Source organism: Pelagibius sp. (genome assembly GCF_028281305.1).
In the GTDB taxonomy this organism is placed as follows: domain Bacteria; phylum Pseudomonadota; class Alphaproteobacteria; order Kiloniellales; family Kiloniellaceae; genus Pelagibius.
Map to the genome: position 1 here is coordinate 1 of NZ_JANQKD010000056.1, position 57,671 is coordinate 57,671.

Genomic DNA, 57,671 nt, shown 5'->3' on the forward strand with positions numbered 1-57,671 from the left:
ACAACACCCACCCGACAAACGCGGGGTGGAGCAGCCCGGTAGCTCGTCAGGCTCATAACCTGAAGGTCGCAGGTTCAAATCCTGCCCCCGCAACCAACATTCCCATAGATTCTGACTCCGGGTCCTGGCCATGCGCCAGGGCCAGGATGCTTGCCAGCCGGCCCTCGATCTCGACTTCGAAGGCGCCGCGTAAGCCCGGCAAAGGTCGAAGCACGCCAGAGAGCGCGAAGCCCTCCTTAGCCGGTGATCCGCACAGCGCCGCAAAGGCACGGACCCTTATGCATCGCTTGGCTCCGCCACCGTGTGGGCGCGTGTCCGTCGACGTGCAAAAAGCGCCCTGATCAGGGCTTTCGCCTCGGCGGGCGGTTTCTGCTCAATGCGTCGATAGTCCGTTCCATCTGTGCGGCGCGAAAGAAGCCCGCAAGAGATCATTGTCCGGCGTAGCGTCGCGGGATCGCCGAACAGGTGCTCATGAGCGAGGCGTTCGTTGACTACTCGCTCCTGCATGGACTGATCGGCGGGCAACGTCGCCCAGAGCGCCCAGAGGGCCAATGTCTGCACGCTGCGCTTTGAAGGCCATCGGATCAGACGGCCCGCGGCGTCGAATTGATGTAGAGCGCGCTCTACTGTCCGCGCATCGGCAGGTGGAGCATCGGTGGTGCGGCCGAGCCTCTCCCCGGCTGCGTGCGCGGATCGCAGGTGTTGGACGTTCTGATAGCCCGCCGCACGTGCGGCCATGTTCATGAGGGCGAGGTGCGGAGGACTTGCGTCGCCCAACTGCTTGGAGAGTGCGCGCACAAACGTGGTCAGGTCGTCCGCGCGCAGTGGCAAAGGGGTCTTCGGCATGGCTCTTCCACATCGAGCGCCGGTGCTTCATCGTCGGTCGCTGGCTTAACGACGCGGCGCTCCACTCGGTGTGAACAGATGCGATGCCGTTCGATCATGATGGCAGGTTTAGCTCTCCCGAAGGAGCAGCGACGCCTCGGTGTCTGCCGACCGTGATGAAGATATAGCGGAAGCTGCGACAGCAGCCAAGATGGTCCCTGCATTGGACACAAAGCCCTTGCCACAGCCCTCGCAGCAAATCTCCGCAAGGAGCGCCGCGCGGAAGCGGCGGGCGCCCAGCCGAAGCCGTCAGGGACCCATCGCGAAGCCATGCGGCCCGATGCGCTGAAGGAAGCTGCCGGCATCGCCGCCGAATGATGATTCCGGGGGCTGATTGGGTGAGGCCATGATCAAGACCGGGCGGCAGCTTCAGCGGCCGCCCGAGTAAAGAATTTTCATTCCGCCGATGCTGACGTGGAAGCCGCCTCCGCGGTGGCGGAAGCGGGTTGGCGCCCGAAGACCGTGACGAAACCCAGGGCTGCGGCGCCGAGCGAGAAGGTGGCGGCGAGGCCGAACATGTGCGGCCACGAGAACCCCGCCGCGATGCCGGCAAGCACGGCGCCGAGCGCACCGATGCCGTCGAGCAGGACGAAGGCAAGGCCCAGCGTCGTTCCTTCGTTGCGGCCGGTGTGATCGACCGTGCCCGCGAGAATGGCGGCGCGGATCGCATCCAGGGCAGCGACCGCGACGACCATCGCAGCGATCATGATCCAGAGCGAGGGCTGGAAAACCAGCACTGTGATCGCCAGTGCCGCTGTGAGATTGCCGAACACGACGACCGGCCGGCGTCCGGCGATGTCGGAGATCTTGCCGACCCATGGCTGCGCCAATGCGCCGATGATCAACATGGTCGAAAACGCAATGCCGGCTGCCTCCGGCCCGAACCCATGCTGGTCCGCAAGATAGAGCGGAATCATGCTGAGAAGCGCGATCAGAGCCATATTGTAGAGGCAGATCATCGCCACCATGCGGAGTCCGTTACCCCGCCGCCACATGTTCAGAAGGTCGAGCAGGTCCTGCCTGGTGACCGACGTCTTCTCGACACGCGGAACCGCGCGCGCCACGAAGAAGAAACAGAGACCCATGAGCGCGGCGGGAAGCACCGAGATCGCCAGCGCCTCGCGCCAGTCGACGTAAGCGAGGAGAAAGCCGACGGCGAGCGGCGACAGCACCTCGGCAAGCGAACCGCCGATGGCGTGAATGCCGAGCACATGAGCGCGCCGCTCCTTGCTGTTGCGCGCAAGCACGCCGGTGGCGATCGGGTGCCACGCCGCATCGCCCATGCCCGCGACCGCGAGCAGCAGCGCGAGGCTCCAGAATCCCGGCGCCATGGCGGCCAGCAGGTACCCGACGGCGACCCACCAGAACGTGGCAAGCAGCAGCCGGCCCCGGTTCGCCACGTGATCGGCGAGGATGCCGGCTGGCAGGTAGGCGAGGGCGCCGCCGACGTTGCAGATGGTGAACAGCAGGCCGACCTCGGCCGGCGAAAGCTCCATGGCGATGCCGACCGCCGGCACGATCAGCCACAGCGAACAGATCGGCCAGTCGTTGGCGAAATGGCCCAGCGCAAACCACGTCAGGAGGGTGCGGTTTTTCATGGTGCCGGCAAGCTCTGGTCGAAAAGTGCGGATTTCCTGCCCGAAAGGCTTGAGCACCCTAGGGCAGAACGCTATGTCTTTCAGTCGACATCAAGACGAGTTGCATCTAAGAATCGTCAATTATCATGACCAACCCAAATCGCCATCCCCTGAGTGACCTGGGCGAAGTTGTTCGGCCGCGCTACCTGGGAGAACTCGTCAGACCGACGTCCGGCGAAAGCTACGACTGGCATACCCACGACTTTGGGCAACTCATCTCTGCTGCATCGGGGTCAATGTACGTCGGCACGCCGGACCGTGTTCTCTTGCTCAGTCCGGCGATGGTGTTGTGGATTCCGCCGGACGTTGAGCATTGGATGCGGTACGGATCGAACAACGAGATGCGCTACGTCGACGTACGCAAGGGCGAAGCTGAAATGATCGGGGAGGACTGCCGGATCATGGCAATGACGCCGTTGCTGAACGCCCTGATGGCCGGCACCATGCCCGACCGTGCCACGAGCCGCGCGAAAGACCACAACGATGCGCTTCACGCCCTCCTGCGTCACGAACTGGTCGCCGCCCCGGATGTGCCGCTCTCGATCGCCATGCCGCAAGACCATCGCATCAGGCGGTTTGCCGAAGCGGCACTCGACGATCCGGGCGTGATCGGATCGGTCGACTCCTGGCTTGCCGACGCCCCTGCCAGCCGCAAGACCATCGAACGATTGTTCGTCACAGAAACGGGAATGCCGCCGTCGCGGTGGTTGCGGCATGCGCGCATTCTTCACGCCATCTCAAGGCTCGCCGCCGGCGAGAAGGTCAGTTCGGTCGCCTTCGACATGGGCTATGCATCCTCAAGCGCGTTCAGCTACATGTTTCGCCGTACCCTCGGACGGAGCCCGAGCGACTTTTGCGCCTGAGCCGCGGCAGCGAAGTTGGCGTGGAGCGGCGCCTTCTGGGCCAAAGGGCGAAGACCGGCGGAGGTGTCCCCGCGCCGGGTTTCGTGGTAAGTCCGGACCCGACGGAGGGCCGCACCGCGGCCGCTGGAGCATGGAGCGATGAGCAGTTCTGAGCTTGCACGGCAGATCCTGGACACACTGCGGCGGGAGCGCGCGGAGCCCGGATTCCATATCCGCGAACAGTGGATCGCCGATGCGCTGGGCGTGTCTCGCTCTCCCGTCCGCACGGCGCTGAAGCAGCTCGAGAAGCATAAGATCGTCAGCCTGAAGCCGAGCCGCGGCTACTTCCTGACCGCGGCCCCCGGCTCCGACCTTTTCGAACAGGTCGACCTGCCGATGCCGGAGGCGGAGCGGATCTATCGGCAGATTGCCAGCGAGCGCTTCGCCAACCTGCTGGGCAATCAGGTTTCCATTGCCGATCTGGTGCGCCGCTATGGCGTAGGCCGTAGCGTCATTCACAAGGTCCTGGCCCGCATGCAGGAAGACGGCCTGGTCGAGAAGACGCCGGGCCACGGCTGGGTCTTCGGGCCGGCTCTGAACGACGAAGCCTCCTATCAGGAAAGCTATCGCTTCCGGCTGCTGATGGAGCCGGCGGCGCTGCGCGAGGAGCGCTTCGACCTGCCGCCGGACGCGATCGCGCAGCTTCGACAGCGGCATCTGGCCGCCCTGTCATCGGGGATCGAGAGGGAACCGTTGAACAGCCTGCTCGATATCGACGCGGCCTTTCACAATGCCCTGGCCGAAGCCTGCGGGAACCGTTTTCTCGCTCAGTCGATCCGCCAGCAGACCCGTCTGCGCCGCCTTTCCGAGTACGAGAAGTACACCACCCCCGAGCGCCTGGAAGCCTCCTTCGCGGAGCATCTGGCCATTCTCGACGCGGTCGAGCGGGGCGCCCTGGCAGAGGCGGCCGAACGCATGTCGCTGCACATCCGCATGTCCGACGAGAACCGGCCCGACTTCCGCAAGGTCCGGGTCTTGGCGCACCGCCGCCTGACACGCCGCTAAACCCCTTTTCCGGTTTCTGTCTCCTCCGAAACGGCTGGCGTCCGGGCTTCAGGGCCCGGCGGACGGCATGCTGAGCCGCGGAATCCCGGTCGTCTGGCATGGTCGCGAATCCAGATTGTATAATTTATCGAAATGATACAATATTGCGGAAAGACAGGGGCATCCGCGCGTGGGCTGAAGCTGTGAATGCGGGCAAGCGGGGCGGACAGAAAGCGGGGCGGGCAAATCGCCCCGGCAGACATGGAGGCAAATCGGCAATGAAGCGCATTTTCACGACGGTATCGACGGCCGCCCTGGCCGTGGCACTGGGTGCAGGGGCTGTGGGCCCTTGGGGCCTGGGGTCAGGGGCCGCCCTGGCCGCGGACAAGATCGTCATCTCCAACTGGGACGGCTACATGCCCAAGGACCTGCCGGAGAAATTCAAGGCGGAGACCGGCATTGAAGTGGAGGTCGCCCTCCATGCGACCAATGAGGAGATCATGGGCAAGGTCGTGGCCGGCAAGGGCAAGGGCTACGACGTGCTCTTCGTGTCCTCGCCCTTCGCGGAGGTCCTGCACAAGCTCGGTCTTTCGGCGCCGATCGATCACGCGAAGGTGCCGAACTTCGCCAACCTCTACCCGGAAGCGGCCAGCCTGGAGTATGACCCGGGCAACACCTTCTCGGCCCCCTATGCCTGGGGTACCACCGGCCTCTGCTACCGCTCCGACCTGGTCGAAGGCACGCCGTCGAGCTGGAACGATCTCCTGAACCCGAGCGACGCCTTGAAGGGCAAGGTCACCATGCTGGCGACCGACCGCTGGCTCATGGCCGCCGGTATGCTGGCCAAGGGCTACTCGGTGAATGAAACCAGCCAGGCCAAGATCGACGAGGTGAAATCCCAACTCATCGAGACCAAGAAAGACCTGCTGGCCTACGACGACACCACCTTCTATTCGAAGCTCGTCTCGGGCGAAGCCAGCCTCGTGCATGCCTGGGACGGCTGGTGCAATTACGGCATCGCCGAGAACGACGACATCAAGTACGTCATCCCGCAGGAGGGGACAGACCTCTGGGTCGACACAATGGTGATCACTGCGGCCTCGGAAAACAAAGACGCCGCGCACGCGTTCATCAACTACATTCTCAGCGCCGACAACGGCAAGTGGGTGGCCGAGAACATCCTCTACAAGGTGCCCAACAAGGCGGCCATGGAGGCTCTCGATGGCGGTTTGCTGGCAAGCTTCCCTAACCTCGACATGGCGCCGGCCGATATGATGAAGCAGGAACAGCTCCGCGATCTCGGCTCTGCCCAGAAGGCCTACACCAAGGCCGTCACGGAGATTACGGCGTCGAACTAACCGGTACCGGGCCGGAAGGTTGCCGCCGGGTTACGATGCGCCGCGCCCGGCGGCGGTCCTTCGCAGCCCCTCGATAACATCACCGTCGGTCGTATCACCGTCATGAACAGCCAACGCAGATCGCTTGTTCTGGCCCTGCCCGGTCTCGGCTGGCTGACGGTCTTCATGATCGTTCCCTGCCTGATCGTCTTCTTCTTCAGCTTCTTCGAGCGCGGCGTCTATGGCGGGATCGAATACAACTTCGGCTTCGACAACTTCCTGCGCGCCGCCGAGCCCATCTATCTCTCGATCTTTCTCGGCTCGGCCCGCATTGCCGCCCTGGCCACCCTGATCGCGGTGATCATCGCCTATCCGGCCGCTTATGCCATCTCTCTGGCCCCGAAAGATCGCCAGAACACTTACCTGTTCCTGGTCATGCTGCCGTTCTGGAGCAACTACCTGATCCGCACCTATGCCTGGATCGTGCTGCTGAACCGCGAGGGCCTGATCAACAAGGCACTCGGCGGCGCCGGAATCATCACCGAGCCTCTGCCGATTCTGTACAACGACTTCGCGGTGATCACGGGGCTGGTCTACAACTACCTGCCCTTCGTTATCCTGGCGATCTACGCCTCGCTGCAGCGCCTCAATCCGGAATTGCGGGAGGCGTCGACGGATCTCGGGGCGCCGGCCTGGGTGACGTTCCTTCGCGTGACCCTGCCGCTGACCCTGCCGGGCGTAGCCGCCGGCGCGGTCTTCGTCTTCGTGCTCTCCATCGGCAACTTCATCACGCCCGATCTGCTGGGCGGCGGGCGCATTCAGATGGTCGGCAACCTGATCTACGATCAGTTTCTGTCCGCGCGGGACTGGCCCTTCGGTGCCGCGCTGTCGCTGATCCTCATCTTCATCATGATGCTGCTGCTGTTCACCCAGGCGGTGTTCGTCAACCGGGCCCAGCAAGCCAGGGCTGCGCCCGATGGCTAGGGCGGCAATGGCGCGGCGGGCGCTGGCTGCCCATCTGGCCCTGACCTACGGGTTCCTCTACGGCCCGATCCTGGTGCTGATGGTTCTCAGCTTCAACCGGGCCGGCCTGCCGACGGTCTGGACCGGGTTTTCGCTCGAGTGGTACGTCACGCTGGCGGACAGCCCGGCGATCCTGGCCGCGGCCCTCAACACCATCATCGTGGCCGTCGTTTCGACAGTGATCGCCACCACACTGGGAACCCTGCTGGCGCTGGGGGTGGAGCGGCGGCGGCAGTCGAACGCGGTCGATGCGCTGCTGTTCGCGCCGATGATCATTCCCGATATCGTGTTGGCCATCGCGCTGCTGTCGTTCTTCACCCTGCTGGAGGTGACTCTCGGCCTGCATTCCATCATTCTTTCGCACGTGGTGTTCAATATTGCCTTCGTCTGCGCGGTGGTGCGCACGCGCCTGAAGCATTTCGACTATGCCATCATCGAGGCCTCGATCGACCTCGGCGCGGACCGCTTCACCACCTTTCGCCGTGTCACGCTGCCGGTGATTTTCCCGGGGGTGCTGGCCGGCGCGCTGCTTGCCTTCACGCTTTCCTTCGACGAATTCATCATTGCTTTCTTCACCGCCGGTGCCGGCGCCAGCTCGACGACCCTGCCGATGCGCATCTATTCGATGATCCGCTTCGGCGTGACGCCGGAAATCAACGCCATGGCGACGATCATCATGCTGATCAGCTTCACGCTGGTGTTCTTCTCCCAACGTCTCAACCGCGCCACAGTGAGCGACTGATGGCGGCAGGTGCGGTCATCTCCCTGCAGGGGGTCACCAAGCGCTTCGGCGGGCTGACGGCGGTCGACGGTGTTTCCGTGGATCTGGTGGAAGGGGAGTTCTTCGCCCTTCTGGGTCCCTCGGGCTGCGGCAAGACGACCCTGCTGCGCATGGTCGCCGGTTTCGAGGAACCGGACGAAGGTGCGATCCACCTGGACGGGAGGGACATGGCGCGGCTCGGCGCCAACCGGCGGCCCATCAACCTGATGTTCCAGTCTTACGCGCTCTTCCCGCACATGGACGTGCGCCGGAACATCTCCTACGGCCTGGAGATGGAACGGCTCGCCAAGGGTGAGATCGCCCGCAGGGTCGATGAGATCCTCGAGCAGACCCAGCTCTCGGCCCTGGCGCACCGCAAGCCGGCCCAGCTTTCCGGCGGGCAGCGCCAACGTGTGGCGCTGGCCCGCGCCCTGATCAAGCGGCCGCGGGTGCTGCTTCTGGACGAACCCCTGGGCGCCCTCGACAAGAAGCTGCGGGAGCAGATGCAGCTGGAATTGAAGCGGCTTCAGCACGAGTTCGGCATCACCTTCGTGGTGGTCACCCACGACCAGGAGGAAGCCCTGGTGCTGGCCGACCGCATCGCCCTGATGAACGGCGGGCGCATCGTTCAACTGGACGCCCCGCGGGCGCTCTACGAAGAGCCCCGGACCCGTTTTGCCGCCCAGTTCATCGGCCTGACCAACCTCTTCGAGGGCCGGGCCGTGGCGGGCGGCATCGAGATCGCGGGCCTGGGGCCGCTCCAGGCGGCTTGCGATCTGCAGGCGGGGTCCGCCTGCGCGCTTTCCGTCCGGCCGGAGCGCATCGTGCTTGCCAGGGACAGAATGGCGGAGGGCTACAACGCCGTCTCCGGCGAGATCACCGACATCGCCTATCTCGGCCAGAGCGAGAATCTTCGGGTCGCCGTGGACGGATACGAGACGCCGCTTTCGGTGTGCGTTGCGCCAGACGGCCAGGCAGACGCCCGGACAGACGCCCGCACAGGCGCCCAGCGCCACCGTGTCGGCGAAACGGTGTGGTGCCATTGGCGGCCTGCGCACGGCCGTATCCTTACAGACTGACCTTCCAGAGAGGATGCCATGAGCAAGAAAACGATCGCATTCTTCCCCGAGGCCGCCTTCGGCCCGGCCCTCAACTCGGTTGGCATCGCTCAGGCGGTCGAAAAGCTGGGGCACAAGGCCGTTTTCCTCTCGGACCCCGGCTTTGTCGAAGTCTACGAAGGCTACGGTTTCCAATGCCATCCGGTGAATCTCTCCGAACCGATGCCGGCGGAAGAGATGGCGAAGTTCTGGGAGGACTTCATCAACGGACACATTCCAAACTTCGCCAAGAGCCCGATCGATCAGATCGACAACTACGTCAAGGAGTGTTGGGAAGCCATTGTGGACAGCGCCAAGTGGGCGGAAAAAGATTTGCCCGGCGTGCTCGAAAAGGTGCAGCCGGATGTGATCTGTGTCGACAATGTCATCCTCTTTCCCGCGATCAAACGCTATGCGAATGAGAACGGCAAACCCTGGGTGCGCATCATCTCCTGTTCAGAGAACGAGATCGAAGACCCGGCAATCCCGCCGCATCTCTCCGGTTGCGGGGAGAAGGACGGCGACTGCCATGCCCGCTACCGCGCACGCTTCAACGAGGTCATCAAGCCGATCCATGACGACTTCAACGGCTTTCTCGAAAGCTGCGGGGAGGCTGCCTATCGGCTCGGCGAGTTCTTCGAAGCCTCCCCGCATATGAACTTTCTGCTCTATCCGGAGCCGGTGCGCTTCGACCGCTCACAGCCGCTCGATCCGGCGCGGTTTCAGTATCTCGAGGGCTGCGTGCGCGAGGATGAGCCCTACACGGTGCCGACCTTCAAGGCGCATAGCGATAAGCCGCTGCTCTATGTGAGCTTCGGTTCCCTCGGTGCCGGTGACACGGAGCTGCTGAAGCGTCTCATCGCCGCAGTCTCGAAGCTGGAACTGCGCGCGCTGGTGAATGTGGGCGACTACATGGCTGCCTACGACAGCGTGCCGGACAACGTGCATCTCGCAAGCTGGTATCCCCAGCCCTCGGTCATCCCGCAGGTCGATGCGGTGATCCATCACGGCGGCAACAACAGCTTCACCGAATGCCTTTACTTCGGCAAGCCGGCGATCATCATGCCCTATGTCTGGGACGGTCACGACAATGCGACCCGGGTGCAGGAAACCGGCCACGGCTTCAAGCTCGACCGCTATCAGTGGACCGAAGAGGAGCTTGCGGAGAAGATCAATGCCATGCTGAGCGATCCGGCGATGCGCGAAAGGCTGGATGCGACGGCCAGGCATTCCCAGGGGCAGCATGGTCCCAGCAAGGCGGCGGGCATCCTGGATCGTCTGGCGGCGGAGTAAGCCATGGCGATGGCGGTCTTCCGCGTATCCTGTGACGCCTCCCTCCGCGGCAGGTGTCACTCGGTCTCTCGTCTGTTCTGAAAGGAACTCATCGCCTTGTCCACGAACCTCAGGTCCTCGGCGCCGCATATCGCTGGGGCCTCCCACTGGAAAGAAGAGCTGGTCGACTGGGGCGGTCACTTGGAGCCCATCGACGGCAAGTCGACCAACGCCGGCCGCCTGCTCTGGAAGGGGGAGCGCGATGGGTTGCCGGAGGCCGGAATCTGGGACTGTACGCCGGGCAGTTGGCGGCTCGAACTGCCGCGCGACGAGCTCTGCCACTTTGTCTCCGGCCGTGCCACCTACAGTCGGGACGACGGCGAAGTGATCGAGGTGGTGCCCGGCACCGTGGTGCACTTTCGCGAAGGCTGGACCGGCACCGTCACGGTGCATGAAACCATCCGCAGCATTTATATGCTGCGTTGATCGAGGACCCTGCGATGAGCCATGCCAACAAGGACAAGAGCCAGACTGCGACCCCGGTGATGCATGATCCCAAGTCTGTTGCGGAAACGGTCGACTGGGGTCTTATCCCGACGATGATCGAAGGCGAGAGCCGGACCTCGGGGAAGCTGCTGTACAAGGGGCCTGGGGGCAGCCCGGAGTCCGGTATCTGGATCTGCACGCCGGGCTACTGGGACTGCCACGTCACCGCCGACGAGCTGTGCCACTTCCTGGAGGGACGCTGCACCTATACCCACGAGTCCGGCGAGGTGATCGAGATCGAGCCGGATACCGCCGCCTTCTTCCCGGCCGGCTGGAAAGGCACCTGCCGTGTCCATGAGACGGTGAAGAAAGTCTACATGATCCGATGATGGCCGCGAAAAGCCAGCGGCACGCGGGACCGGGCGGTCCCCTAACGAAGTGGACTGTGCAGCCATGAGTTTCGACCCGAATCAGCCCTCTTTCTTCATCGCGCCCGCCTTCATCAGCGCAGGCGGCGCCCCCCTGACGGTGACGGACCCGGCGACCCTGGAGCCGGTCGGCGTCATTGCGGAAGTTTCCGAGGCGGAGCGCGAGAGGGCCCTCGATGCGGCGCAGGCGGCGCAGCGGCGGTGGAAGCGCGTCGACGCCAAGACCCGGTCCCAGGTCCTGCATCGGATCGCCAACACGGTCGAGGCTCGCGACATGCGCCGCTGCGCCGAGTTGATGTCGCGGGAGATGGGCAAACCCTATCCGGAAGCGATCGGGGAGATCGCCAACTGTGCCGGCGCCTTCCGCTACTTCGCGGAGATGGCGCGCGACGAGGCGGGCAAGGTGGCGGGGACGACACAGACGGGGTCCTTCCAGTTTGCCCGCTACGAGCCGCTGGGCGTCAGCGTTCACATCATGCCCTTCAATTTTCCGATCCTGCTGATGTGCTGGACCGTGGCGGCGTCGCTGGCTGCCGGCAACGCCTGCGTCGTCAAACCCGCGCTGGCGACGACACTCTCGACCCTGGAGTTCATGCCGGTCTTCGAGGCCCTGCCGGAGGGCTTGATCTGCTGCCTGCCCGGCGGTGCGGAGCCGGCGCAGGCGCTGATCGCGTCCCCGAAGACCCAGGCCGTGGCCTTCACCGGCTCGGTGGCGGCGGGCAAGGCCGTGGCCACGGCGGCGGCGGCACAGATGAAGCCGGCGGTGATCGAGGCCGGGGGCAGCGATGCCATGATCGTCAGCGCCGCGGCCCCTCTGGAGGTCGCGGCCAGCGGTGCGGTGACCGCAGCCTTCCACATGTCCGGGCAGGTCTGCACCTCCGCCGAGCGGCTTTTCGTTGTGGACGCGGTCCATGATGCCTTTCTGGAAGCCTTCGTCTCCGCTGCGAAGCGGCTGCGCATCGGCAACGGGCTGGCGAAAGCGGAGATCGGGCCGCTGGTCAGCGAGACCGCCCGCAACAAGGTGATGGCGCTGGTGGAGGACGCGCGCAGCAAAGGCGCCCGGCTCGCGCTCGGCGGCAAGGTCCCTGATGACCAGCCGCTGGGATGGTTCTACGAGCCGACGATCCTCACCGGCGTGACGGCGGAGATGGCGGTGATGCAGGAGGAGTGCTTCGGCCCTGTGGCATCGGTCTGCCGCGTCGCGGACTTCGACGAGGCGCTGGAGCGGGCCAACGACAGCCGCTTCGGGCTCGGCGCCTCGGTCTTCACCACCAGCCTGGAGGAAGCGATGGAGGCCGCCGAGCGCCTGGAGGCCGGGATGGTGTGGGTGAACAATCCGCTGATCGACAACGATGCCCTGCCGTTCGGCGGCTGGAAGATGTCGGGCCTGGGCCGGGAACTGAGCCGGCTTGGCCTGGACGCCTTCCGCCGCTCCAAGATGGTGGTCATCGACCACAAGCCGGCCGTGCAGGACTGGTGGTACCCCTATCCGGACGACTGGTTCTACGAGAGCGGCGGGCGCAGCCACGTCTAGGTCTGCGGTTGGCCATTCGCAACATGGCCGTCAGATCGCCGCGATGATCGTCTGCACCGGGCTGACGTAGCGCGGCGGCTTCACGGTGACCACCGAGCAGTCGACGCTGTTGAGGATGTCCTCGGCGGTGTTGCCGATGATGAAACCGGGCACGCCGGTGCGCGCAATGGTGCCCATGACAAGGAGGTCGGCCTTGAGCGCTTCGACCTGCATGGGAATGACGCTGCGCGCCTGGCCGCGTTCCAGACGAAAGCGAAAAGTGATGCGTCCCGACTCCTCAGGGCCGATCCAGTCGCGCGCCTGCTCGGCTAGCGCGGCCAGGGCGTTCCAGTGGGTGGCGCGAAGTTCGCTGGTATAGGCCTCTGCTGCATGCTCTGCCTCGGTTCCGCCGGCCCAGAGGCGCACCAGCCCCTCGCCGGGCGCGTCCCAGACATGCAGAAGATAGAGATCCCCCTGTGCCGCGGCAGCGACCCGGCCGGCGACCTCAAGAATGCGGCGGTTCAGGCCGGCCAGGGTGCCTGGTTCGCCGGCTGATGCCGCATCCACGTCGACAGCCGCGATCACCGTCTTGGCCGGTGTTGCGGCGGGGCCGTTGTGCAGCCAGACCGGGCAGGGGCACTTGCGCAGCAGGTGCTGATCGGTGCTGGCAAAGGCGAAGCGCGCCGCCCCTGGGAGTCGTTCCGCAGTTTTCAGCAGAAGGTCGACGTCTTCGGCGATCACGTGGCGGACGATCTCCAGAAACGGCTTGCCCACACGAAGGACGAGGACGGACTGCGGATCGAGGGCCGCGCCGCCGACCAGGTTTTCCAGCACCGCGCGGTACTCCTTCAGCCGGCGCTCCTCGATTTCCCGCGCCGAGACGCCGGTGGCGCGGGCGACGCGATCGATCTCCGGCAGCGGCTCGAGGACGCCCAGGACCGTGAGGCGGGCGCCCCAGGTCGCCGCCAGCCCAGCGGCGTTTTGCAGGAGGGCGCGGTCGTCGTCGTCCGCTCCACAGACCATGAGGACGTGCCGCGGCGCGACGGGAGCCTCTTGGCCGTTCTGCAGGGTCATCGGACTGTCTTCGATCATGCCGAAAGCTCCCTCTGTCCCTGCGGATCGTCGGCTTCGCTGTGGGGCGGCGAAATGCCGTTCTGAATCAGGGCGGCCGCGCGCGAGGCGGCGTCGCGGAAGGGCATCAGCACCAGGTCCGCCCCTCCCGCCTCCAACGCATCGGCGGTTTCTTCCTGATGGGCGGCCACCGCGATCCGCCCGCCGAACTTCAGGTCGGCGAGGGAGCGGATGAGCGAGCGCCGCGGGTCGTCGTGCGAGACGCCGGTGTCGTGCTCCGGCACTGCGGAGACCGCCCAGCGCGCCTGGCCGAGCGGCAGATGGGCGAGGAACTCCGGGTCCGTCGCGTCGCCGAAGACGACGTCGAAGCCGCGTTCCCGGGCATGACGCACGGCCACCGGGTTGAAGTCCACGCCCAGGACCCGCCAGCCGGCGCGGCTCAGTTCCTGGGCGATGCCCATGCCATAGCGGCCAAGACCGAAGATCAGGACATCGCAGGCCACGCTTCTGCCGGCCTGGCTTGCGTCTTCAGCCTGCCCGGCGGAACGCCGCTCGAAGGGGCCGAGCAGGGGTTCGATCCGGCCGTAGATCTGATGGGAGTAGGTGATCATGTAGGTGGAGACGGCGATGGTGATCAGGCCGACCAGGGTGACAAGGCCCAGGGCGTCCTCGGCCACATGGCCGATCGACACGCCCATGGCCATGAAGATCAGCGAGAACTCGCTGATCTGCGCGACGGTGAGGCCGGCGAGAAAACCGGTGCGCTTGCGGTAGCCCATGGCCCCCATGATCGCCAGCACGATCAGCGGATTGCCGATGAGCACGAAGAGCGAGAAGATCACGGCGGCGAGGACGCTGGCGCCCAGCACCGAGAGATCCAGCGAAGCGCCCAGCGCGATGAAGAAGAACAGCAGCAGGAAGTCGCGCAGCGAGGCGAGGCGGGCGGAGATGGCCTCGCGGAACGGCGTCGAGGCCAGGGAGACGCCGGCTAGCAGGCCGCCCAGTTCCTTGCCGAAGCCCAGGTAGTGTCCCAGGGCCGCCAGCAGGGCGGCCCAGCCGATGGCAAAGGAGACCAGCAGTTCCGGCGCGCGGGAGAGCCGCTCGACCAACGGATTGGCGAGGAAGCGCACGAAGAGGCCCACCGCGACCAGCATGGCCGCGCCGTAACCGAAAACCAGCAGCACGTCGGAGAAGGCCGCATCGCCCCCGGTGCCCACGCCGATGGCCGAGAGCACGATCATCGCCAGCACGACAACCACATCCTGGACGATCAGGAAGCCGAGGGCGATGCGCCCGTGCAGGGAGTCGATCTCCCGCTTGTCGGACAGCAGCTTTACGATGATGATCGTCGACGAAAAGGTCAGCGCGACGGCGACATAGAGGCTCGTCAGAGTCCCGAGGCCGAGCGCCAGGCCGATCAGGAACCCGAAGATGGTGGTGAAGGCGACCTGTCCCAGCCCGGTCATCAGGGCGATGGGCCCCAGGGTACGCACCAGCTTCAGATCGAGCTTCAGGCCGACCAGGAACAGCAGCACGGCGATGCCGAGCTCCGCCAGGAGGTCGATGTGCTCGTCGGACTTGGCGATGTCGAAGACGGAAGGGCCGGCCAGGATGCCGACCGCGATGAAGCTGACGATCAGGGGCTGGCGCAGCATCAGACCGACGAAGCCGACGCTGGCCGCCAGCACCAGAAGGGCTGCGATTTCGTAGAAGATGTAACCGCCGATGGCTTCGCTCATGACCTCGCTCATGACCGGCGCGGCCGTGCCGTGAGCGGGCTCTGCGGAGCGTCCGTGCGGCCGGTCCCGAAGATGCGCTGGCGCAGGCGCTTCTCCAGCTCCAGGATCAGCATCACCGCCACGCCGACGGCGACGATCTGCAGTCCCTCGAGAAGGCTGAGCGGCCGGGTGTCGAAGAAGGCTTCCATGAAGGGCGCGTAGGTGAAGAGGAACTGCAGCGCCGTTACGGCCGTGATGGCGATCAGCACCGGCTTGGTGCCGACGACGCCCCTGAGCGTCAGGGAGGTGTCGTTCAGGTAGCGGACGGAGAAGAGGTAGAAGATCTCCATCACCACCAGGGTGTTGACGGCGACGGTCCGCGCTTCCTCGATGCTGGCGCCCTGGGCCTGGGCCAGGGCGAACTTGCCGAAGATCCCGCCGCAGAACAGCAGGGAGACGAAGGCCACCCGCCAGACCACGAAGGCCGAGAGGATCGCCTCTCCGGGCGCGCGGGGCGGGCGGCGCATGACGCCGCGCTCCGAGGCCTCGAAGGCCAGGGTCATGGCCAGTACCACAGAGCTCACCATGTTGATCCAGAGGATCTGCACGGGCGTGATCGGCAGGGTGAGGCCGAAGAGGATGGCGATGATAAGGCTCAGGGACTCGCCGCCGTTTACCGGCAGCAGGAAGATGATCGCCTTCTTGAGGTTGTCGTAGACCGTGCGCCCGGCCTTCACCGCGGCGGCGATGGTGGCGAAGTTGTCGTCTGCAAGAACGATTTCGGCGGCTTCCTTGGCGGCTTCGGTGCCTTTACGGCCCATGGCGATGCCGATGTCGGCGCGCTTCAGGGCCGGAGCGTCGTTGACCCCGTCGCCGGTCATGGCGACCACCGCGCCGCTGGCCTGCAGCGCCTCCACCAGCCGCAGCTTGTGTTCCGGGCTGGTCCGCGCAAAGACGTCCACCTCCGCGGCCCGGCGGCTGAGGGTCTCCGCATCGAGGCCGTCGATCTCGGTGCCCTGCAGTACATCGCGGGTGTTCTCGAGGTTGAGCTGGCGTGCGATGGCCTGGGCCGTACCGGCGTGATCGCCGGTGATCATCTTCACGCGGATGCCGGCGGCGCGGCAGTCCGCCACCGCGGCCACGGCTTCCTCGCGCGGCGGATCGATCAGGCCGACCAGCCCCAGCAGCGTCAGGCCATCGGCCACGTCGTCGAAGCGCAGGGCACTGTGCTCCCAGGGCGTCCTCTTGCTGGCGATGGCCAGCACGCGCTGGCCCTCGGCAGCGATCGCATCGGCGCGGCGGTGCCAGTAGTCCCTGTCCAGCGGCTCCGTGCGTCCGTCATCGTGATGCTGCCACTGGCACATCTCCAGCAGGCGCTCCGGCGCGCCTTTCACGTAGATCGCGGCCTGGCCGCTGTGGTCGTGGTGCAGGCTGGCCATGAAGCGGTGCTGGGAGTCGAAGGGGATCGAGTCGGTGCGGGGGTGGGCGCCGCGCTCGAAAGCCGGGTCGAGACCGGCCTTGTGGGCCAGGGTGACCAGGGCGCCCTCCATGGGGTCGCCGACCACATGCCAGTCGTCGCCCTGGGCCGTGAGCTCCGCCTCGCTGCAGAGAAAGGCGGCGCGGGTCAGCCCGGTCAGCAGGGGAAAGTCCCCGGCTTCGATGTCCCGTTCTGCGAGCGAGAATCCGCCATGCGGCGCGTAGCCGGAGCCGGAGACCGTGAAGAGCTGTTTGGCGGTGGCCACGGAAGCGACGGTCATCTCGTTCCTGGTGAGCGTGCCGGTCTTGTCGGAGCAGATGACCGAGACCGAGCCAAGGGCCTCGATCGCCGGCAGCCGGCGGACGATGGCGTGGCGCGCCGCCATGCCCTGAACGCCGATGGCGAGGGTCACCGTCAGGATAGCCGGCAGGCCCTCCGGGATGGCGGCCACCGAGAGGCCGACAACGGCCATGAAGAGTTCGCTGAAGCCGTAATCCCCAAGCGTCAGGCCGAAGAGCAGGATCGCGGCACTGGCCGCCAGGATGAACAGGGTCAGCCACCTCGCGAAGACCGCCATCTGGCGGATCAGGGGCGTGGTGGTCGACTGTACCTCGGCAATCAGCGCGCTGACCTGGCCCAGCTCCGTCGCGGCCCCGGTTGCCACGGCAACGCCGCGGCCCTGCCCGGCTGCGACCAAAGTGCCGCTGAAGGCCAGGCAGCTGCGGTCGCCGAGGGGGGCCTCGCCCGCCACCGGCGTCGTCGCCTTGTCGACCGCAACGGATTCGCCCGTCAGGACGGCTTCCTGAACCTTCAGCCCCCGGGTGTCGAGCAGCCTGAGGTCAGCGGGCACGCGGTCGCCGGCTTCCAGGATGACGATATCGCCGGGGACGATGTCCTCGCCGTCGACGGTCTGCCGTCGTCCGGCGCGCAGCACGGTCGCCTTGGGGGCGAGCATGTCGCGGATGGCGGCCAGCGCCCGTTCGGCCTTGCCTTCCTGAATGAAGCCGATCACCGCGTTCACGAAGACCACCGCGACGATGACCCCGGTGTCGACCAGGTGGCCCAGGGCGGCTGTGGTGGCCGCCGCCGCCAGCAGCACGTAGATCAGGAGGTTGTGGAACTGACGCAGGAAGCGCAGCAACGGCCCCTGCCGCTTGGGCTCCGGCAGACGGTTGTGGCCGAAGCGCGCAAGCCGCGCGGAGGTTTCCTGATCATCCAGCCCCTGTTCGGCGCTCGCGGCGAGCGCTTCCAGGGCTTCCTGATGCGGCCGGTCGTGCCAGGTGGTCGGCGCTTGTCTTTCCGGGCCAGCCTCTACGCGAGGCATGCCGGCACCGCTCTATCGTCCTCGCTGACGCCGCTGTTGGCGCCCCGGCTGGTGCCCCGGCTGGTGCCCCGGCTGGGCAAAGTGTCTTCAGCCGTCCTTCGTTTCCTTGCCACTGCTCGGCGCGCGCGTGGCGTGTTCATTCACAAAGGCCTCCAGATCCTTGACTGCCACCCGGAACTCGCGGCCCAGCCGTATTGCGCGAAGTTCCTGATGGTGGATCCACGACCGCACAGTTTGCTCCCGCACCTTGAGGAGCTCTGCGATTTCCTGCGTGGTCATGAACGGTTTACTGAGCATGATTCGGTCCCGCTGGAAATCATATAAGACCGTTGAGCACCATTCAAAGTGTTTCGCACCTTTCTGGCAGGTTTAAGGTCGATCCAATGGAGCGGATTCGGTCCGGAGCCCGGTCCTACGGATACCCTTGGGCCGCGGTGGGCCGGCCGAAGCCCTCTGCCGATCACGGATCAGCAGAAGGCTTCAGGTCCCCCGGCATCAGACAAAGAGGATGTCTTCCTGGGTCAGCAGCGCGGAGTCGACCCCGGACACCGTGATGCTGCTGCCGGCGCCGTAGTTGATGACGGCGTCGTTGCCCACTTGCTCGATCGTAAGCTCCGCGAAGGTAAGGCCGGTATCCCGCAACTGGATGAGATCGGTCCCGTCCTCGAAGTCAGAGATGGTGTCCTGCCCATCGCCCTGCTGGAAGCGGAAAATATCGGCGCCGGCCCCGCCGATCAGCAGATCGTCGTCCAGCCCCCCGACCAGGAGGTCATCGCCATCGAGGGCGGTGATCGTGTCGTCACCCTCGAAGCCATAGATCTTGTTGGCTGTCCCGGTCCCGGCCAAATCGTTGGCCGCCGCATCTCCGGTCGTTGCGAGGTTGGCGGCCATCTCCGTTGCATCCCAGATCAGCCCGTCGGCAAACTCGACGAAGCCCAGTTTATATTTGCCGTTTGGGTAAAAGTGGTTCTTGACCGTGACGAACTCTCCCGTGTCATAGGCGGCGACCTGCAGGTTGTAACCCACTTTGCTGAACATCATGTCGGTGGACATCAGGTCTTCCAACCGAAGGGTGTCGCCCTTCCCGGTGTTCTGTGGGTTATCGATGAGGTCGTTGCCGTCACCCAGCCTCCAGAGGTAGACATCGAAGCCGCTGCGGCCCTGCAGCACATCATCTCCCAGGCCGCCGTCGAGCGTGTCGTCTCCCGACCAGCCCCAGAGTGTATCGTCGCCGTCATGGCCAACGACGAAGTCCGAGGAGTTCGACCCCGACAGCAAGTTGTCGCCCGCGTCACCCTGAAGAAGCGTATTGGCGTTGATGTCTGTCAGATCCCAGACGACGCCATCGCTGAATACAATCGATTCGACGCCCCAGTTGCCGGTCTGACTGTGCTTGCCCTCATCGATCGTGATGACTTCGCCGCTGGGAAGTATGTTTACATAGATATGTGTCTGATGGGAAAGCTGAGTGAGTTCGACTTGGTCCGACGCCACGTCGAGGAGGTGAAGCACATCCTGACTGCCGGAGTCCGAAACGGTTTCGTTTATGGTGTCGTTACCGTCGCCCAGCTTCCAGATATAGGTGTCACTGCCGGCGTCTCCCCGCAACAGATCGACACCAATGCCCCCTTCAATCGTGTCGTCGCCTTTGTTGCCGTCGAGCGTATCGTTGCCTTCGCCGCCCAGAATGACGTCGACCAGGTTCGTTCCGGAAAGGGCATTGTCGCCCGCATCGCCCTTGAGCTTGGTCTCCGCCAGGATTTTCTCGAGGTCCCAAATCTCGCCGTTGGCGAATTCGATCTTTTCGACACCCAGGTTATTGACCTGACTGTATTTGGCCTCATCGACCGTAATGATTTCACCCGAGGGCAGGACATTCACAAAGATGTGCGTCTGCCCTGCCAGCTGAGTGAGCTCGACCTGGTCCGACGTCACATCGAGAAGACGCAGCACATCCTGGCTGCTGGGGTCGACGACGGTTTCGTTTATGGTGTCGTTGCCATCGCCCTGTTGCCAGACATAGGTGTCGCTGCCGGCATCGCCCCGCAGCAGGTCAGCGCCAAGGCCACCTTCCAGTGTGTCGTCACCCTTATTGCCGTCGAGCGTATCGTTACCCTCGTTGCCCAGGATGACGTCAGCGAAGTCCGTCGCGACAAGGGCGTCGTCGCCGGCGCTGCCTTGGAGCTTGGCTTCCTTGATGATCTTCTCCTCATCCCAGACCTCGCCGTCGGCGAACTCGATCTCCTCGATTCCCCTGTTCTTTGCACCGTATTTCTGTTGCTGGATCGTCAGCATCTCTCCCGAGGACACGATTGTGATGAGGAGATCCGTGGATTCTGAAAGCTGGGTCAGCGTGACGTTGTCGGACGTCACATCCAGGAGACGGAGGCGATCTACGTCGGTTGTGTTTTGGCCGTCGTAGATGGTGTCGTTTCCATCGCCGACCTGCCACTCATAGATATCATTTCCGGCGCTGCCAATCATGGAGTCATTGCCCAGGCCACCGACAATAACATCGCTGCCCTTGCCGGCGTTGATGGAGTCGTTCCCGTCCATTCCCTGAATGAAATCCTGGCCATTCGTGCCGGAGATACTGTTCGCGCCGGCATCGCCGTCGATGATGTTGACCACCGGCGCCGGGTTCTCGACATGACCGTTGCCCGCGGCCTGTTTCTCGACGCTCTGGGCAACGGCTGCCACGAACTCTGCGGCAGTGAACTTTGCGGCTGGAATCCAGACAGTGACATAGTCGGAATTGAGATACGGAGTAGGAGGGCCGCTGCCAACGACTAGACTCTCGACCCAGAGAGCCTGCTGCTCGGCGGTCGGGAGAACTCCGAAGGCGTTCAGGAAGACCTGGTCGACCAGCGCGGCACCGGACAGGCCTTTCAGGCTGCTCGAGGATACACCCTGGATGTCGCGGTCCTGACCCATCAGTTCTTGGGCAAGATCAGCGACCGACTCTGTGCCTCCCAGCAATCTCTCGGCATAGACTTCGAGTTCGTGCGTGGTTGCGTCCCGGTCGTAGATGGTATCGAAGAGGTCTTGGATGATACCCTTGACATAGGCCTCATCAAGACTGCGCTCGAAAACGGCTTCGGTTTTCAGAAGATCCAGATTGTTGGTCAGCATCTGTGTGTTGCCGACGATGGCGTGTTCCGCCGATTCCGCCAGTTCAATGATCAGACCACTGCGCGTAAGGCTGCCGTCGGCCAGCGCCGTCAGCTTCTCGTCCAGCTCGCTGAGGCTGGGGGCACGGCCAAGGCCGTTGAGGTACATCTGATGAACGAACTGTGCGCCGCTCATGTCTCCGTAGCGCGTGTAGAACTCGCCCAGGGATCCGTATTTGGTCGATCCGTCCAAGGTGAACATCTCCGCCAGCGCTTCCTTATCGAGTTCGCCGTCGACGATGTAGAGCGCCACCCTCTCCTCTTCCTCGGTGGAGAGTGCGCGGTCGAGTGCGACATCAAAGAGATCGGCTGCCTCGCTCTTCAGGCGGGCAATGGTTGCGCTGTCCAGATGGTGTTCGTAGGTGAGTGTCTGATAGTCATAGTCAAAAGAGCCGGAGCCATCGTTTTTTTCGGTGGCCTTCCAGTGTTTGATCTCCACTCTCCAGTTCACGAGGCCACTGGCCGGGTCGTAGTGGTGGGTTGCGACGAGGTGATTCCATCCTGAGAGAAAGGTATAGTGATTCAATACTGAGTTATACGGAGAGTTGGTGTTTTCTACGCCGTTGTACCAGGTGTAGCTGTTCTCCGGATCGATGGCAGAGCGGGTCATCACCTGGGTGACCGATCCGTCTGAGACGGTCGTGACCAGCCCGTCGGCGGAGGTTTCCGTGGTCCAGGTCTTTTCCAGGACCCCGCTTTCGTCGAAGAACTTCTCGGTCGCCGTTACCGAGCCGTCGGCGGCGGTCACCTTCTCCTCCGTGGAGTCGTCATAGCCGTTGCCGTCGTAGTCGGAACGTGTCTCCAGGCGCTGACCATCGGCGGAGACGACAGTCTCGGTCTTGGAAGCCAGGTCGCCGTCGCTGTACTCGATTTTCTCCAGGACCTCAGTGCTGCCGTCCTCCATGAGCGTTTTCTGCCAGGACGCATTGCCGTCGATCACGCCATCGCCGTCGGTGTCCAGGGTCGCGTTCACGGTCAGGCCGTCGGCCGAGGCAGTGGTGACCCGCTCATACCCCACGACCCCGGTGTCGTAGCTCTCGGTGGAGGTCGTAATCCGATTGCCATTGTTGTCGAAGACCGCCTCGTGGCTGCGGGTGATGTCCGTTACGCCGTTCCCGTCGAGATCGATCGCGTAGCTGACATTCATGCCGTTGGCGGACTTGCTTATGACAACCTCTGTATCGAGGCTGCCGTCGGCATTGAGGTTCTGCAGGGTGGTCGTCACGCCGCCGATGGCGTCGGTCTCGACGATCTTTACTCGATCGACAAAAGTGTCGCCGTCCTCGTCGATATCGTGCTGTTTCGTGAGTCCATCGTCGGAAAGGGTGATGGTCTCGGCGCGGAGCAGGCTATTGCCCGGCCCATAGCTCTCAAGCTGCCGTACCGAGCCGCCGGCGGCGCTTTGGGTCAGAACATCACTTTTGTCGATGTCGCCGTCGCCGTCAAAGTCCTGCTCGGTCGTTACGACCAAGCCGTTGCCGCTGGTGGTAGTCGTGGTTTCCGAGAGTGTCTGGTTGCTTGCATCCTGTGTCACCAGGGTGCGGACGACCTCTCCGTTGGTCTCGAATACCGTGGTGTCGGTCGTCTTGATCTCGAAGTTGCCGTTTTTGTCGTAATCGCGCTGGCTGATGATGGTGAAGCCGTCGTCACTGATCTCACGCTTCTCGGCCCCAAGAGACTCGGCCCCGTTGTGGCCCTTGCCGTGCTGGATCTCGACCAGTGTCGAGCCGTCTTCGGCAACCGACGTCGTCTCATCTCGTTGCCAGAGGACCTGGCCGTGTTCGTCGGTTCGGGTCCAGGTCTTCCGGAGGTCGTCGGCGCTGGTCATCTCCGTTTCTCTACCAACCTGGGTTCCCCCGGTGGTGAGGTAGGTCTTTTCCTTGACGAGTGCTCCCGAGGTGTCGGTGAATTCGGCGAGCCGGTAGCCGGGATTGCCATCACTCCTGACGGAGAGTGTGGACGATTTGTCGGCGTTTACCGTCCGCGTGGTCTCGCTTACCGTGGTTCCGTCCACCGAGGTGGTCAAGGAATGCTCGGTTTCCGTGCCGTCCGCTGCGATGGACTTGGTGATAACCGTCGTCTGGTCGATGACCCCGTCATTGTCGAGGTCGGCCATCTTCGTCACGGTCCAGCCGTCCGGGCCTGTGATTGTCGTGTACTTGGCCCAGATAGCCTCATTCTCACTTGAGTGATTTGTCGTTTCGACCTGCGATCCATCCGAGAACAGCTCAGTCACAGATTCAATAACGGTCTCATAGACGCCGTCGCCGTCCTTGTCCTGCTTGGTGATGCTGACCAGGCCCTTGCCGTCCACCTCAGTCCGGCTGCGGCTCGAAAGGTCACCGTTTGCCTTGAAAACAGATTGTTCCTTTGTTGTCGTGCCGTTATCCGCCAGGGTCGTCGTGACGATCCGGTCGAACCCGCCGTCGCCATCGCTGTCGGTTAATTCGATGGTGCTGCGCCCGTCGCCCGATTGCGTGACTGTCTTGGCACTGCGCAGTGCGTCGGCCTGCAAGTCCCGCACCTCGGTAGTGGTCACGGTGTCGCCGTCGGCCTCCAGGACCGTCTCGGTCCGCGTTTCCAAGTCAAGGATGGCATCGCCATCCCGGTCCTCACTGACGGTGCGAAGCTGGCCGTCGCCGCTGACCCAGGTTTCCGTGCGGCCGAGCAGCGATGTGTCCTGGGCGCGGACGTCTTCCACCGTCGTCCAACTGCCGTCAATATCCGGCGTGGCGGTCGTCGTGGTGATCCGCTCGAAGACGCTGTCGCCGTCTGCGTCGACTTCTACGGTGGTCTCGGTGTTGTTGCCGTTGACGGTGTTGACGGAGGTGTCGCGGGTGCTGCCGTCATCGTTGAGGTTGGTTGTCGTTGTCGTCGTGGTGCCGAGGTTGTCGAACTCGATGGAAACGACCTCGGTTGCTTCGGCAACACCGTCGTTGTTGGCATCGACGGTCGTGGTCACTTCGTCGCCAGCGGCGCTGGCATGAACGACGGCGGTTCCGACGATGTTTCCAAGAGGCGTGTAGGTGGTTTCGGTGGCAGTGGTCGAACCGTCGTCGGCGGTCACGGTGACGGTCTGGACGTCCACCATGCCGTCGCCGTCCTTGTCGATCTGTTCCGTCGTCGTGCGGCGGTCGGCGCTCTCCAGAAGTGTGATCTGCGACAGCTTGGTAACGCCGTCGCCGGCATAGTCGGTGACCACCCGGATCGTGCTGCCGTCGGCTTCCTCTGCCCGGGTATCGACCGTGATCCGGTCCAGGACGGTGTCGCCGTCGCGGTCATGTTCGGTGGTGACGGTCAACCCGTCGGCGGATACGATTTCCACCGTGCTGCTGCGCAAAGAGTTGTCGCCGTTGGAGACCGTTGTGGTGGTTGCCACGACGCCGTCGGCCGCGGTCAACGTTTCTTTCAAGACCCGCAGGTCGATGTCGTTGTCGTTGTCGCTGTCGGTCAAGGTGAGGGACTGCAGTCCGGCGGCATCGGTCGTGGTGGTCGACTCTGCGTTGATGGAGCCGTTGGCATTGCGGTCGTAGACGACATCGGTCTTCTCCCCGGTGACGTCGTCGACGGTGACGGAGCGCAGTATTTCGTCAGCGCCGAAGATGCCGTCGAGGTCCAGGTCGACCCGGGTTTCGGCGGTGATCTTGTCGGCCCCCAGGGTGGTGACTTTGTTGCTGAGCAGGGTCCCGTCCCCGCTGCTGCGGGTGGTCGTGGTTTCCCTGTTGCCCTCGGTATCGATCACCGTGACCTCGGTATCGGTCCAGTCGATAGCCTCATCGCCGTTGATGTCGCTGACGATGGTTTTGGAGAGGGTATCCCCGCTGAGCGTGGTGACTGTCTCGCTGAGAGTGTTGCCGCTGGCGTCTTCCACGACATGGGTCGAGGTCGTGACCTCGCCGGCACCGCCGGTGGTGGTGATCACCGCAACCGTCTCCGCGACGCCGTCGCCGTCGCTGTCGTAGGCGATGGTCTTGACGTCGCCGTTCTCGGTGGTCGTGGTCTGGGACAGCAGGTTGCCGTAGTCGCCGCTGGTGGTCTCGGTCTCCACCCTTACGCCGTTCGGCTGATTGTCGATGTCGAAGGCCGCGACGAGGTCGGTTGCGCCGTCGCCGTCACGGTCGATGGTCGTGGTGCGGGTCAGGCCGTCGGCAGAGACCTCCTGGGTCGTGCTGCGGATGACGCTGCCGTCCGGGGCCAGATCGTCTTTGGTGACGCTGCGGCTGCCGTCCGGGTTCTCACTGCGGTCCTCGCGGCTGTCGAACCAGCCGCCGCCGGTGGAGTCGCGCTCGATGGTGATGTCCTTGCCGTCGGCACTGGTGGTGGTGACGGCCTGGTCGATCAGGATGGCACTTGCCTGATCGGCACCATCGTAGTTGGTCACGGTCTTGGTCTGAACGCCCTGCGCATCGCTCGTGGTTTCGACCGTCTGGATGCGGTCCACCGCACCATCGCCGTTATCGTCGAAACTGCGCGTGCTGAGCGATCCGTCCGGGCTGGTAACCGCTGTGATGACGAAGGCAACCGCGCCGCCGGCATCGTATCCCGTGGAGGCGACGACGGTGTTGCCCTCGGCATCCGTCGAGGCAACCTGCTCGACGTCATAGCCCTGTGCTTCGACGGCCAGCGTGGTGTCGGCCATCTTGCCTGTGGTGCCATCGGCCAGGGTAAAGGTGGTCTGCCCGGTGATGTGGGATCCGTCCGGCAGTTCGATGCTCGTAGCGTCGACATCGAGGTTCAGCGAGACGATTCCCAGCTCTGTCAGGGTCATTACCGTGGTTGAGCCGTCAGCATTGGTGACCATGACCTTGAAGTCGGTAAAGTCGGGGTCGCTCGCGTCGAAGACACCGTCACTGTTCTTGTCGAAAGCCGAGGCGAGGGCTTCGATGTCGCTGTCGGCGGCCGGGTCCCACTCGGTGAAGATGTACTGGCTCTTCTCCTGAATCGCGTCGTAGCCGTTCGGATCATAGAACAGCACGCCGTTTCCGGCGGCGGCCCAGGCCGTTTTGTGCAGCAGACCTTCGTCGCCTGCCGGCGCGAAATGCGTCGATTCCTCTAGAGCGGTGATCTCGATCTCGCCGCCGTCAAGGTTCAGGATGATCGGCTTGCTGCCATCCTGTCCGTCCTCGCCTTCCTTGGGGTCGTTGCTGTCTTTTTTGCCGGAAAGCGATTCGAAGAAGTCCTCGATGCCTCTTCCGATCTCGTTGATGATGTCCACGATTCCCTTGGCGATCTCCTTGATCGCATTGCCGAACCCGCCTGCGATTGCGCCCAAACCACCGAGAAAATCGCCTTCTGAGAAGCGCTCGAAGCCTGTCTTGAGTCCCGCGCCGATAGCGCCGAGGGCCCTGCCGGCCGTGCTGAGGATTTCGCCAGCGACATGGAAGCCGGTATTTACGAGATCGCCGAGCGCGTCGCCGGCCGGACCCAACTTATCGAAGACGGCGTTGTCTATACTATCGCCCAGTTCTCCCAGGGGGCCGGAATCGTTGTGAACCCGAACACCGCCGGCGATATAGGTATGGAAATCCTCGACCTCGAAGTTGTAGGTTTTCCAGCCTTCGTGAACGTTTTGTTTGAAAACAGTGTTGCCATCGGACAGGGTTGACCGGGTGGCCGACTGCTCGAACATCCCAGCGCTCTCTGCGCCGTAGCGCAGGAATTCGGCTTTTGTGGTCACAATCGAGCCGTCGGCATCGACGATCCGCGCCGTTCGACCGCCGAGGCGCAGAAGGTCGCCGATCTTGGTGAAGCCGCCGGTCTCATCCAGGAAGGCATGACCCGGAGTTACGTAGACGGCATCCCTGCCATCCGGAAACTCCAGGCGGATGAATTCCTGCGTGACATTTTCGTACTTTCTGGCGACGCGCTTTGGCTGTACGGCGCCGCGTCCGGCAGCCGCGGCGGCATCAAAGCCGGCGACGATATCGCCGACGGCGATGTCACGGATCGCCCGCTGTTCCCCCGATGCCAGCAGGACCGCGGTCTCAGCGGAGAAGCATCGGTCATTGTGGTACCGCTCCCAACCACGCGTAAGCGACCCACCATTTCTGAGCATATCATCGAGGAAGCTATCGAGTGCGGCCGCAAACTGAGCAAGAACGCCGACCTTAAAGGTCACTTCAAAGCCTGCCGAATACCCTTTGACTTTGGGCGTTGCTACTCCGCCCGTGATGTCAGCTTCCGAATTGATCTTTGCCTTAAGAGGGCCGCGGCGGACCTCTACAGACACAACTCCGTCTTTGTCTACCCCAATGGGGCCAAAGCTCTGGTTTCCATCTTGATCAATGCTTACAGGTCCGGCGCTTATACTGAGCTTTGTATCGGACCCGATTTTCGAAGAGCCATCTGAGGAGCTGATTTCGCGTTTTAACTCTACGCCACGCCTGCTGTACGTCGCGTAAGCGCTTGCTTCGATAACAGGTTCGTTAATGTGGCCGCCGAAGTGATCAAAGGAGGCGGAATTGCCCATCTCGTGCTTCTCCTCATGCAGGTCTGATACGCCGCAGGAGCGCTCGGGCCGGTTGGCCGGGCCTTTGCTCTCAAAGTCGCTGCGGGCGATGCTTCAAAGTGCTGCGGTGAAGCACTGTCAGGTGTGGTTGGTTACCTCATCTACTTCCTGGGGAGCCTCTGTGCCCGGACGGCGCAGGGCCAGCCTGAATAGCTGCCTGTCGGCAGCCGGCCTTGTATTGTACGTTCTTGCTGTCAGGGGTCCGGGCGATTCCCGGTCCGCTTCGGATGCTGGTCTGCCCTGCAGCGCGCAGCCGTAAAGCGGATCAGCGTGCAGGTCTTTGCTTTGCTGGAAGCTGTAGGCGGCCTGCCGTAGAGGCCTTGGCCGCGCCGGGCGGGATCGTCAGTCATCTTCTTCCCCCATGAAGACGATGGGATGGCTCACAGGCGCTGATGCGCGCCTTTATCCACCCCGTTACCGATGTTTCCCACGACTCGGAGTCTCACCGAGAGCGCATATGAGTACAAGAGAATTCTCTGCATAGCGGTATTCGAATTCTGCTGATGCGCTGCGGTGTGCCCACAAGCTGTCGGAGACCATCGACCGTGGAATGGCGGCGCAGTGCCGGAGGCATCGCCCGGTCTCCGCTAGGTCCCCGGACTCTTAGGCGGCGGTTTTCTTCACCAGCAGGTTCTGGTCCGGGGAGAACTGGCGGATCAGTGGCAGGATCGCGGCGCCGCAGACCCGCGCCCGGGGACCCACGTTGCCCCGGCGGATCTCCAGCGGACTGGTGCCGGTGAGATCGATCCCCGTCAGCGCCGCCCGGACGTCGGCGACAAAGGTTTCGACCTCCTCGCCGTGCAGCATGGCGTCGATGACGACGCCCTCGAAGTCGATGATACTGATGGCCGCTGCGATCGCCTGGGCGATGGGCGGCGCTGCGCTGCGCCGCCACTGGGCGAAAGCCTCGGCGGCGCGGGGGTCGCGGACCAGATCGGCGATCATGGCGTCGCCGCTCACGCCTGCCTTGCGGACCTCGTCCGTCAGGCGAAACAGCGAGCCCTGGCGGATGAGTTGCTCGAGATGGCCGTCCGGGGCGGCGACGGGGATGGAGCCGATCGCCCCCGCGTTGCGCCGCGTGCCCTCGAAGAGGCGCCCGTCGATCACCACACCGCCGCCGACGAAGGTACCGACGTAGATGTAGAGCGCTGACGAAAAGGTGAGGGCGCCGCCCAGGGTCATCTCCGCGGCACAGGCCGCCGTGGCGTCGTTGTGCACCTCGACCGGCAGGCCGGTCAGCTCGGCGATGGTTGCAGCGATGTCGACCTTGTCCCAGTCAGCCAGTTCGCTGGGGTCGAGCCCCATGACGTCGGTCCAGGCCGAAAGCTGGCCGGGCATGGCGACGCCGACGCCGACGATGCGGCCGCGCAGCGTCTCCTCCAGGCCGTCCAGCAGGCCGGCCAGTTCGCGCCGCAACAGCGCGGTGACCTCGACCTGGCGCGGCGCGGGGTAGGGGAACTGCCGGTACTGCACCGCCTGGCCGTGGAAATCCACCAGCATCAGTTCCAGGCTGCGGCGCCCGATCTTCACACCGAGCGAGAGCACGCCCCGGGCGTTCAGGGCGATGGGGGTATGGGGCTGGCCGACCTTGCCGCGCACCTTCTTTTCCTTGCGGACCAGGCCTTCCTTCAGAAGGGTGTTGACGATGACCGAGACGGCCTGAGCGCTGAGGCCGGTGTGGCGGGCGATCTCGGCTTTCGGCAGGGCTCCGGCCTGGCGGATCAGATCCAGGATCATCCGCTTGTTGTAGGCCCTGAGGCCGACCTGATCGCCGCCGCCGCGGACCTGAAAGTCACCCTCGCTCATGATGGTCGTCGCGCCTTGGCTGCCGCCGGGAAATCGCTGGCCCGCGCGCTTCCTGGCCCACGGACTGCCGCGACAGAATGCGGCTTTCCCCTGCGCGGAGCAAATAATTCTTATTGATTTATTATTATCGGACTTTGCAACCCTGGGGCTTCCCCGCCCCTGCAGCGTGCTTCGGCGCAGCCTTGAGACAATAAAAAACTCAATGTGATTTATTTATTGACAGGCGCCGGGACGGGCGGTTAAATCGGACCATAAGGAGCACGCCGCGTCCATCCGGCCGGCCCCAAGGAAGCTCCGAACCAACAAGGTCCAAACACTCTTTGGCCAAACGCTCTTAGGGAGGAGCTCTATCATGAAGTCCGCCATGAAGTATGGTGTCATCGGAACGATCACGGCTGCCAGCCTGATGGCCCTGGTCGGCCTGTCGGCGCCGGCCCAGGCCGACGACGTCATTATCGGTCTCATCACCAAGACCAACACCAACCCCTTCTTTGTGAAGATGCGTGAAGGCGCCGAGGCCAAGGCCGGCGAACTGGGGGCCGAGCTGCGCACCTTTGCCGGCAAGTACGACGGCGACAACGCGGCGCAGATCGAGGCCATCGAAAGCCTGGTCGCCGCCGGCGCCAAGGGCATTCTGATCACCCCCTCCGATCCGGCGGGGCTCGCCGACACCGTGCGCCGCGCGCGCGAGGCCGGGGTGCTGGTCATCGCCCTCGACACGCCCTTCGATCCGCCGGAGACCGCCGATGCGACCTTCGCCACCGACAATTTCCGCGCCGGCGAACTGATCGGCCAGTGGGCCGCTGCAAAGATGGGCGACACGGCCGAGGCCAAGATTGCCACCCTGGATCTCTCGGAGGCGCACATCACCGTGGACGTGCTGCGCAACCAGGGATTCCTCAAAGGCTTCGGTGTCGATACGAAGAACATCAACAAGATGTACGACGAGGACGATCCGCGCCTGGTCGGCGGCGACTCCACCCGGGGCTCCGAGGAAGGCGGGCGCACCGCCATCGAGAACCTGATGCAGAAAGACCCGGGCATCAACGTCATCCACACCATCAACGAGCCGGCCGCCGCCGGCGCTTATGAAGGTCTCAAGTCCTTCGGCATGGCCGGCAAGGTGCTGATCGTCTCGGTCGATGGCGGCTGCCCCGGTGTGCAGAACGTCAAGGAAGGCATCATCGGTGCGACCTCCATGCAGTTCCCGTTGCGCATGGCCTCGCTCGGCGTCGAAGCGGTGGTGGAGTTCGCCAAGTCCGGCAAGAAGCCGGAGAACACCGCGGGCCTGAACTTCTTCGACACCGGGGTCGAGCTGGTGACCGACGAGCCGGTCGACGGCCTTCCCTCGATTTCCTCGGAAGAAGCGCTGGCTAAGTGCTGGGGTTGAGGCGCCCTTAAGGCTTCCCCCGCGCCAAAGCGCGGAGGGATGGGAGGGCCGCGGCCCCAGGTGCCGCGCCCTCCCGGAAACCGCAAATCCATCGCCCAGACGTTGGGCCCGGGGAACCGGACCCTCTAATCGGGGAGGAAACCGCTATGGCCGATGATCAGGCCGCGCCGCGGGGGCCGCAGGACTTTGAGAAGGTCCTCGATAAGAGCGCAGCGGAGGTCGCATCCTTTGACGTGCGCGACAAGTCTGCGTTCGCGCGCTTCCATTACTTCCTGCACGCCAACCCAACCGCCGCGCCGGTCGTGGTTTTGATGGTGAGCTGCATCGTCTTTGGCGTTATTGCCAACAACTTCTTTTCAGCCTTCAACCTGTCGCTGATCATTCAGCAGGTGACGATCATCGGCATCCTGGGCGCGGCCCAGACGCTGGTGATTCTCACCGCCGGCATCGACCTCAGCGTCGCCGCGGTGATGGTGCTCAGCTACATGGTGATGGCGCGCCTTGCGGTGCAGGGCGATGTTCCCTCGCTGCTCGCCGTGATCATCGGTCTTGCCGTCGGTCTTGCCTGCGGGCTTCTCAACGGCAGCCTGGTCACCCGCACCCGCCTGCTGCCGGTGGCCGTGGCGGTGCTGAGCTGGGTGCTGCTCTACAGCTTTGGTCTGCCGCTGATCTATATCGTGCCGATCGGCATGATCGCGGCCCTGGCCGTTGGCTGGTTCAGTCTCGGCCCGGCGCTGGAAGTACGCCTGCCGCCCTTTATCGTCACCCTCGGCGCCTGGTCGATCTTCTTTGCCCTGAACCTCTGGTATTCGGAATCGGAGACCATCCGCAGCCAGGACATCGACGCCGCCGCGCCGTTGCTGAAGGTCTTCGGACTGCGCGTGGAAATCCTGGGGGCGCAGTTCACCCTCGGCTCTTTTCTGATGATCGGAATCTTCACCGTTCTTTGGTATGCCCTCACTTGGACTGCCTGGGGGCGCGCCGTTTATGCCGTCGGCGACGACAAGGAGGCCGCCGAGCTGTCCGGCATCCGCACCGACCGGGTCCTGCTGTCGGTCTATGGCGTTGCCGGCCTGCTCTGCGCCATCGGCGGCTGGGCCGCCATCGGGCGCGTCGGCTCCGCCTCGCCGCAGTCGTTCTACGAGGCCAACCTGGATGCCATCACGGCGGTGGTGATCGGCGGCACCTCGCTGTTCGGCGGCAGGGGGGCGATCTTCGGTACGCTCTTCGGCGCACTCATCGTCGGTGTGTTCCGCTCCGGCCTCAAGCTGGGCGGTGTCGACGTGCTCTGGCAGACCTTTGCCGTGGGCCTGCTGATCATCGTCGCCGTTGCCATGGACCAGTGGATCAGGAGGGTCAGCGCATGAGCCCGAAGCCCGTCATGACCGGCCGCGGCCTGACCAAGCGCTATGGCCGCGTCACCGCGATGGATCGCGCCGACTTCGAGCTCTTTCCCGGCGAGGTCCTGGCCATCATCGGCGACAACGGCGCCGGTAAGTCGACCCTCGTCAAGGCGCTCTGCGGCGCCGTGCAGGTCGACGAGGGGGAGATCAGGCTGGATGGCGAGCCGGTCAACTTCGCCTCGCCGATGGACGCGCGCGACGCCGGCATAGAAACCGTCTACCAGAATCTGGCGCTTTCGCCGGCGTTGTCGATCGCCGACAACATGTTTCTCGGCCGCGAGCTCTACAAGGACGGCATCGCCGGCTCGCTGTTCCGGATGCTCGACAAGAAGCGCATGCGCGACTTCGCGCGGGAGAAGCTGACCGAGCTCGGGCTGATGACGGTGCAGTCCATCACCCAGACCGTCGAGACCCTTTCGGGCGGCCAGCGCCAGGGCGTGGCGGTGGCCCGCGCCGCCGCCTTTGCGACCAAGTTCGTCATCATGGACGAGCCGACCGCGGCCCTCGGCGTCAAGGAGAGCCGCCGCGTGCTCGAGCTGATTCAGGACGTCAGGGCCCGCGGCATGCCGATCGTTCTGATCTCCCACAACATGCCGCATGTTTTCGAGGTGGCCGACCGCATTCATATTCACCGGCTCAGCCGGCGTCATGCCGTGATCCGGCCGCAGGATTTCTCCATGTCCGATGCCGTGGCGATCATGACCGGCGCCATGGAGCCGCCGGACGACATCGCCCTGCCGGAGGGCGCAGTCTTGAACTGAGTTGGTGAACTAGGACAGTGACTTGAAATGAACGATCTCCCTGGGGCGGCCGGATCAGACACGGCCGCCAACCTTGTGGGGTGCGAAGTCAGGCGACGGGGACCCGCCGCTTCGCGCCCCTCTTCCTTGGTTCTGTAGCTGCGACTCCCTAACTGCGGATTTTTGACGGATGTTTGTTGTTTGTGGCGAGGCGCTGTACGACGTCTTCACCCTGGAGGAAACGGACCGGGGTTTCACGATGGATGCCCGCATCGGCGGCTCACCCTTCAACGTGGCGATCGGCCTGGCGCGACTTGGATGCGACGTTGCTTTCTGCGCCGGGCTTTCCAGCGACCCCTTGGGCCGCCGGCTGGAACGGCATCTGGAGGCCGAGGGCGTCGACACGCGCTACGTCGTGCGCAAGGACAATCCTACGACCCTTGCCCTCGTTGCGCTGGGCGGCGGCGGAGAGCCACACTACAGCTTCTACGGCCACGCCGCTGCGGATCGTGCAGTGACGTCAGCCGACCTGCCCACGCTGCCGGAGACCGTGCAGGCGATTCACTTCGGGTCGTTTTCTCTGGCGGTTGAGCCCAGCGGTGCGTCCTTTCTGGAACTGGCGCGGCACGCTGCGGAGAAGTTGGTTTCCTTCGACCCCAACATCCGCCTGAACGTGGAGCCCGATGCGGCGCTGTGGCGCCAGCGCACCGAAACCTTTACGCAGATCGCCGCGTTGGTGAAGGTCAGCGTTGAAGACCTCAACATTCTTTTCCCCGAGGAAACGCCGGAGGGCGTCATCGCCCGCTGGCATGCCAACGGCGTTCAGCTGGTGGTGGTGACGCGGGGTTCGGAGGGGGCGCTGGTCTCCCTGCGCGGAGAGGTCTTCGAGGTGCCGGGCCGGCGGGTGGAGACCGTTGACACCGTGGGCGCCGGCGACACCTATCAGGCGGCGCTGCTCTGCGGCCTTGAGCGCCTCGGGAAGGCGAGCAAGGCCGGGCTCGCCGCCTTGTCGATGGCCGAATGCCGGCGCCTCGTCGACTTCGCCGGCATGGCGGCGGCGATCACCTGCACGCGTCGCGGCGCCGACATGCCGCATGCGGCAGAGGTGCCGGACATCTGATCCGCTGAGGCGGCTTTCAGCCGCCGCGAAGCTTCCCTCAGCCTGCAGGGTGAGACCGGCCCTGACAGTACCCTCTTGAAAGAACTCTGAGCACATTCTTTCCTGCCGGCCCGGTACAGCTGTCCCAAAAGAGAACGGGAAATCTTGGGTAGCTGGGACAGCTGCCCGATTTCCAGTGCCATGACGATCGCCGATATCTCTCAGCCGCCGCTTCGCTCCATGGCTGGGTGCGATGGGAGTTTGGTGCAACCGCGTCGCAGTGACAGCGCTGCCGATTGACCAGGCGCCCGCGAGCTCGGACCACGCCATCCTTACGGACGGCAAGGGAGCAGAGGATCAAAGGCTGAGGACTGTGAAGACCCGCAAACTCCTGACGCTTTCTGCGGCCGCTCTGCTGGCTGCGGCACCACTGACTGTACTTGCGACGGCCGCGGAGGCCGATCCGGTGGCCGGTCTGGCACCGGTTGCCGACAGCGACTTCCACGATGATGGACGGCCCGATCAGGCCAAGGTGCGCCTTGGCCGCTTCCTGTTCTTCGACAAGGTGTTGAGCGGCAACCGCAACATCGCCTGTGCGACCTGCCACCATCCGACCTTGGCTGCGGCCGACGGCGTATCGCTCTCTCTGGGGGAAGGCGCGCGCGGCCTGGGAACGGAGCGCCGCGAAGACCCTGGGACGCCACTGCTCGGCCGTGTGCCGCGCAACGCCCCCGCTTTGCATTTTCTCGGCGCGCGGGAGTTTATCGCTCTTACCCACGACGGCAGGGTGGAGGTCGACCCGGCACGCACCTGGCCCAGCGGCTTCTGGACCCCGGCGCGCGAGCAACTGCCCGAAGGGCTCGACAATGCGCTGGCGGCCCAGGCCCTCTTCCCTGTGCTTTCGAACATCGAGATGGCGGGGCACAAGGGCGAGAACGCGGTGGCCGATGCGGTCGCGCTGAACCGCCTCGGCGGCCAGGACGGTGCCTGGGCGATTCTGGCCAGACGGCTGCAGAAGATCCCCGAGTACGTCGATCTTTTTGTTGAGGCCTTCCCGGAGGTCGATCAGTCCGAAGACATCACGATCGTGCAGGCGGCCAATGCAATTGCCGCGTTCCAGACCACGGCCTTCCGGCCTGACGACAGTCCCTTCGACCGCTACCTGCGCAGCCGCGATCCCGCCGTGCTTTCGCCGGCGGCGCGGCGCGGCATGGCGCTGTTCTACGGGGACGCCGGCTGCGCAGCCTGCCATAGCGGCAAGTTTCAGACCGACCACCGCTTCCATGCCATTGCCATGCCGCAGATCGGCCCGGGCAAGAGCGACGGCTGGGACCGCTCCTACTGGCGGGCGACCGGTTATGCCGCCAGGGTCGAGGATTTCGGCCGCTACCGCGTCACCTTTCGTCCGGAGGACCGCTACCGCTTCCGCACGCCGTCCCTGCGCAACGTCGAACTGACGGGCCCCTGGGGTCACGCCGGCAGCTACGCCAGCCTGGAGGCGGTGGTGCGCCACCACCTGGATCCGGTCGCTGCGCTCGAACGTTACGACGCCCGGGAGGGCGCGCTGCCCAGACTGCAGCGGGTGATCGAACCCAGGGCTACGGGGTCGCGCCTCAGCCACGAGGCTGTCAATCCGGCGCGCCTCGCCGACTATCTGCGCCGCGATACCTGGGCTCAGGAAACCGGGGCGCTGCGCAGGGAGCTGGCAGAGGCCAACGAACTGCCGCCACGCAGCCTGAGCGATGCTCAGGTCGAGGATCTGCTGGCCTTCCTGCGGGCGCTCACCGATCCGCGCAGCCGAGATTTGTCCGCGCTTGTGCCCAGGCGCGTGCCCAGCGGCCTTCCGGTCGCGGACTGAGCAATCAGAAGATTGAACGCAAAACTGTCGCCGCTCGTATCCCGCCGCATCCTTTGGACCCTTTTCAGGAGACGTGATCCATGTCCGTTAAATCCCTTCTTATGACCGCCTCGGCCCTTATGGTGCTGACGGCTTCCGCAGCGGTTGCCGACAGCAGCGGAGAGCCAAGCACCCAGGTTGCCTACGATGCCCCGGTCGCGCTGGAGTTCAATTTCAAACTCCATGTCGAGGACAATCTCGCCGAGCAGGATGTGCTGATCGAGCGCGAGCCCGGCTCCGGCAAGCTCTATCGTCCGACCGCCGGCGACCGGGACATGAGCCAGCCACTCTATGCCGCCGCGGAACCGCTGGAGCATCAGCCCTTCGACGAGACGGCCAACGGCCCCTGGCCTAAGGGCCGCGCCCTGGGCATCACCCTCGGCGACTGGCTGAGCGCCAAGGGTGAGGCCAGCTACAGCTGCGCGAACGGCGAGGGCAGCCTGACTGCCGACTTCACCGGCCTTGTGCCGGACGGCGTCTACACCATGTGGCACTTCTTCATGGCTTCGCCGCCGACCGAGCCCTTCATCGGCACCCACGATCTCCCGATCGGCACGCGCGACGGTGCCCAGTCGGTCTTTACGGCAGACAAGGCGGGCAAAGCCCGCTTTGAAGCGGCTTTCAAGCCATGCCTGCAGCTCACCGGCGAGCATCTGGCGGCCGGGTTGGCCATCGCCTGGCACAGCGACGGACAGACCTACGGCGCGCTGCCGGGCGACTTTGCGACGGTGTCCCACGTTCACCTCTACGCCGGCCTGCCCAAGCGCAGCGGGCTCTAAGAAGCCATTACAGTTCGGGGTGGAGACAAGGCAGGGCCGGCGCCAGCGCGCCGGCCCTTTCTCGTATGGACCGTCAGTTGACCATGTCGTAGAGAGCGCGGGCGATTTCGCCTTCCAGCGGGAAGGACAGCATCCCCATGACCGAGTATCCCAGCAGCCAGGGCATCAGGTAGAAGCGGATCATGAAGAAGAACCAGGCGACGTAGAGCGGCACCAGGGGTTCCAGCAGAAAACCCGGCGTAATCGGCCGGAAGACTCGGATGATGGGATTGGTCCCCTTCACGAAGACCTTCATGAAAAAGAAGTTCGAGTCTTCCGGCAGGAAGAGGTTCATGGCGACGCGGCCGATCAGCGTCCACATGATCACGCCCATCAGATAGTCGAACACGATGACCCAGATGGGAAAGACGGCAAGCGGGTCGGTTATCGTCACCTGTTTACGGGTCCTGAATAAAAAGGGTGGCGGAGAAACTCCGCCACCCCAGTCTACATGCTTTTGCTTGTTTCAGATCAGTGCTTGGCACCGAGGATCGTTTCGCCCGAAGGAATACGAACCTCGTCCACCATGTCCTGCACTTCCTGGCTTGGCGCCGGGGTCATCAGGCTGACCACGACCATCGCCACCAGGCTGACCGGCATGCCGATGATGCCGAAGCGCAGGTGGTCGATGCCCATCCAGGGCGTGCCGCCGTTGTACACGTAGTACAGATAGGCGGAGCCAGCGGCGAAGCCGAAGACCATGCCGGCGATCGCCCCCTGGGTGTTGGCCCGTTTCCACCAGACCCCCAGCACCAGCGGGAAGAACAGGCCGGAACAGGCGAAGCAGAAAGCCCAGGCCACGGCACCGAGAATACCCGTGAGCTGCAGACTGGCGATCAACGCGGCGGCCGCGCCGATCACGATGAGCAGCACGCGGGCGACGATGAGGCGATGCTTGGTGTCCGCCTTCGGGTCGATGATCTTGTAGTAAAGATCGTGGCTCAGCGCGTTGGCGATGGCCAGCAGCAGCCCGTCGGCCGTCGACATGGCCGCGGCCAGACCGCCGGCAGCCACCAGGCCCGAGATCACATACGGCAGCCCGGCGATTTCCGGTGTCGCCAGGACGACGATATCCGGCCGCATGAAGAACTCGTTGAGCTGAACGATGCCGTCCCCGTTGCTGTCTGTGAGGAACAGCATGCGCACGCTCTCCCAGTTCTGCACCCAGGCCAGACTCTTCACCGCCTCGAAGGACTGTCCGATGACCGCCGTCGGCAGGGTCGGGTCCAGCAGCTGCAGCTTGGTCAGCGTGGCCAGGGCCGGGGCCGTGAAGTACAGCAGGAAGATGAAGAACAGCGAATAGGCGACAGACCTACGCGCGTCCCGCACCGAGGGTGTGGTGAAGTAGCGCATCAGGATGTGCGGCAGCGAAGCCGTGCCCGCCATCATGCAGAGCGCCAGGGTGACGAACTTCCAGGAGTCCATGCCGCCCTGCGGATCGTTGTGCGGTGTCGAAAGGATTCTGACACCCCTGAAATCAGCAGGTGCGCTTTCCGTTGCCGCTGTCCCCAGCCCGACCAGGGGCTCCAGCTCCTGGATGCGGGCCACCGCATCGCCGTAGGAGAAGTGCGGCACCATGCCGAAGTCCTGTTTGTTGGACATCCAGATGACCGGCACCAGATAGGCGATGATGAGGACGATGTACTGGGCCACCTGGGTCCAGGTCACCGCCCGCATGCCGCCGAGCATGGAGCACAGCAGGATGCCGACCAGGCCGATCCAGACGCCGAACTCGAAGGGAATATGCAGCGCGCGCGCCGCGATGGTTCCCGAGGCGTTGATCTGCGCCGTCACGTAAGTGAAGGAGGTGACGACCAGGATCACGACGGCGCAGAAGCGCGCGACGTTGCCGCCGTAACGCGTCCCGATGAAGTCCGGCACCGTGTAGCAGCCGAACTTGCGCAGGTAGGGCGCCATCAGCGAGTTGACCAGCACGTAGCCGCCCGTCCAGCCGACGATGAAGCCCAGATAGCCGTAGCCGCCGAAGTAGATGCCGCCGGCCAGCGCCACGAAGGAGGCGCCGGACATCCAGTCCGCCGCCGTCGCCATGCCGTTGTAGACCGCCGGCACTTCGCGGCCGGCAACGTAGTAGGCCTCGACCTGCATGGTGCGCGACAGCCAGCCGATCAGGGCATAGATGGCGACGGTGAAGGCGACGAAGAGGATGCCAATGGTGTCGGCACCGACACCCATCTGCTCCAGGATCGCCATCAGCACGATGAAGACGAGGAACCCGCCGGTGTACATCGCGTACACGCGGCCGAGGTTTTCGATGAAGCTCCCTTTGATCATGTCGGTCGTCCCCCTATTCGTCGCCGACGCCGGCTTCGTCGTCGATGGCGTCTTGACGCCAGTTCTGGAAGAAGATCAACACAACGAAGACGAGGAGTGAGCCCTGGACGATCAGGTAGTAGCCCAGCGGAAAGCTCAGGAAAGAGAATTCATTCAGTGCTTTGGCGTTCCAAGGAAGGATGAAGGCAAAGATCGCCCAGACGACCAAAACTCCGATCGTCAGGTTGCGGGTTTTAGCCCAATGACGCTCCTTTGCTTCCTTGCCAATCCCGGGCGCTGATGTTCCCCCAGCGCCGGGGTCTCTTGTGGCTTCAGACATTGTCATTCCCCCAGATGTTTTTTTCGAAAATGCCCCACTACTTCAACATGGTTGGCGAAGGTTCGCGAGTAGATCATGATTGTACTGGATTGAAAACCTTAGTAGTAGCGATTATGACGTTTCGGCCGAGCTCAATCATCGAATCGATTAGCGTTTCGCGGCAGTCTTGTGCAAATCCGCGGGCCCGCGGGTGATGCAACCCCTGCGTAAAGCCTGGGCCTTCTTGCCCGAGTTTCTCGCGCGCCTGACCGTACGGCGCGATTCGGGCCCTATCGATTCGACCGATACGTTGTGCCGCTTCGTTGCGACGCGCGCAGCCTTCATTGCCCAAAAGACCCTCTATGGCTACCTGAAGGCCCGGATGGGCACACGCTATCCGAGCATGTTCGAAGACGATGTCTTCGCTTCGTCGATCGACATCGCCAAGATGCATGTCTTCGCTGCCTGTCTGTCCGATCTGACTCTCTTTGCGGTTTCCCATGCGCTGCAGGACGAGACTCTTGACGACGTGCTGCGGCGCGAACTGGCACTGCAGTGCTTTCACAAGGGTTTGGCGGACAATGCCGCCGCGGCGGCCCAAACCTCCGCCTTCTCCGCTGACGAAGCCATGCAGGCCTTCGAGCGGCGCCTGGCTTTCCACGATTGGCACAACGGTCCGCGCGGCGCGGCGCTGTTCACCGCCAGTCCCGCTGCGCTTTTCGAATGGGCCCCGATCGCGCCTGCCCTGAAGAAGCATGACAAGGAAATCGTCGAGAACTCCATCAAGTTCAAATGGCGGGACATCCGGGAACGCTTCGAAAAACGTGCCCGGGGGTCCGCCGTCGCCGCCGATTTAACCAGCTTCGCCGAGTTGCGCCATTGATGCTGATCAAATCCCGCGAGGATGCAATGAGGTTTAGTGTCGCACTGCGGGAAGGGAGCCGAGTGCATGAGTTTCCAGGGGGCCGAGACGAGTCTCTCCGGGCTGCCGCTGCGGGCAATCCCGGCTGTTGTACTCGACACCGAAACCACCGGGCTGGACGTCGTCCATGACCATGTCATCGAGATCGGCGGTGTGCGCCTGTCCGGCGGGCGCATCGCCGAAGGCGACAGCCACAGCGTCCTGGTCAACCCCGGCATGCCGATCCCGGGCGATTCCACGGCAATTCACGGCATAACGGACGCCGATGTCTCCGGGGCGCCGGCCTTCCGCGAGGCCATGGATGGGTTCGTCGATTGGGCCGGGCCCTCGGTGGTGATCGGCTATTCCATCGGCTTCGATCTGGCGATCCTCAAGGCCGAGCACGAGCGAAACGGGCTCGACTGGCAGATGCCCCGCAGCCTCGATGTGCGCCACCTGCTTCATCTCGTCGGCGCCAACCTGCCCAGCCAGTCGCTGGAGACGGTGGCGGGCTGGCTCGGGCTGGAGACCAGCAACCGTCACCGGGCCCTGGGGGATGCGATCCTCACGGCCGAGATTTTTTTGGCCCTCGTCCCAAAGCTCGCAGAAGCCGGCGTCACGACCCTCGCCCAGGCGGAGCGGGCCTGCCGGGCGCTCACCGAGCGCCTCGACGAAGAGGCGCGGGCCGGATGGCAGGGCTTCGATCAGTTGGGTCAGGCGGTTGCCCCCAGCGTGGCGGAGTACGCCCGCGTCGACAGCTTTCCCTACCGCCACAAGGTCGCGGACCTGATGAACAGTCCGCCGCTTACCATCGCCGGCGACGCGCCGCTGCAGGAGGCGCTGGGCGTCATGGCCGGCAAGAAGGTGAGTTCCCTGTTTCTGCCGGCCCGGGCCGACGCTGCAGCCGCCGAGGACGGCTGGGGTATCATCACCGAACGCGACGTGCTGCGGGCGGTTGATGCCTTGGGCGGTGCGGCGCTGCAGTGGCCGGTGGCGGAGTTTGCAGCGCGCCCCCTCGTCACCATCAAGGCGGACGAGTTTGTCTACCGCGCGCTAGCGCGCATGTCGGGCGGCGGCTTTCGCCATCTGGGCGTGGTCGACGCGGAGGGTGCGCTGGTGGGCGCGCTCAGCGCCCGCGACCTGCTGCGCCAGCGGGCGAGCGACGCCGTCTCGCTGGGCGACTGCATCGAGCAGGCGGAGACGGCTGCAGAGCTGGGCCGCATCTGGGCTGACCTCACGGTGGTGGCGCGGGCGCTGGTGCACGAGGATGTGGACAGCCGCGATGTGGCGGCCATTGTCTCGCGCGAATTGCGCGCGCTCACGCGCCGCGCCTGCGAGTTTGCGGAGGCGGAGTTGGAAGCGTCCGAGATGGGGCCCGCACCCTTGCCCTATGCGATGATGGTCCTCGGCTCCGGCGGGCGCGGCGAGAGCCTTCTTGCCATGGACCAGGACAACGCCGTGGTTTTCGCCGGCGACGCGGCGGGCTCTGCCGCGGAGCTTAATGGGCGGGACGTCGACCCCTGGTTCGCCGCGCTGGGCCAGCGCACCGCCGACATCCTGAACGATGCCGGCGTCTGCTACTGCAAGGGCGGGGTCATGGCCGCCAACGCGGAGTGGCGCATGGACCTCGCCGGCTGGCGCGACACCGTCGGCACCTGGATCACCCGCTCCAAGCCGGAGGACATGCTGAACTGCGACATCTTCTTCGATGCCGTTCCGGTCCATGGCGCGGCGGAGCTGGCCGAGCGCCTGCATGACGAGGCCTTGGAGGCCGCCAAGGGCTCGCGTTCCTTCCTGCGGCTCTTGGCACTGAAAGCAGGCCAGTTGGAGGCCCCGGTCGGTTGGTTCGGCCGGCTGAAGCTGGACCACGGCCGCGTGGACCTGAAAAAAGGCGGCATCATGCCGATCTTCTCGGCGGCGCGGGTGATCGCCCTGCAGCACGGCATCGCCAAGCGCTCGACGCCGGAGCGGCTGGAGGCCGCCCGCGGCCTCGACCTCGTCCCGGCCCGCACCATCGACAACCTGATCGAAGCGCACCGCATCCTGCTGGATCTCATTCTGCGGCAGCAATTGCGCGACATCGACCAGGGTCTGCCGCTTTCCAACCGCGTGGCGCCCGGGGAGTTGACCGCCTTTCAGCGCCAGGAAATGCGCTGGGCGCTGGACCAGGTGCCGGCCATCGCGGACCTGCTGGGCATTCCCGCCTTCGCCTGAATCCGGCTCACCCGTCTCTTGGGTTTGCGTTTCGCGGCTCGCCTCCTATCTTACAGGCCAAGCAATCCTTCGGGCATGGAGCCCAAACGGCGGCCCGTCACATGATACAGACTGAAGGGGAGGCCTCTTTGCGTTACCTGCACACCATGGTTCGGGTGAAAGACCTGGATGCATCGCTCAACTTCTACTGCAACCTGCTGGGCCTGAAAGAGGTCCGTCGCTATGACAGCGAGAAGGGCCGCTTTACGCTGGTCTTCCTGGCGGCGCCGGAAGACGAGGGCCGCGCCAAGGAGGAAAAGGCCCCCTTGGTGGAGCTTACCTACAACTGGGATCCGGAGGACTACCAGGGCGGGCGCAACTTCGGCCATCTCGCCTACCTCGTGGACGATATCTATGGCCTCTGCCAGAAGCTGCACGACGGTGGCGTGACGATCAACCGCCCGCCGCGCGACGGCCACATGGCCTTCGTGCGCTCGCCGGACGGCATTTCGGTCGAGCTCTTGCAGAAGGGCGACTCCCTGGCACCGCAGGAGCCCTGGTCCTCCATGGAAAACAGCGGAAGCTGGTAGAGGTCCGTATCTCTATGGGCCTGCGATCGGTCAAAGCACTCCTGGCTTTGCGTGGCATCGCATTCGCCGGTGCAGCAGCAGCCTGTCTGGCGGCGCCGGCGGCGCAGGCCCAGGGGACAGACTGCGACCAGCCGGATCCGGTCTGCGACGCCCGCGCTGCCGTCTTTGCCATCTCAGCCTTCGATCCCGTCGGCTCGGCGGTGCGCGTCGGGCCCGACCGCTTGGTCACCGCCCGTCACGTGGTCGCCGACCAGCCAGAGGCGACGCTTTTCCTGGCCGACGGGACGCCCCTGACCGCCACGGTCGTGCCCAGTGGCTATGCCGCAGACCTGGTGTTCCTCACCGTCGACGGCCTGCCGCAAGGGCCGGCTCTGGAGCCGGCGGAAGCTCGGGCGGGGGTCGACCTCTTCACCATCGGGGCCGACGTCGGCCGGCAGCGCATCCGCGCCTATGATCCCGGCCAGACACAGGCTCTGCCGGCGGCCGGGCACCCCCTGGCCCGCCTGCACCACGATGCCTACAGCCAGCCGGGCAACAGCGGCGGTGCGCTGGTCGACGCCGAAGGCCGTCTGGTCGGCATTGTCGCTTCGGGCGGCGAGGGGCGCTTCGAGGCGATCCCCTCCTCGGCGCTCGCGGTGCTGGAATCAAAGAGCGGGCCGGCTTTTGCAGAGGCAAGCGCCGAACTCGGCGCGGCGGTGCGCATCTGTACGACGCTGATCGAAGAGCGTCAGGCGCGGCTGGGCCGGTTGCAGGATCAGGAAGCCAAGGCGATCGCGACCTCCTGTGGCCGTGCCGGCAACCGGCAGCTTCTGGATCTGGCCGGCCAGACCCTGGGGCGCGGTGGTGCCGCTGCGATGGCGGTGCCTCTCTTTGAGCGCGCCCTGGCGGAGGACCCCAATGCGGTCAACACGCGCCTCGGTCTGGTCGTCACCCATCATCTGCTGCGCGACTACGAAGCCGAACTGCCGCATCTGCATTGGCTGATGGAATACGCCGGCGAGGACCTGCAGGTCCTGCGCTTTGCGATCCAGGCCGGCACCTGGGGCGGCGATCCGGACCTGGCGGCAGAGGCGCTGGCGCGGCTGAAGCGGGTCAACCCGCAGACAGCCCCGGCAGCGGAGCGCTTCATGGCGCAGCCGCCACCGCGGCCCCCCAAACTCGCGAACTGACTCAGCCATCCTCGGCCGGGTTGGGGATCCAGCCGCCCGCCACCTTGGGCTGGCCACGCTCCAGCGGCGGCACGGCGCGGTCGAGAATCGCCGCTTTCAGTTCGGCAGCCTGCCAGTCGGGATTGGCCGCCTTCAGGCGGGCGGCGAGGGCTGCCACGCGCGGCACCGCATAGCTGGAGCCGGAGGCCCGGCCGCGCGCCCCGCGGTAGTCGGTTACGTCCAACTGTTCGGCGGGCACCATCAGGTCGACGGACTCCGAACCCCAGTTGGACCCCGCTGCCAGCCGTCCGAAGGCGTCGGCCGAGGTGACGACCAGCATGTTCGTCAGGTCGAGCGCGGCGGGATAGAGCGGCACGGCGTCGATGTCGCGTCCGTCGTTGCCGGCTGACACGACGAACAGCAGGTCGCTGTGACGTTCGGCGGCGGCCGTAAAGGCCGCCCAGTCTTCGGCCTTGCGGCTGCCGAGCGGCATGGCGACGACGCTGCTTCCTGCCGCGGCGGCCGCATCGATCAGATCGGCCATGCGCCCCATGTCCGGGCGCGGATAGCGGTAGGGCAGCAGACGCACTGCGGGCGCCTCCTTGACGAGCAGGCTCGCCACCGGCGTGCCGTGGCGGATCGGGAAAAAGGCGGAGCGGCCGGTGTCGCCGTCGAAGGGGCGTGCATCCAGGTCCCAGAAGTCATAGCCCAGGGGCGTACCCTCGGCATCGCGCGCCAGCCGCTCTGCAATGGCGGGCAGGAGGTAGTTCACGCCGCTGTCGATGTGGGCCACGGTCACCCCGCCGGGGTCTTCGCCGGGCGGCACCGCGGGATTGAGGGCTTCGACCTGCTCCTCGTTGGTCAGGTCCGCCGAGAGATGGACCAGCTCCAGGGCCATGCCGTCATCCCCGTAGCGCAGCGCGCGCGCATGGTGGATCTGACAGGCGCCGTTCGCCAGGGCCGTGATCAGCGGACGGCCGGTATCGCCGTCGTAGAGGGTGAGAGAGATGCGCCGCAACTGGCCGCCCGCGCGCGTCGCCTCCAGACCGAGGTCGGGCGCCGCGACGGGCCCGTCGAGCCGAACCTCCCGGCGGACCCATCTGCCCTCGGGGCCCCGGTCGCGCACTGGTTCGAGCCGGTATCCCGCAAGCGGTCCCTCCGATGCCATCTCCGTGCCTTCGGGATCGAGGAGGATGTCCGGGCAGAGCGCCGCGGCCGCGGCCTGCAGGATCGCGGCGCCAGCATCCTGCGTGTTCTCAGCGGCTCCTGCGGCAGAGGCGGCGCCGAACGTCGCGGCCACGACAGCGGCGGTCAGGAAAGCCGGGCATAGGCCGACAGGTCTAGCCGGCGACTTTTGGTATCTTACTTGGGCGCATGCCATGCCGACCAGTTTCGCACGGACGGCAGACAAAAATCAGCCCCGGACCGCGAGGGTCGTGGTCAGCTGTCCCGCAGCGGCGCGTCCTTCAGGCGCCGCTCCGGCGGCCCCGCGGTGCCGGCGCTGCGCGAAGGGGTGCGAAAGCCGATGGGCTGACGGCCGCCGGTCTTGGCCGCGGCCTCTGCCGCCAGCAGCGCGGCAATCTCCTCAGCCGGCGCGGGGTCTGCCCGGAACTTCAGCTGACGGGCGACGACCGCGAAGTCCCCGGGCGTGAGCCCTTCGATCTGTTGGAGCCGGAGCGGCGCCTTCAGGCCGAAGAACAACCCGAAAGCCTTCTCCCGCTGGGGCGCCGTCAGTGCCTTGAGCGTGACCTTGAAAACAAAGCGGCGCATGGCGGCGGGGTCCAGCTTGTCGGCATGGTTCGTCGCAGCGATGAAGGGCTGGGGATGGCGCTCCATCCAGGTGAGCAGCTCGTTGACCTGGCTTACCTCCCAGCTTCGTAACGCGGCGCCGCGGTCGAACAGCAGGGAGTCGATCTCGTCGAACAGCAGAATGCTGCCCTCGTCCGCCGCTTCGGCGAAGGCATCGGCGATGTGCTTTTCGGAATCGCCGACCCACTTGGACAGCAGATCGGACGCGCGCTTGATCACCAGAGGCTGGTCGAGCTTCTGCGCCAGGTGAAGGGCGAGGGCGGTCTTGCCGGTTCCCGGCGGGCCGGTCAGCAGCAGCGAGAAGTCGCGCGCCGCGCCCTTGGCCGAGAGCTGGCCGAACAGGCGGCCGACATCGCGGTCTGCATGGTAGAGCGACAGGTCCAGTGCCTGCCCCGTCTGCGCGCCGGGCGCAGGCCGGCGTCCGTAACGCAAGCCTTCGACCAATGCCGTCAGGGTCTGCTCGACCTCCGCGCTGCCGCCGGAGGCAAGCCGGGTGGAGCGTGCCGCTTTGCGGGCGACGGCGGATACTTCCGGGGCCGTCGCTGCCAGGCGCTCGATTACGTCTTCCTCCAGCAGCAGCGCTTCGTCCGCCAGAACGCGGGTGAGAATGCGCTTGCGCGCCTGCAGGCGCGGCCGGTCCATCTTCACGATGTAGGACATGCGGCGGAGAAAGGCCGCGTCGATGCTCTCGATGTCGTTGGTCGTCCAGAGCGTCGGGACCGGGTTGTTCTCGAACAGGCGATTGACGAAGACCTTCGATCCGCTGCGCCGGACGAAACGACCGCTGTCGCTGCGCTGGGTGTCGCCGATCAGGTCTTCCATCTCGTCGAACAGCAGCAGGGTGTCGCCGCGGCCCGCCAGCACGCGTTGGGCAAGCGCGAGAGCCGTCACGCGCTCCCAGCGGTTCGGTTCGTCGCCGTATTCGTCAGTCTCGCCGACAGCAAAGAGCCGCGCACCGGCTGCCTTGGCGAGGGTCTTCGCAAGCTCCGTCTTGCCGGTCCCCGGCGGGCCATAGAGCAGAACGTTGACACCCTTGGCCTTGTCGGCGACGGCACCGCTCAGCAGGCGCCGCAGCAGCTCGGCATGCTGCCGGACTTCGGGAAAGTCGAGGATGCCGAGCTCGGCCGGGGCGCTGCGCCCGACAAGGCACTCGATCAGTTCGTCGTCGCCAGCCGGTGCGCGGTCGATCACCCGGTCGACCGCATCGCTGAGATCCAGCGTGATCTCGCCGCCGCGGTTGAGCGCGAGTTCGATCAAGGCCAGCTCCACCACGGCACTGCGCCGCAAGGCCTCGGGAGTCTCGAAGCCGGCGAGCTTGGCGGCGAAGGTTGTGCTGTCCAGGCCATGGCTGCGCAGGCGCCAGTGCAGGGATGCGACCCAGCGCAGACGGTTGATGGCGACGACGATCTGCAGCAGACGCGTCTCTTCACCGGTGAGGTTCAGAACCTTGCCCAGGCGCGCCGCGATCTGCAGAACGGCGGTGGCTTTGCCGTCCGGCGCTTTCGCCGCCGCGGATTCCGCCTTGCGCAGGGCTTTGTCCAGCAAACGCCAGGGATCGGGTTGCGGCTTCTTCTTGGCGCGCTTGGCCCTGGTGGATTTGGACTTGGCGCTCCCGCAGCGCTGTTCTTCCGCCCTGGCGAGCTTGCGCGCAAACCGGGTCAGCCCAAGGATCTCGGCATTCTGGCGGCACCAGCTGACGATGCCGGCGGCGCGCGGCGTCCTGGGTTCAGTCTCTGTCATGGCTGCGCGCAGGATGCGCAGCAGCAGTGCGTGCTCGTTCATCGATCATTCGCGTGTCTGCGCCCGCTGGTGGAGCCGGCGGCACGTGAACAGGGCGCAGCCAAGCGCCGCCAGGGGGCGGTTGTCGTTTGGGTTCGGTCTGGGATGACAGCGCCGGGGTCGGGGCCCCGGCCGGCGCGCTAGCGCAGAGGAAGGACCGCGAAGATCGGCGATGTCATGCCCTTGAGATCAATTCTCGTCATGGGCTTACACCTGATTTGCCATCAATCCGTATCGCCGCAGCGATACGGGCTGGGGGATGTATCAACTCCCAGGTTTGCTGTCAACCGCGGGGCCGCGCAAAAAAAGACCCCGGACTGTTAGGTCCGGGGCCGGCAAAGTTGGCTTAGGGTAAACGCGAATTACTTGGCGGCCAGCACCTCGTTGGCGGCGCCGAGGCGCAGGAACAGGCTTTCGCCCGGCGAGTCGTCGACACCGTCGTTGTCGGTGACCGCGTAGAGCTTTCCGTCGGCCGCGAGGGCAAGTCCCTCCACTTTGTCCGCGGTCCAGCCATTGGCCGCCTTCAGCATCGGCAGCAGGTCCATGGCCAGGGTCTTGGTCAGGACCGGCGGGGCCTCGCCTGGGGCGGCCGGGGTCACCGCCGACAGGTCAACCTGATAGACCCGCTTTATGGCCGCATTATGGCCGGCTTGGTTGTCCCGCTCGAGGATGGCGAAACGGCCGTTGCCGAGCGCGGTGATTTCGCTCAGGCCGACCCAGCCGCCGTTGGCACTTTCCGGCGCGTCGAGCGGGTAGTGCATGACGCCCCAGGTGTTGGTGGCCAGATCCATCGTCAGGATCTTGGTCATGCCTTTGGGATCGTCGTTCCACTCGCGCTGAACGGCGACATAGAGTTTGTTGTCGTCCAGGGCGACGCCTTCCAGCCCGAAGCGCTTCTTCGCGGATTCCAGGGCCTCCGGCAGGGTGATCTCCCGCGCCACTTCACCGCTCGGCAGGACGTGGAGGATCAGGCTCGGGCGCTCCTTCTCGGGGTGGCCTTCAGAGGCAAGGTAGAAACTGCCGTCCGGCGCCGCGGCGATACCTTCCAGATCGAGGTTTTCGACCGGCGTGCCGTTCGTCATCACCGTCCGCGCGGCGACGATGCGGGCCGGTTCTGCCGAAACATCGATGGTGTAGATCTTCGGCACCCCATAGAAGCTGTCGCTCACCGCATAGAGGATCGCCGGGTCGCTCGGATTGGCTGCGAGGCCGGAGAGCGCGCCCCAGCCGATAGGCGCGCCCTCGGGCCCGTTCACCGAGACGATCTGGGTCAGGTCGGGTCCTTCGGCGCCCTGCTGATAGAGCGTGATGGTCGAACGGATGTGATCTTCGGCGGCATCGTCTTCGTTGGAGATGACGATCAGGCCGCGCTCGCCGATGGTGACGATGCCTTCGGGGGCAACGCCGCCGGAGGGCAGGGCCTGGACGAAGTCCATGCGTCCGCTGGTGCCTTGCCCCGCCGTGCCGTCGCGGTAGAGGCCCACCAGGTTGGCACGCTCGAGGCCGACCATCACCAAACGCTCGCCGGCGAAGATGCCGGTGGCCACGCCCTCGGGCTCGCTGCCCTTCTTGCCGGAGCGCTTCTCGGGATAGTGCCCGACAGAGGCGGCCAGATGCTCGGTGGCGTTGCCGGAGTCGTAGAGCAAGGCACCCTCGGCGGAGAACACCGAGAAGCCGCGCGATCCGCCCTCGTAGTCGCCTTCGTTGGCGGTGACGAAGCGGCTATCGTCCAGCCAGGCCACCGCATCCGGTTCGCGCTGCAGGCCCGTCAGCTCGGCGGTCATGGAGATCGTACCGTCGCGCTCGTTGTCGATGCCGCTGAGATCGACGCTGCCGGCGGAGAAATGATTCACGACCGTACCGGCCGCAAGATCGACGATGACCAGATGGTTGTTCTCCTGCAGGGTCACCACCGCGTGGTTCTGCGTGTTGATGGAGACGAATTCCGGCTCCGGATCGTCCGGTGCCACCGCGGCCAGGCCGGTGAGTTCGGTTACCGTGACGGCATCGCAGTTCGCCAGGCTACCGTCGCCGCTGACCTGGAAGCTGGCGAGATAGCCGGCCGGAAGCTGCGGGATGACACCGTCGTTGAGGTCCTCGTCGCGCTCGTTCTCGATCGCCACGGCCAGGAATGCGCCGTCAGGGCTGACGGCCACGCTGTCGGGCTGGCCCTTCAGATCGCAGGTCGCCTTGATTTCATTGGTCGTCAGGTCAATGACCGCGACATGGCCGCCGGGCTCGACGAAGCTCTCGGAGGTGTTGACGCCCGCATAGGCGTGATTGCCGAGGACCGCCACGGAGGTGGGCTCGCCGCCGAGCATGATGATACCTGCCGGTTTCGGATTGGCTGGATCGGCAATGTCGACCTTGCCGATCGCCTCCAGGGCCGAGTCGGTGTAGACCAGCATGGTCCCGTCCATGGCCGAGGTGACGATCTCGGCCACCGTCTCGGTGGCGGGGTCGGTCCCTTCCGGCAGGTTGAGGAAAACCGGGAAGGAGGCGACACGGGCGAAGGGCTCGGTTGCCTGGGCCGGCGCCATGGCGCCCGGAACAAGCCACGCCGCCCCGGCCGTCAGGCCAGCGGCTACGACTGTGCGGAACATTGGAGTCTCCCTGTACGTCTGGAACACTTTACGTCTGGATCAGCCTGCTGATGAGGCGGCGAATTGGTATGCCTGCGCACTCTGGCCTGCCTCTGCGACGCACACATGAAGAATTGATGTCAGAATTATTGCATTGTCCACAGGCGCCATCGCTCGGGCGGCCCTGCGCTCCGGAGGCACGGATTTCAGCGCTTCAGGTGTTCGGCCGTCTGGTTGAACAACAGGCTGTTGTTCGACGCGTTCTGCTGACCGCGGTTCTGCTTGTCCTTGTGCAGGTCGATGGCGCGCTGCACCGCCGGACGCTGCTTGATCCGTCCCCGCCAGTCAGCGATGCGCGGAAAGTCGTCGAGGGCGGCCCCCAGCGGCTTGGCGATGAAGGCCCAGGGAAAGGCCATCATGTCGGCGATGGAGTAGTCGCCGAGGATGTAGTCCCGGCCGTCAAGGCGGCGCTCCAGGACCGCGAGGTTGCGCTCGTACTCCCCGCGGTAGCGCTTGAAGCCATAGTCCTCGCCATCGGGCGCATAGTTCTTGAAGTGGCTGAGCTGCCCGGCCATGGGGCCCTGGTTGGCGCTCTGCCAGAACAGCCATTCAAGGGTTTCCTTGCGCCCCAGAGCGTCCTTGGGCATGAAGCGGCCGGTCTTCTCGGCGAGATAGAACAGGATCGCGCCGCTTTCGAAGACCGGGACCGGATCGCCGACGACGCCGTGGTCGACGATGGCGGGCATCTTGGCGTTGGGGCTGATGGCCAGGTAGTCGGGCTTGAACTGGTCGCCCTCGGCCAGCCTCAGCAGGTGGGTGCGGTACTCCAGGCTGCACTCCTCCAACATGATGGCGATCTTCCATCCGTTGGGCGTGGGGGCGTAGTAGAGCTCGATCATGCCGCGTCCTCGCCAGGATCCTCGTCCGCCGTGGCGCTTTCGAACGCGGCGCCACCGGCGAGCATGGCGTCGATCTCGCCCGCCGAAAAGCCGGCCTCGGCCAGGACCGCCCGGGTGTGGGCGCCGAGGGCCGGGGCGCCGCTGCGTTGGGCGGCTGGGGTCGCGGAGAAGACCGCGGGGTTGCGCGCCTGGCGCAGGCGCCCGGCCTGGGGATGGTCGTGTTCCACGACAATCCCGTTGGCCGCCACTTGCGGATGGCGGATCGCTTCGCGCCGGGTCAGCACCGGCGCGCAGGGCACGCCCGCCGCCTCCAGGCGTTCGATCCACTCCGGCCGCTCCGCCGCCCGGGCCAGAGCCACCCATTCCTTGTGGCGCATCACCGCGACGCTGATGAATCCGTCCCGGGTTTCGTAGATCAGGTCGATCCAGCTCTGCGCGACTTCCTTTTCCATCTCGTCGCCGACGAAGGTGTGGCCGCCCATGTCGGAGCCCCAGAGGAAAGCCAGCACGGTATCGAGCATGGAAAGCTGGATGTGCTGCCCTTCGCCCGTGCGGCTGCGGGCCAGCAGGGCGGCGCAGACCGCCTGTGCCAGGGTGAAGCCGGTCAGCTTGTCGGGCAGGATGGTGCGCACGAGCTTCGGGCGCTCCTCGTCGGAGCCGGCCTGCACGGTGGTCAGGCCGGAGAGCGACTGGATCAAAGGGTCGAAGACGGGCTTCTGGGCGAAAGGCCCGTCGAAGCCGAAGCCGCTGATGGAGGCATAGACCAGCCGGGGGTTGATCTCCCGCAGGGCTTCATAGCCCAGGCCCAGGCGTTCGATCACGCCGGGGCGGAAGTTCTGCGCAAAGACGTCGGCGTCGCGGACCAGCTGCTTCACGGCCTCCAGGCCCGCGGGCGTCTTCAGGTCGAGCGCGATGGAGCGCTTGTTGCGGTTGTTGTTGAGGAAGGAGGCGGAAAAGCCGTTGCGGCGGGTCGCCACCTGGCGCGTGTGGTCGCCGCCCTTGGGCGCCTCCACCTTGATCACGTCGGCGCCCTGGTCGGCCAGGATCATCGTGCCAAGCGGCCCGGAGACCATGTTCGTCAGGTCGATCACCCTGAAACCCTCGAGCGGTCCCGCCATTTCCTCATCCTCCGCAGCACTGTTCCGCGGCCCATTCTGGCAGCTAACGGCGCCTTTGTGCAGCATGCCGTTCGGCCCGCCCTTACGGGGCCTGTCTCGATGCGCCTTGATGTCGGCGCCCGGGCTGGGGCACCTTGCAGGCCGCGAGATCGTTGTGAGACCGATCCGATCCCGACCCGAGAGGTGACGGCACCGTGGATCCTTTGACCTGGCATGCTGTCCTGATGCTGGCGGCCTGGTTGGTCTTGGCGCCCTTGGGCGTCCTGCTGGCGCGCTTCTTCAAGATCACGCCACGGCAGGACTGGCCGCGGCAGTTGGACAACCGCTTGTGGTGGCACGCCCATCTGGCCTGCGGTTACCTGTCGGTGGCCGTGATCGTTCTCGCCGTTGTGCTGGCAGTCTGGGCGAGCGGCGGGTACGAGTACTCGGCCCACGCCGTGCTCGGGTTGCTGGCATCGGCCCTGGCCGTCCTGCAGGTGGTGAGCGGCTGGCTGCGGGGCAGCAAGGGCGGCCCGACCGATGACCGGGCTGTATCAGACGATCCCTCGACTTGGCGCGGCGATCACTATGACATGACCCCGCGCCGGCTTGCCTTTGAAGCCTGGCACAAGACGGCCGGCTACGCGGCGCTGGTGCTGGCCGTTGCGGCGACGGTCACCGGGCTCGATCTGCTGGGCTGGCGCGACGCCCTGCTGTCCTGGCTGCTCGCGCTGCTGCTGGTTTATCTCGCAGCCTTCGTTCTGCTGCAGCGTGCCGGCCTGAAGAGCGATACCTACCGGGCCATCTGGGGACCGGATGAGCGCCATCCCGGCAACCGGCGGGACTCGCGCCGGCGATAGCGGGGGGCGGCTCCGCACAGGGCCGGCAGCCTTTCCTTTGGCAGCCTTTCCTCTTTACGTCGTGGCCCCTTCCATGAACTCGAAACCGGCATCGGTGACGCGCGGCGGTTTCTTGCCGTCCAGCCGGTCGAGGATCCGCTGGGCACTCAGGCATCCCATCTTGTAGCGCGGCGAACGCACTGTGGTCAGCGGCAGGGGCATGGCCTGGCCGATCTCAAGGCCGCTGAAACTTGCGATCGCAATCTTCTTAGGCACCGCGATGCCCTCTGCCAGGCAATACATCAGCGCACCGCTGGCGACCGCGTCGTTGGAGAGGTAGACGGCCTCGATGCGGGGCGACTGGGCCAGAAGATCCGCAAAGTGCCGGCGGCCGAGCGCCACGCTGGAAGGCTCGTCGACCGTCGACTTGGCGACCAGTTCTCCGCCGCCCTGCGTGATGGTCTCAAGAAAGCCCTTGAAACGCTTGCCGGCCGCTTTGTCGGCCTCCAGGTCGCAGCCCAGATAGGCAAAGCGGCGGTAGCCCTTCTCCAAAAGCTTGATGGCGGTGGCGGCGCCGGCCTTGCGGTGGTTCAGCCCGACGCACATGTCGATGGGGTTCCGGGTCAGTTCCATGACCTCGACAATCGGCGCCGGAGAGGCGGTCAACAGATTCACGACATCAGGGTGATGATAGGCGTTGGTGATGATGATGCCGGCCGGCCGCCAGGAAATCATCGCCGCAACCAGCTTGGCTTCGCGCTCCAGGCTGTACTCGGAAACGCCGATGACCGCCTGATAGCCGGCGCCTTCCAGCGTATCGGTGATCCCGGCCAGCAGCTCCGGGAACACAATGTTGCGCAGCGAGGGGATGATCACGGCGAGTTGCATCGACTTCGCCGAGGCCAGGGCGGCGGCCATCCGGTTGGGGACGTAGCCGAGGGACTGGACCGCCTCCAGCACCCTGGCCCGGGTCTTCTGCGAGACGTTGGTCTTGCCGCGCAACACGCGGGACACGGTCATCTCGCTGACCCGGGCGGTCGCGGCCACCTCGCTCAGGGTCCCGGAGCCGGTGGACATCCGTTTTCCCGGCCTTTCGCGTGCCTGTCTTTTCGCCATCCTGCCGCATCCCGGGGGGGTAAAATGTTAGCGTATGACATTTTTGCGTTGCTGCGCCAGTGGAAAGCTTGTTAGCCTAGCTGAAACGGTCGCGAAAAGCGGGCCGGAGAACTGGGAGGACGCGGCTCATGACCGGCGTCGTGCTGCGGGAAGTGGTCAAGGCCTTCGGGCCCGTGATCGTCATTCCCAAGCTGGACCTGACCATCGACGAAGGCGAGTTCGTGGTCATCGTCGGTCCCTCCGGCTGCGGCAAGTCGACGACATTGCGGATGATCGCCGGGCTGGAGATGGTCTCGGCTGGAAGCATTCACATCGCCGGCCGCGAGGTGACGCACGCGGCCCCCAAGGCGCGCGACATCGCCATGGTCTTCCAGTCCTACGCGCTCTACCCGCACATGAACGTCGCGGGCAACATGTCCTTTGCGCTGCGTCTGGCGGGCACGCCCAAGGCGGAGATCGAGGAGCGCGTGCGCCGTGCGGCCGATATGCTGGAGTTGACGCCCTACCTCGACCGCAAGCCCAAGGATCTTTCGGGCGGTCAGCGCCAGCGCGTCGCCATGGGGCGCTCCATCGTCCGCGATGCCTACTGCTTTCTCTTCGACGAGCCGCTCTCCAATCTGGACGCCAAGCTGCGCGCGACCATGCGCACCGAGCTGGCGCTGCTCCATAAGCGGCTCGAGCGCACGATGGTCTACGTGACCCACGACCAGATCGAGGCCATGACCATGGCTGATCGCATCGTGATCATGGAAGGGGGCATCATCCAGCAGGTCGGCAGTCCGAGGGAGGTCTATACGGCGCCGAGCAACCTTTTCGTCGCCGGCTTCATCGGGTCGCCGTCGATGAATCTGCTCGCCGGCGAACTCACGGAGCAAAACGGCGCGCTCAGGGTGCGGGGTACCGGCTTCGACCTGCCGGTGCCGGAGCGTATGCGGTCCCGGGCCTCCGCGGCGGCCAGTCGTGATGTTGTCGTGGGCCTGCGTCCGGAGCATTTCGCAGCGCGCAACGGCGGTGACGGCGAACTTGCGCCGATTCGTCTGGAGGTCGACGTCGCCGAGTACATCGGGTCGAGCCAGTTCCTGGCTGCGCAGGTCGGCGAGCAGCACGTCACGGCTTCGGTCGATGTCGGGCCCGATGCGGCGCCGCTGACCTCCGGCGAGTACTTCTTCGATTCCGACAGGCTTTATCTGTTCGACCGCGACAGCGGGCAGGCCCTCTGACGCGATCGGGCAGGAAACCAACAACCAGAACCCTGGATGGGAGGATGAGATGCAGAGAGTGTTCATGATGGCGGCCGGTCCGATCGCCGCGCTGGCCTTGGGGGCGGCCGTTGCCAGCAGCCCCGCAGCCGCCAATCCCTACGAGAAGTACGAAGGCACCACCATCGTGGTGAGCTGGCCGGCGCTCAGCCATTTCCAGAAGGCCGAGACCCTGGTGGAGGAGTTCACCGAGGAAACAGGAATCGAGGTCGAGATCGACGCGCTGCAGTACCTCAAGCTGCGCGACCGCCAGATCCTGGAGATGTCCAAGCGGGAGGGCGAGTACGACGTCGTTTCCTGGGTTGTGATGTGGAAGGGCGAGTATGTCTCCAAGGGGCTGCTGACGCCGCTGAGCCAGATGTTCACCAACGGCGCCCTGGTCGACCCCGCCTACGACATCGACGACATCGCCGACGCCTATTTGCAGAACGGCGGCATCGTCGGCGGCAAGAAGGGCTACATGCCCGGCAAGTCGGGCGGGCTCTACGGAATCCCCTTCGGGGCCGAAACCTCGATCATGGCTTACCGCAAGGATCTGTTGGAGCAGGCCGGCATCGAGCCGCCGAAGACTTACGACGAGCTGCGCGCGGCGCTGCCGGTGATCAAGGAGAAGACCGGCGTCGGCGCCCTCACCTCGCGCGGCAAGACCGGCCACCAGGTGACGGCCGGCTGGCTGCTGCATCTGGCGCCGCTGGGCGGCAAGATCTTCGACGACAACTGGAACCCGGTCTTCAACAACGCCGCCGGCGTGGAAGCGGCGCAGATCATGCGCGAGATTACCCAGACCGGCCCCACCGGGATTCCCTCCTACGGCTTCTCGGAGGCCTCGGCCGCCTTCCTCCAGGGCGATGCCGCCATGTACATCGATACGCTGAAGATCGCTGCGATGTCGCGCGATCCCAAGCTCTCCAAGGTCGACGGCAAGGTCGGCTTCGCGCTGCATCCGGTCGGGTCGCGCTGCGGCTCGGAGACGGGCGGCTTTGCGGTCGGCATTCCGGCCAACAGCCAGAACAAGGAGGCGGCCTTCCTCTTCATCCAGTACATCACCTCCAAAGCCGGCGACAAACGCATGGTGGAACTGGGCGGCGACCCGATTCGTATCTCGACGATCGAGCACTTCGCCGAGCAGTTCCCGGAATACCCGGTGGTGGCCGAGCAGCTTCCCTGTGCGGACCCGGACTGGCGCCCGCTGATCCCGGAGTGGAACGAGCTCAACATCGACGTTCTGGGTCAGGCGCTGACCGAGGTGATCACCACGGATAAGCCGATCCAGCCGATTATGGACGCGGCGGCGGAAAAGGCGCGCGCCATCATGGAGCGCGAAGGCTACTACGCCTGGTCGGACTATCGGCGGCAGTAAGGACCGAGGAGGAGGGGCGGCTGCAGCCGCTCCTCTTCCGAGCCACCTGCCGGGAAAGGCGTCATGGCCGAGAGCAGCGCAAGCCGTGTGAACGTCATAGAACAGCCACGCTTCGACACGCGAGTGCTGACGCCCTACTTCTTTATCCTGCCGGCGGTTCTGGTGATGATGGCCGGCCTGCTCTACCCGGTCATCGACGCCTTCTATCTCTCGTTCTTCGACTGGAAGATCGGCACGCCTTTTTCCAAGGCGGAGCATGTCGGGCTGGACAACTATGCGCGCATGCTGGGCGACCCGGATGTCTGGGAATCGCTCTGGGTGACCTTCCGCTTCGGCTTCTGGACCATCTCCATCGAGATGATCCTGGGCGTGGCGCTGGCGCTGATGCTGGAAAAGCCGATCCGTGGGGCCAGCGTCTTCCGCACCATCTTCATTCTGCCGCTCATGGTCTCGCCGGTCGTGGTCGGCCTGATCTGGCGCTATCTCTTCGACGCCCGGGTCGGCTGGGTCAACTACTACCTCGGCCAGTGGTTCGGCATCGAGCCCCAGGTCTGGCTGGGGGACGCGGATCTGGCGTTCTTCGCCATCGTCTTCACCGACATCTGGCAGTGGACGCCTTTCATCTTCATCATCGTCATCGCCGGCCTCCAGGCCCTGCCCTCGGAAGTGCTGGAGGCCTCGCGCATCGACGGTGCCAATTGGTGGCAGCAGATCTTCCTGGTGAAGCTGCCGATGATCCGCTCGATCCTGGTGATCGCCCTGCT

At 65.0% G+C, this 57,671-nt stretch carries 41 protein-coding genes and 1 tRNA gene (1 of these 42 running past the window's edge); 25 read left to right on the plus strand and 17 right to left on the minus strand.

Annotated features, from left to right (window positions below; translation table 11 throughout):
* Positions 1–19 precede the first annotated feature (19 nt).
* Positions 20–96: transfer RNA gene (locus Q0982_RS12370), tRNA-Met, on the plus strand.
* 180 nt (positions 97–276) lie between these two features.
* On the opposite strand, the gene Q0982_RS12375 is transcribed toward Q0982_RS12370, so the two are convergent.
* Together Q0982_RS12375 and Q0982_RS12380 are read right to left on the minus strand one after the other, a co-directional pair.
* Positions 277–846 (minus strand): DUF2087 domain-containing protein, encoded by a 570-nt coding sequence (locus tag Q0982_RS12375; RefSeq protein ID WP_299395938.1) that lies wholly within the window; start codon positions 844–846, stop codon positions 277–279.
* A gap of 434 nt (positions 847–1,280) precedes the next feature.
* Entirely contained in the window at positions 1,281–2,483 is a 1,203-nt protein-coding gene (locus Q0982_RS12380) for an MFS transporter (protein WP_299395941.1), read from the minus strand.
* A gap of 125 nt (positions 2,484–2,608) precedes the next feature.
* Between Q0982_RS12380 and Q0982_RS12385 the strand changes: the two genes are divergently transcribed.
* The 10 genes from Q0982_RS12385 to Q0982_RS12430 all read left to right on the plus strand — a co-directional run bounded on the left by Q0982_RS12385 (position 2,609) and on the right by Q0982_RS12430 (position 12,345).
* Positions 2,609–3,385, plus strand: a complete 777-nt coding sequence (locus Q0982_RS12385; RefSeq protein WP_299395943.1) for a helix-turn-helix transcriptional regulator — start codon at positions 2,609–2,611, stop codon at positions 3,383–3,385.
* A 138-nt stretch (positions 3,386–3,523) separates the two neighbouring features.
* Positions 3,524–4,429 carry a GntR family transcriptional regulator gene (locus Q0982_RS12390; RefSeq protein WP_299395945.1) on the plus strand — a complete coding sequence of 302 codons (906 nt, stop codon included), beginning with the start codon at positions 3,524–3,526 and terminating at the stop codon, positions 4,427–4,429.
* A 257-nt stretch (positions 4,430–4,686) separates the two neighbouring features.
* Entirely contained in the window at positions 4,687–5,766 is a 1,080-nt protein-coding gene (locus tag Q0982_RS12395) for a spermidine/putrescine ABC transporter substrate-binding protein (protein WP_299395947.1), read from the plus strand.
* A 102-nt stretch (positions 5,767–5,868) separates the two neighbouring features.
* Positions 5,869–6,729 (plus strand): ABC transporter permease, encoded by an 861-nt coding sequence (locus tag Q0982_RS12400; RefSeq protein ID WP_299395949.1) that lies wholly within the window; start codon positions 5,869–5,871, stop codon positions 6,727–6,729.
* The gene (locus Q0982_RS12405; RefSeq protein ID WP_299395951.1) at positions 6,722–7,510 is read left to right on the plus strand and encodes an ABC transporter permease; all 789 of its coding nucleotides are present in this window, start codon (positions 6,722–6,724) and stop codon (positions 7,508–7,510) included. Before Q0982_RS12400 ends, Q0982_RS12405 begins: the two co-directional genes overlap by 8 nt.
* The gene (locus Q0982_RS12410; protein WP_299395953.1) at positions 7,510–8,607 is read left to right on the plus strand and encodes an ABC transporter ATP-binding protein; all 1,098 of its coding nucleotides are present in this window, start codon (positions 7,510–7,512) and stop codon (positions 8,605–8,607) included. Before Q0982_RS12405 ends, Q0982_RS12410 begins: the two co-directional genes overlap by 1 nt.
* A gap of 18 nt (positions 8,608–8,625) precedes the next feature.
* The gene (locus Q0982_RS12415; RefSeq protein ID WP_299395956.1) at positions 8,626–9,918 is read left to right on the plus strand and encodes a glycosyltransferase; all 1,293 of its coding nucleotides are present in this window, start codon (positions 8,626–8,628) and stop codon (positions 9,916–9,918) included.
* Between the two features lie 96 nt (positions 9,919–10,014).
* On the plus strand, positions 10,015–10,383 hold the full coding sequence (locus Q0982_RS12420) for a cupin domain-containing protein (protein WP_299395959.1): 369 nt from the start codon (positions 10,015–10,017) through the stop codon (positions 10,381–10,383).
* A 14-nt stretch (positions 10,384–10,397) separates the two neighbouring features.
* Positions 10,398–10,772: a cupin domain-containing protein gene (locus tag Q0982_RS12425; RefSeq protein WP_322097014.1), complete on the plus strand. Its 375-nt coding sequence runs from the start codon at positions 10,398–10,400 to the stop codon at positions 10,770–10,772.
* Positions 10,773–10,836: 64 nt separating this feature from the next.
* Positions 10,837–12,345, plus strand: a complete 1,509-nt coding sequence (locus Q0982_RS12430; RefSeq protein WP_299395960.1) for an aldehyde dehydrogenase — start codon at positions 10,837–10,839, stop codon at positions 12,343–12,345.
* Between the two features lie 30 nt (positions 12,346–12,375).
* Here Q0982_RS12430 and Q0982_RS12435 read toward each other — a convergent pair whose 3' ends face one another.
* The 6 genes from Q0982_RS12435 to Q0982_RS12460 form a co-directional block, all read right to left on the minus strand.
* On the minus strand, positions 12,376–13,416 hold the full coding sequence (locus tag Q0982_RS12435) for a universal stress protein (protein ID WP_299395963.1): 1,041 nt from the start codon (positions 13,414–13,416) through the stop codon (positions 12,376–12,378).
* Entirely contained in the window at positions 13,413–15,134 is a 1,722-nt protein-coding gene (locus Q0982_RS12440; protein ID WP_299395965.1) for a cation:proton antiporter, read from the minus strand. Before Q0982_RS12440 ends, Q0982_RS12435 begins: the two co-directional genes overlap by 4 nt.
* A gap of 8 nt (positions 15,135–15,142) precedes the next feature.
* Complete coding sequence (locus Q0982_RS12445; protein ID WP_299395967.1) at positions 15,143–17,914, minus strand: cation-transporting P-type ATPase; 2,772 nt, start codon at positions 17,912–17,914, stop codon at positions 15,143–15,145.
* An 87-nt stretch (positions 17,915–18,001) separates the two neighbouring features.
* On the minus strand, positions 18,002–18,193 hold the full coding sequence (locus tag Q0982_RS12450; RefSeq protein ID WP_299395970.1) for a helix-turn-helix domain-containing protein: 192 nt from the start codon (positions 18,191–18,193) through the stop codon (positions 18,002–18,004).
* A 216-nt stretch (positions 18,194–18,409) separates the two neighbouring features.
* Positions 18,410–27,202, minus strand: coding sequence for a calcium-binding protein (locus Q0982_RS12455; RefSeq protein ID WP_299395972.1), 8,793 nt, complete (start codon positions 27,200–27,202; stop codon positions 18,410–18,412).
* Positions 27,203–28,195: 993 nt separating this feature from the next.
* Positions 28,196–29,398: an ROK family transcriptional regulator gene (locus Q0982_RS12460; RefSeq protein ID WP_299395975.1), complete on the minus strand. Its 1,203-nt coding sequence runs from the start codon at positions 29,396–29,398 to the stop codon at positions 28,196–28,198.
* A gap of 352 nt (positions 29,399–29,750) precedes the next feature.
* On the opposite strand from Q0982_RS12460, the gene Q0982_RS12465 reads away from it, so the two are divergent.
* The 6 genes from Q0982_RS12465 (at position 29,751) to Q0982_RS12490 (ending at position 36,706) form a co-directional block, all read left to right on the plus strand.
* Positions 29,751–30,788 carry a sugar ABC transporter substrate-binding protein gene (locus Q0982_RS12465; protein ID WP_322097015.1) on the plus strand — a complete coding sequence of 346 codons (1,038 nt, stop codon included), beginning with the start codon at positions 29,751–29,753 and terminating at the stop codon, positions 30,786–30,788.
* Between the two features lie 146 nt (positions 30,789–30,934).
* The gene (locus tag Q0982_RS12470) at positions 30,935–32,155 is read left to right on the plus strand and encodes an ABC transporter permease (protein ID WP_299395977.1); all 1,221 of its coding nucleotides are present in this window, start codon (positions 30,935–30,937) and stop codon (positions 32,153–32,155) included.
* A complete protein-coding gene (locus tag Q0982_RS12475) occupies positions 32,152–32,952 on the plus strand; it encodes an ATP-binding cassette domain-containing protein (protein ID WP_299395980.1) in 801 nt (266 codons plus the stop codon). Before Q0982_RS12470 ends, Q0982_RS12475 begins: the two co-directional genes overlap by 4 nt.
* A gap of 169 nt (positions 32,953–33,121) precedes the next feature.
* Positions 33,122–34,051, plus strand: coding sequence for a carbohydrate kinase (locus tag Q0982_RS12480; protein WP_299395982.1), 930 nt, complete (start codon positions 33,122–33,124; stop codon positions 34,049–34,051).
* A 352-nt stretch (positions 34,052–34,403) separates the two neighbouring features.
* Entirely contained in the window at positions 34,404–35,888 is a 1,485-nt protein-coding gene (locus tag Q0982_RS12485; protein ID WP_299395985.1) for a cytochrome-c peroxidase, read from the plus strand.
* Positions 35,889–35,968: 80 nt separating this feature from the next.
* Positions 35,969–36,706, plus strand: a complete 738-nt coding sequence (locus Q0982_RS12490; RefSeq protein WP_299395987.1) for a hypothetical protein — start codon at positions 35,969–35,971, stop codon at positions 36,704–36,706.
* Between the two features lie 73 nt (positions 36,707–36,779).
* Here Q0982_RS12490 and Q0982_RS12495 read toward each other — a convergent pair whose 3' ends face one another.
* The 3 genes from Q0982_RS12495 to Q0982_RS12505 all read right to left on the minus strand — a co-directional run bounded on the left by Q0982_RS12495 (position 36,780) and on the right by Q0982_RS12505 (position 39,356).
* Positions 36,780–37,139, minus strand: a complete 360-nt coding sequence (locus Q0982_RS12495; protein ID WP_299395989.1) for a hypothetical protein — start codon at positions 37,137–37,139, stop codon at positions 36,780–36,782.
* Between the two features lie 77 nt (positions 37,140–37,216).
* The gene (locus tag Q0982_RS12500) at positions 37,217–39,037 is read right to left on the minus strand and encodes a sodium:solute symporter family protein (protein ID WP_299395991.1); all 1,821 of its coding nucleotides are present in this window, start codon (positions 39,035–39,037) and stop codon (positions 37,217–37,219) included.
* Positions 39,038–39,050: 13 nt separating this feature from the next.
* Positions 39,051–39,356: a DUF4212 domain-containing protein gene (locus tag Q0982_RS12505; protein ID WP_299395992.1), complete on the minus strand. Its 306-nt coding sequence runs from the start codon at positions 39,354–39,356 to the stop codon at positions 39,051–39,053.
* Positions 39,357–39,579: 223 nt separating this feature from the next.
* On the opposite strand from Q0982_RS12505, the gene Q0982_RS12510 reads away from it, so the two are divergent.
* The 4 genes from Q0982_RS12510 (at position 39,580) to Q0982_RS12525 (ending at position 44,188) form a co-directional block, all read left to right on the plus strand.
* Entirely contained in the window at positions 39,580–40,218 is a 639-nt protein-coding gene (locus Q0982_RS12510) for a hypothetical protein (protein WP_299395995.1), read from the plus strand.
* Positions 40,219–40,284: 66 nt separating this feature from the next.
* Positions 40,285–42,450, plus strand: coding sequence for a putative nucleotidyltransferase substrate binding domain-containing protein (locus Q0982_RS12515; RefSeq protein WP_299395997.1), 2,166 nt, complete (start codon positions 40,285–40,287; stop codon positions 42,448–42,450).
* A 128-nt stretch (positions 42,451–42,578) separates the two neighbouring features.
* Entirely contained in the window at positions 42,579–43,019 is a 441-nt protein-coding gene (locus Q0982_RS12520; protein ID WP_299396070.1) for a VOC family protein, read from the plus strand.
* Between the two features lie 14 nt (positions 43,020–43,033).
* Positions 43,034–44,188, plus strand: coding sequence for a trypsin-like peptidase domain-containing protein (locus tag Q0982_RS12525; protein ID WP_299396000.1), 1,155 nt, complete (start codon positions 43,034–43,036; stop codon positions 44,186–44,188).
* Position 44,189: 1 nt separating this feature from the next.
* Here the strand turns inward: Q0982_RS12525 and Q0982_RS12530 are convergent, their stop codons facing one another.
* From Q0982_RS12530 to Q0982_RS12550, 5 genes are all read right to left on the minus strand, one after another.
* Entirely contained in the window at positions 44,190–45,467 is a 1,278-nt protein-coding gene (locus Q0982_RS12530; RefSeq protein WP_299396002.1) for a S8 family serine peptidase, read from the minus strand.
* 140 nt (positions 45,468–45,607) lie between these two features.
* Positions 45,608–47,758: an AAA family ATPase gene (locus Q0982_RS12535; protein ID WP_299396005.1), complete on the minus strand. Its 2,151-nt coding sequence runs from the start codon at positions 47,756–47,758 to the stop codon at positions 45,608–45,610.
* A gap of 359 nt (positions 47,759–48,117) precedes the next feature.
* On the minus strand, positions 48,118–50,358 hold the full coding sequence (locus tag Q0982_RS12540; RefSeq protein ID WP_299396008.1) for an esterase-like activity of phytase family protein: 2,241 nt from the start codon (positions 50,356–50,358) through the stop codon (positions 48,118–48,120).
* 185 nt (positions 50,359–50,543) lie between these two features.
* Positions 50,544–51,236 carry a glutathione S-transferase family protein gene (locus tag Q0982_RS12545; protein ID WP_299396010.1) on the minus strand — a complete coding sequence of 231 codons (693 nt, stop codon included), beginning with the start codon at positions 51,234–51,236 and terminating at the stop codon, positions 50,544–50,546.
* On the minus strand, positions 51,233–52,354 hold the full coding sequence (locus Q0982_RS12550; RefSeq protein ID WP_299396013.1) for a CaiB/BaiF CoA-transferase family protein: 1,122 nt from the start codon (positions 52,352–52,354) through the stop codon (positions 51,233–51,235). Before Q0982_RS12550 ends, Q0982_RS12545 begins: the two co-directional genes overlap by 4 nt.
* Positions 52,355–52,548: 194 nt before the next feature.
* On the opposite strand from Q0982_RS12550, the gene Q0982_RS12555 reads away from it, so the two are divergent.
* Positions 52,549–53,193 (plus strand): cytochrome b561 domain-containing protein, encoded by a 645-nt coding sequence (locus Q0982_RS12555; protein ID WP_299396015.1) that lies wholly within the window; start codon positions 52,549–52,551, stop codon positions 53,191–53,193.
* Between the two features lie 54 nt (positions 53,194–53,247).
* Here the strand turns inward: Q0982_RS12555 and Q0982_RS12560 are convergent, their stop codons facing one another.
* Entirely contained in the window at positions 53,248–54,249 is a 1,002-nt protein-coding gene (locus Q0982_RS12560; protein WP_299396017.1) for a LacI family DNA-binding transcriptional regulator, read from the minus strand.
* A gap of 167 nt (positions 54,250–54,416) precedes the next feature.
* Between Q0982_RS12560 and Q0982_RS12565 the strand changes: the two genes are divergently transcribed.
* From Q0982_RS12565 to Q0982_RS12575, 3 genes are all read left to right on the plus strand, one after another.
* Complete coding sequence (locus Q0982_RS12565) at positions 54,417–55,508, plus strand: ABC transporter ATP-binding protein (RefSeq protein WP_299396020.1); 1,092 nt, start codon at positions 54,417–54,419, stop codon at positions 55,506–55,508.
* Positions 55,509–55,557: 49 nt separating this feature from the next.
* Entirely contained in the window at positions 55,558–56,907 is a 1,350-nt protein-coding gene (locus Q0982_RS12570; RefSeq protein ID WP_299396022.1) for a sugar ABC transporter substrate-binding protein, read from the plus strand.
* 63 nt (positions 56,908–56,970) lie between these two features.
* Positions 56,971–57,671: the 5' portion of a carbohydrate ABC transporter permease gene (locus Q0982_RS12575; protein WP_299396025.1), read on the plus strand. It continues 232 nt past the right edge of the window; the window shows 701 of its 933 coding nt (coding positions 1–701); it begins with the start codon at positions 56,971–56,973; the stop codon falls past the right edge of the window.

Excerpts from the sequence above, each read along its gene's own strand:
- Q0982_RS12545 (WP_299396010.1), bottom strand. The coding sequence starts at position 51,236 with ATGATCGAGCTCTACTACGCCCCCACGCCCAACGGATGGAAGATCGCC.
- Q0982_RS12410 (WP_299395953.1), top strand. The coding sequence starts at position 7,510 with ATGGCGGCAGGTGCGGTCATCTCCCTGCAGGGGGTCACCAAGCGCTTC.
- Q0982_RS12515 (WP_299395997.1), top strand. The coding sequence starts at position 40,285 with ATGAGTTTCCAGGGGGCCGAGACGAGTCTCTCCGGGCTGCCGCTGCGG.
- Q0982_RS12550 (WP_299396013.1), bottom strand. The coding sequence starts at position 52,354 with ATGGCGGGACCGCTCGAGGGTTTCAGGGTGATCGACCTGACGAACATG.
- Q0982_RS12570 (WP_299396022.1), top strand. The coding sequence starts at position 55,558 with ATGCAGAGAGTGTTCATGATGGCGGCCGGTCCGATCGCCGCGCTGGCC.
- Q0982_RS12435 (WP_299395963.1), bottom strand. The coding sequence starts at position 13,416 with ATGATCGAAGACAGTCCGATGACCCTGCAGAACGGCCAAGAGGCTCCC.
- Q0982_RS12535 (WP_299396005.1), bottom strand. The coding sequence starts at position 47,758 with ATGAACGAGCACGCACTGCTGCTGCGCATCCTGCGCGCAGCCATGACA.
- Q0982_RS12490 (WP_299395987.1), top strand. The coding sequence starts at position 35,969 with ATGTCCGTTAAATCCCTTCTTATGACCGCCTCGGCCCTTATGGTGCTG.
- Q0982_RS12375 (WP_299395938.1), bottom strand. The coding sequence starts at position 846 with ATGCCGAAGACCCCTTTGCCACTGCGCGCGGACGACCTGACCACGTTT.
- Q0982_RS12445 (WP_299395967.1), bottom strand. The coding sequence starts at position 17,914 with ATGCCTCGCGTAGAGGCTGGCCCGGAAAGACAAGCGCCGACCACCTGG.
- Q0982_RS12565 (WP_299396020.1), top strand. The coding sequence starts at position 54,417 with ATGACCGGCGTCGTGCTGCGGGAAGTGGTCAAGGCCTTCGGGCCCGTG.
- Q0982_RS12450 (WP_299395970.1), bottom strand. The coding sequence starts at position 18,193 with ATGACCACGCAGGAAATCGCAGAGCTCCTCAAGGTGCGGGAGCAAACT.
- Q0982_RS12540 (WP_299396008.1), bottom strand. The coding sequence starts at position 50,358 with ATGTTCCGCACAGTCGTAGCCGCTGGCCTGACGGCCGGGGCGGCGTGG.
- Q0982_RS12500 (WP_299395991.1), bottom strand. The coding sequence starts at position 39,037 with ATGATCAAAGGGAGCTTCATCGAAAACCTCGGCCGCGTGTACGCGATG.
- Q0982_RS12480 (WP_299395982.1), top strand. The coding sequence starts at position 33,122 with ATGTTTGTTGTTTGTGGCGAGGCGCTGTACGACGTCTTCACCCTGGAG.
- Q0982_RS12415 (WP_299395956.1), top strand. The coding sequence starts at position 8,626 with ATGAGCAAGAAAACGATCGCATTCTTCCCCGAGGCCGCCTTCGGCCCG.
- Q0982_RS12525 (WP_299396000.1), top strand. The coding sequence starts at position 43,034 with ATGGGCCTGCGATCGGTCAAAGCACTCCTGGCTTTGCGTGGCATCGCA.
- Q0982_RS12430 (WP_299395960.1), top strand. The coding sequence starts at position 10,837 with ATGAGTTTCGACCCGAATCAGCCCTCTTTCTTCATCGCGCCCGCCTTC.
- Q0982_RS12475 (WP_299395980.1), top strand. The coding sequence starts at position 32,152 with ATGAGCCCGAAGCCCGTCATGACCGGCCGCGGCCTGACCAAGCGCTAT.
- Q0982_RS12505 (WP_299395992.1), bottom strand. The coding sequence starts at position 39,356 with ATGTCTGAAGCCACAAGAGACCCCGGCGCTGGGGGAACATCAGCGCCC.
- Q0982_RS12465 (WP_322097015.1), top strand. The coding sequence starts at position 29,751 with ATGAAGTCCGCCATGAAGTATGGTGTCATCGGAACGATCACGGCTGCC.
- Q0982_RS12390 (WP_299395945.1), top strand. The coding sequence starts at position 3,524 with ATGAGCAGTTCTGAGCTTGCACGGCAGATCCTGGACACACTGCGGCGG.
- Q0982_RS12560 (WP_299396017.1), bottom strand. The coding sequence starts at position 54,249 with ATGTCCACCGGCTCCGGGACCCTGAGCGAGGTGGCCGCGACCGCCCGG.
- Q0982_RS12385 (WP_299395943.1), top strand. The coding sequence starts at position 2,609 with ATGACCAACCCAAATCGCCATCCCCTGAGTGACCTGGGCGAAGTTGTT.
- Q0982_RS12380 (WP_299395941.1), bottom strand. The coding sequence starts at position 2,483 with ATGAAAAACCGCACCCTCCTGACGTGGTTTGCGCTGGGCCATTTCGCC.
- Q0982_RS12440 (WP_299395965.1), bottom strand. The coding sequence starts at position 15,134 with ATGAGCGAAGCCATCGGCGGTTACATCTTCTACGAAATCGCAGCCCTT.
- Q0982_RS12400 (WP_299395949.1), top strand. The coding sequence starts at position 5,869 with ATGAACAGCCAACGCAGATCGCTTGTTCTGGCCCTGCCCGGTCTCGGC.
- Q0982_RS12395 (WP_299395947.1), top strand. The coding sequence starts at position 4,687 with ATGAAGCGCATTTTCACGACGGTATCGACGGCCGCCCTGGCCGTGGCA.
- Q0982_RS12460 (WP_299395975.1), bottom strand. The coding sequence starts at position 29,398 with ATGAGCGAGGGTGACTTTCAGGTCCGCGGCGGCGGCGATCAGGTCGGC.
- Q0982_RS12405 (WP_299395951.1), top strand. The coding sequence starts at position 6,722 with ATGGCTAGGGCGGCAATGGCGCGGCGGGCGCTGGCTGCCCATCTGGCC.
- Q0982_RS12470 (WP_299395977.1), top strand. The coding sequence starts at position 30,935 with ATGGCCGATGATCAGGCCGCGCCGCGGGGGCCGCAGGACTTTGAGAAG.
- Q0982_RS12425 (WP_322097014.1), top strand. The coding sequence starts at position 10,398 with ATGAGCCATGCCAACAAGGACAAGAGCCAGACTGCGACCCCGGTGATG.